This window comes from Sphingomonas aurea, assembly GCF_030678875.1.
GTDB lineage: Bacteria > Pseudomonadota > Alphaproteobacteria > Sphingomonadales > Sphingomonadaceae > Sphingomonas > Sphingomonas aurea.
In genome coordinates this window covers 1,168,738-1,213,172 of the sequence record NZ_JAUUDS010000001.1, presented here as the reverse complement: position 1 = coordinate 1,213,172, position 44,435 = coordinate 1,168,738, and the positions used below count along the sequence as shown (strand labels likewise).

The 44,435-nt window shown below is 68.8% G+C and carries 44 protein-coding genes and 1 tRNA gene (1 of these 45 running past the window's edge); 26 read left to right on the top strand and 19 right to left on the bottom strand.

Translation table 11 applies throughout. The annotated features are described in order from the left end of the window. Positions 1-178: 178 nt before the first annotated feature. Positions 179-667: a hypothetical protein gene (locus Q5H91_RS06115; protein WP_305172322.1), complete on the bottom strand. Its 489-nt coding sequence runs from the start codon at positions 665-667 to the stop codon at positions 179-181. Positions 668-837: 170 nt separating this feature from the next. Here Q5H91_RS06115 and Q5H91_RS06110 point away from each other — a divergent pair, with 170 nt between their 5' ends. Continuing rightward, positions 838-3,411: a TonB-dependent receptor gene (locus Q5H91_RS06110; RefSeq protein WP_305172321.1), complete on the top strand. Its 2,574-nt coding sequence runs from the start codon at positions 838-840 to the stop codon at positions 3,409-3,411. A gap of 57 nt (positions 3,412-3,468) precedes the next feature. On the opposite strand, the gene Q5H91_RS06105 is transcribed toward Q5H91_RS06110, so the two are convergent. The 4 genes from Q5H91_RS06105 to Q5H91_RS06090 form a co-directional block, all read right to left on the bottom strand. Beyond that, positions 3,469-4,797: a sensor histidine kinase gene (locus Q5H91_RS06105; RefSeq protein WP_305172320.1), complete on the bottom strand. Its 1,329-nt coding sequence runs from the start codon at positions 4,795-4,797 to the stop codon at positions 3,469-3,471. Position 4,798: 1 nt separating this feature from the next. Further along, positions 4,799-5,476 carry a response regulator transcription factor gene (locus tag Q5H91_RS06100; protein WP_305172319.1) on the bottom strand — a complete coding sequence of 226 codons (678 nt, stop codon included), beginning with the start codon at positions 5,474-5,476 and terminating at the stop codon, positions 4,799-4,801. A 296-nt stretch (positions 5,477-5,772) separates the two neighbouring features. After that, positions 5,773-6,183, bottom strand: coding sequence for an SMI1/KNR4 family protein (locus tag Q5H91_RS06095; protein ID WP_305172318.1), 411 nt, complete (start codon positions 6,181-6,183; stop codon positions 5,773-5,775). An 8-nt stretch (positions 6,184-6,191) separates the two neighbouring features. Then, positions 6,192-6,527 (bottom strand): DUF6471 domain-containing protein, encoded by a 336-nt coding sequence (locus Q5H91_RS06090; RefSeq protein WP_305172317.1) that lies wholly within the window; start codon positions 6,525-6,527, stop codon positions 6,192-6,194. Positions 6,528-6,715: 188 nt separating this feature from the next. Here Q5H91_RS06090 and Q5H91_RS06085 point away from each other — a divergent pair, with 188 nt between their 5' ends. Beyond that, positions 6,716-7,693 (top strand): IS1595 family transposase, encoded by a 978-nt coding sequence (locus tag Q5H91_RS06085; protein WP_305172316.1) that lies wholly within the window; start codon positions 6,716-6,718, stop codon positions 7,691-7,693. On the opposite strand, the gene Q5H91_RS06080 is transcribed toward Q5H91_RS06085, so the two are convergent. Next, complete coding sequence (locus Q5H91_RS06080) at positions 7,690-8,193, bottom strand: hypothetical protein (protein ID WP_305172315.1); 504 nt, start codon at positions 8,191-8,193, stop codon at positions 7,690-7,692. The genes Q5H91_RS06085 and Q5H91_RS06080 overlap by 4 nt on opposite strands. Positions 8,194-8,285: 92 nt before the next feature. Next, positions 8,286-8,362, bottom strand: a tRNA-Arg gene (locus Q5H91_RS06075). A gap of 60 nt (positions 8,363-8,422) precedes the next feature. On the opposite strand from Q5H91_RS06075, the gene Q5H91_RS06070 reads away from it, so the two are divergent. After that, positions 8,423-9,136: a queuosine precursor transporter gene (locus Q5H91_RS06070; RefSeq protein ID WP_305172314.1), complete on the top strand. Its 714-nt coding sequence runs from the start codon at positions 8,423-8,425 to the stop codon at positions 9,134-9,136. 76 nt (positions 9,137-9,212) lie between these two features. Then, positions 9,213-9,608 carry a hypothetical protein gene (locus Q5H91_RS06065; protein WP_305172313.1) on the top strand — a complete coding sequence of 132 codons (396 nt, stop codon included), beginning with the start codon at positions 9,213-9,215 and terminating at the stop codon, positions 9,606-9,608. 23 nt (positions 9,609-9,631) lie between these two features. Here Q5H91_RS06065 and purQ read toward each other — a convergent pair whose 3' ends face one another. The 5 genes from purQ to Q5H91_RS06040 form a co-directional block, all read right to left on the bottom strand. Then, positions 9,632-10,300 carry a phosphoribosylformylglycinamidine synthase subunit PurQ gene (gene purQ / locus Q5H91_RS06060; protein WP_305172312.1) on the bottom strand — a complete coding sequence of 223 codons (669 nt, stop codon included), beginning with the start codon at positions 10,298-10,300 and terminating at the stop codon, positions 9,632-9,634. Further along, entirely contained in the window at positions 10,297-10,527 is a 231-nt protein-coding gene (gene purS, locus Q5H91_RS06055) for a phosphoribosylformylglycinamidine synthase subunit PurS (RefSeq protein ID WP_305172311.1), read from the bottom strand. Before purS ends, purQ begins: the two co-directional genes overlap by 4 nt. After that, positions 10,527-11,306, bottom strand: coding sequence for a phosphoribosylaminoimidazolesuccinocarboxamide synthase (gene purC, locus Q5H91_RS06050; protein ID WP_305172310.1), 780 nt, complete (start codon positions 11,304-11,306; stop codon positions 10,527-10,529). The genes purS and purC overlap by 1 nt, the downstream gene beginning before the upstream one ends. Positions 11,307-11,411: 105 nt before the next feature. After that, positions 11,412-12,626: a kynureninase gene (gene kynU, locus Q5H91_RS06045; RefSeq protein WP_305172309.1), complete on the bottom strand. Its 1,215-nt coding sequence runs from the start codon at positions 12,624-12,626 to the stop codon at positions 11,412-11,414. Beyond that, the gene (locus tag Q5H91_RS06040) at positions 12,623-13,513 is read right to left on the bottom strand and encodes an alpha/beta hydrolase (protein WP_305172308.1); all 891 of its coding nucleotides are present in this window, start codon (positions 13,511-13,513) and stop codon (positions 12,623-12,625) included. Before Q5H91_RS06040 ends, kynU begins: the two co-directional genes overlap by 4 nt. A gap of 107 nt (positions 13,514-13,620) precedes the next feature. Between Q5H91_RS06040 and parC the strand changes: the two genes are divergently transcribed. Together parC and Q5H91_RS06030 are read left to right on the top strand one after the other, a co-directional pair. After that, complete coding sequence (parC, locus tag Q5H91_RS06035) at positions 13,621-15,867, top strand: DNA topoisomerase IV subunit A (RefSeq protein ID WP_305172411.1); 2,247 nt, start codon at positions 13,621-13,623, stop codon at positions 15,865-15,867. Positions 15,868-16,134: 267 nt separating this feature from the next. Further along, complete coding sequence (locus Q5H91_RS06030; protein ID WP_305172307.1) at positions 16,135-17,796, top strand: putative bifunctional diguanylate cyclase/phosphodiesterase; 1,662 nt, start codon at positions 16,135-16,137, stop codon at positions 17,794-17,796. 43 nt (positions 17,797-17,839) lie between these two features. Here the strand turns inward: Q5H91_RS06030 and Q5H91_RS06025 are convergent, their stop codons facing one another. Genes Q5H91_RS06025 through Q5H91_RS06010 form a run of 4 tightly spaced genes read right to left on the bottom strand, consistent with a single transcriptional unit; the run spans position 17,840 to position 20,715 of the window. Then, on the bottom strand, positions 17,840-19,045 hold the full coding sequence (locus Q5H91_RS06025) for a CCA tRNA nucleotidyltransferase (RefSeq protein WP_305172306.1): 1,206 nt from the start codon (positions 19,043-19,045) through the stop codon (positions 17,840-17,842). Next, positions 19,036-19,614 (bottom strand): CoA pyrophosphatase, encoded by a 579-nt coding sequence (locus Q5H91_RS06020; protein WP_305172305.1) that lies wholly within the window; start codon positions 19,612-19,614, stop codon positions 19,036-19,038. The genes Q5H91_RS06025 and Q5H91_RS06020 overlap by 10 nt, the downstream gene beginning before the upstream one ends. Then, positions 19,611-20,174, bottom strand: a complete 564-nt coding sequence (locus tag Q5H91_RS06015) for a DUF1285 domain-containing protein (protein ID WP_305172304.1) — start codon at positions 20,172-20,174, stop codon at positions 19,611-19,613. Before Q5H91_RS06015 ends, Q5H91_RS06020 begins: the two co-directional genes overlap by 4 nt. 40 nt (positions 20,175-20,214) lie before the next feature. Beyond that, positions 20,215-20,715, bottom strand: coding sequence for a GNAT family N-acetyltransferase (locus Q5H91_RS06010; protein ID WP_305172303.1), 501 nt, complete (start codon positions 20,713-20,715; stop codon positions 20,215-20,217). A 112-nt stretch (positions 20,716-20,827) separates the two neighbouring features. Here Q5H91_RS06010 and Q5H91_RS06005 point away from each other — a divergent pair, with 112 nt between their 5' ends. Both Q5H91_RS06005 and Q5H91_RS06000 read left to right on the top strand, forming a co-directional pair. After that, on the top strand, positions 20,828-21,199 hold the full coding sequence (locus Q5H91_RS06005; protein WP_305172302.1) for a dihydroneopterin aldolase: 372 nt from the start codon (positions 20,828-20,830) through the stop codon (positions 21,197-21,199). Next, positions 21,196-21,477 (top strand): Rossmann fold domain-containing protein, encoded by a 282-nt coding sequence (locus tag Q5H91_RS06000; RefSeq protein ID WP_305172301.1) that lies wholly within the window; start codon positions 21,196-21,198, stop codon positions 21,475-21,477. The genes Q5H91_RS06005 and Q5H91_RS06000 overlap by 4 nt, the downstream gene beginning before the upstream one ends. 100 nt (positions 21,478-21,577) lie before the next feature. Here Q5H91_RS06000 and Q5H91_RS05995 read toward each other — a convergent pair whose 3' ends face one another. Beyond that, positions 21,578-22,450, bottom strand: a complete 873-nt coding sequence (locus Q5H91_RS05995; protein ID WP_370655226.1) for a hypothetical protein — start codon at positions 22,448-22,450, stop codon at positions 21,578-21,580. A gap of 212 nt (positions 22,451-22,662) precedes the next feature. Here Q5H91_RS05995 and Q5H91_RS05990 point away from each other — a divergent pair, with 212 nt between their 5' ends. The 5 genes from Q5H91_RS05990 (at position 22,663) to Q5H91_RS05970 (ending at position 26,927) form a co-directional block, all read left to right on the top strand. Beyond that, positions 22,663-23,340: an energy transducer TonB gene (locus Q5H91_RS05990; protein ID WP_305172299.1), complete on the top strand. Its 678-nt coding sequence runs from the start codon at positions 22,663-22,665 to the stop codon at positions 23,338-23,340. A 51-nt stretch (positions 23,341-23,391) separates the two neighbouring features. Then, positions 23,392-24,195, top strand: coding sequence for a MotA/TolQ/ExbB proton channel family protein (locus tag Q5H91_RS05985; RefSeq protein ID WP_305172298.1), 804 nt, complete (start codon positions 23,392-23,394; stop codon positions 24,193-24,195). Positions 24,196-24,289: 94 nt separating this feature from the next. Beyond that, positions 24,290-24,766 carry an ExbD/TolR family protein gene (locus Q5H91_RS05980; protein WP_305172297.1) on the top strand — a complete coding sequence of 159 codons (477 nt, stop codon included), beginning with the start codon at positions 24,290-24,292 and terminating at the stop codon, positions 24,764-24,766. Between the two features lie 53 nt (positions 24,767-24,819). After that, on the top strand, positions 24,820-25,245 hold the full coding sequence (locus Q5H91_RS05975; RefSeq protein ID WP_305172296.1) for an ExbD/TolR family protein: 426 nt from the start codon (positions 24,820-24,822) through the stop codon (positions 25,243-25,245). Positions 25,246-26,582: 1,337 nt separating this feature from the next. Continuing rightward, positions 26,583-26,927: a tetratricopeptide repeat protein gene (locus Q5H91_RS05970; RefSeq protein ID WP_305172295.1), complete on the top strand. Its 345-nt coding sequence runs from the start codon at positions 26,583-26,585 to the stop codon at positions 26,925-26,927. Positions 26,928-27,147: 220 nt separating this feature from the next. Here Q5H91_RS05970 and dcd read toward each other — a convergent pair whose 3' ends face one another. Then, positions 27,148-27,702 carry a dCTP deaminase gene (gene dcd / locus Q5H91_RS05965; protein ID WP_305172294.1) on the bottom strand — a complete coding sequence of 185 codons (555 nt, stop codon included), beginning with the start codon at positions 27,700-27,702 and terminating at the stop codon, positions 27,148-27,150. 524 nt (positions 27,703-28,226) lie between these two features. Here dcd and Q5H91_RS05960 point away from each other — a divergent pair. The 13 genes from Q5H91_RS05960 to Q5H91_RS05900 all read left to right on the top strand — a co-directional run bounded on the left by Q5H91_RS05960 (position 28,227) and on the right by Q5H91_RS05900 (position 44,254). Continuing rightward, positions 28,227-29,861 carry a TldD/PmbA family protein gene (locus tag Q5H91_RS05960; RefSeq protein WP_305172293.1) on the top strand — a complete coding sequence of 545 codons (1,635 nt, stop codon included), beginning with the start codon at positions 28,227-28,229 and terminating at the stop codon, positions 29,859-29,861. 25 nt (positions 29,862-29,886) lie between these two features. Further along, entirely contained in the window at positions 29,887-31,212 is a 1,326-nt protein-coding gene (locus tag Q5H91_RS05955; RefSeq protein WP_305172292.1) for a TldD/PmbA family protein, read from the top strand. Positions 31,213-31,330: 118 nt separating this feature from the next. Then, positions 31,331-32,029, top strand: a complete 699-nt coding sequence (locus Q5H91_RS05950; protein ID WP_305172291.1) for a DUF4159 domain-containing protein — start codon at positions 31,331-31,333, stop codon at positions 32,027-32,029. 4 nt (positions 32,030-32,033) lie between these two features. Then, on the top strand, positions 32,034-33,023 hold the full coding sequence (locus tag Q5H91_RS05945) for an AAA family ATPase (RefSeq protein WP_370655225.1): 990 nt from the start codon (positions 32,034-32,036) through the stop codon (positions 33,021-33,023). Next, positions 33,016-33,882 (top strand): DUF58 domain-containing protein, encoded by an 867-nt coding sequence (locus Q5H91_RS05940; RefSeq protein ID WP_305172289.1) that lies wholly within the window; start codon positions 33,016-33,018, stop codon positions 33,880-33,882. Before Q5H91_RS05945 ends, Q5H91_RS05940 begins: the two co-directional genes overlap by 8 nt. Then, positions 33,879-34,976, top strand: coding sequence for a BatA domain-containing protein (locus tag Q5H91_RS05935; RefSeq protein WP_305172288.1), 1,098 nt, complete (start codon positions 33,879-33,881; stop codon positions 34,974-34,976). Before Q5H91_RS05940 ends, Q5H91_RS05935 begins: the two co-directional genes overlap by 4 nt. After that, complete coding sequence (locus Q5H91_RS05930; RefSeq protein WP_305172287.1) at positions 34,973-37,039, top strand: DUF4175 domain-containing protein; 2,067 nt, start codon at positions 34,973-34,975, stop codon at positions 37,037-37,039. Before Q5H91_RS05935 ends, Q5H91_RS05930 begins: the two co-directional genes overlap by 4 nt. Beyond that, positions 37,036-38,820, top strand: a complete 1,785-nt coding sequence (locus tag Q5H91_RS05925) for a carboxypeptidase regulatory-like domain-containing protein (protein ID WP_305172286.1) — start codon at positions 37,036-37,038, stop codon at positions 38,818-38,820. The genes Q5H91_RS05930 and Q5H91_RS05925 overlap by 4 nt, the downstream gene beginning before the upstream one ends. Beyond that, positions 38,820-39,803 (top strand): aldo/keto reductase, encoded by a 984-nt coding sequence (locus Q5H91_RS05920; protein WP_305172410.1) that lies wholly within the window; start codon positions 38,820-38,822, stop codon positions 39,801-39,803. Before Q5H91_RS05925 ends, Q5H91_RS05920 begins: the two co-directional genes overlap by 1 nt. Before the next feature lie 244 nt (positions 39,804-40,047). Further along, positions 40,048-41,139, top strand: a complete 1,092-nt coding sequence (locus Q5H91_RS05915; RefSeq protein WP_305172409.1) for a fumarylacetoacetate hydrolase family protein — start codon at positions 40,048-40,050, stop codon at positions 41,137-41,139. Between the two features lie 17 nt (positions 41,140-41,156). Then, positions 41,157-41,939 (top strand): D-xylose 1-dehydrogenase, encoded by a 783-nt coding sequence (xylB, locus tag Q5H91_RS05910; protein WP_305172408.1) that lies wholly within the window; start codon positions 41,157-41,159, stop codon positions 41,937-41,939. 57 nt (positions 41,940-41,996) lie between these two features. Continuing rightward, positions 41,997-43,418 carry a sugar porter family MFS transporter gene (locus Q5H91_RS05905; protein ID WP_305172285.1) on the top strand — a complete coding sequence of 474 codons (1,422 nt, stop codon included), beginning with the start codon at positions 41,997-41,999 and terminating at the stop codon, positions 43,416-43,418. Continuing rightward, on the top strand, positions 43,415-44,254 hold the full coding sequence (locus Q5H91_RS05900) for an aldose 1-epimerase (RefSeq protein ID WP_305172284.1): 840 nt from the start codon (positions 43,415-43,417) through the stop codon (positions 44,252-44,254). The genes Q5H91_RS05905 and Q5H91_RS05900 overlap by 4 nt, the downstream gene beginning before the upstream one ends. 3 nt (positions 44,255-44,257) lie before the next feature. Here Q5H91_RS05900 and Q5H91_RS05895 read toward each other — a convergent pair whose 3' ends face one another. Beyond that, positions 44,258-44,435 carry the final stretch of a cupin-like domain-containing protein gene (locus Q5H91_RS05895; RefSeq protein ID WP_305172283.1) on the bottom strand. 809 nt of this gene lie beyond the right edge of the window, so only the last 178 of its 987 coding nucleotides appear in the window; its start codon lies off the right edge, out of view — the gene reads right to left on this strand; the stop codon is at positions 44,258-44,260.

Here is a 44,435-nt window from a genome sequence, read left to right as displayed (position 1 = left end):
CTGCTCGCCCCGATCACTCGGCGCGGCAACGCGCCGCCAGGCGGGAACTAGCGAGCAGCCGGGGGCTGCTCGCCCCGATCACTCGGCGCGGCAACGCGCCGCCAGGCGGGAACTAGCGAGCAGCCGGGGGCTGCTCGCCCCGGTCACTCGGCGCGGCAACGCGCCGCGCGGTGCGCTTTCAAGCCGCCCGCCAACGCTTCAACGCCGCATCATAATCCCGCTCCGCGCCATCCCGCGCCGCCTCCAACCGCTCGCGCTCGCGCGCCTGGCGGCGCTCCATATCGTGCCGCTCGCGGGCGAAGCGTTCCTCTGCCGATGCCAGCGCCGCTTCCGCTTCGTCGAGCGCGTCACGATCCGGCTTCGGCGGTGGTGCCGGGGCAGGGGAGGGTTCGGCCTTCTCCGCCGTCCTTCGCCGCGCCTTTGTCTTCGGCAGCGCCGCGATCTGCTCCTCGGCGGTACCGCGCGAGCGACGCACGACCTTGCCCGGCTCGGCGAGCGGCGCTTCCGTCAGTGCGGGATCGGTCACCAGTTCGGCGATGCCGCGGGCGAACAGATCCCGCTCGCTTCCCCATGCCGCCAGCGCCGCCTTCTGGCTGGGTGCCGCGACATAGGCGTCGTGGAAACCGATTGGCGTCCGAAAGACCTTGAGCTTCGCCTGTCTTGCCATGGGACGCCAAACCCAGATGTCGGTAATCGGTTACCGTCACGGCGGCCCGGAAGATGAAATCAGCGTGAAATACTGGCGCCGCGCTGGTCATTGAAGTGTCACGGCGACGCAGTCGAATCGTCTTAACGGCCCCTCTCGAGCCAAACGGCCCGTAAAGGGGGATTTCCATAATGTCGTATCGTTCTTGTCTGCGCGCACATCTGTTCGCCGGTATCGCACTGTTGGCGCTGCCGGCGGTCGCGCAGGCCGCACCCGCTGCCGGCGCCGTCGCCGAGCCCGCCGCTCCGGCCGCCGAGCCCGCGGCGGCACCCGACGATCAGTCGCCGCTCGGCGACATCGTCGTCACCGCGACCCGCCGCGAGACCAATCTGCAAAAGACGCCGATCGCGATCAACGTGCTGAGCACGGTCGCGCTGCAGGACCGCCACGTCCAGAGCCTCTACGACCTGGCGGACGGCGCGGTGCCGTCGCTGCGCGTCGCGACGTTCGAGGCGCGTCAGTCGGCGCTGACCGTCGGCATCCGCGGCATCGTGCCGCTCGACGCCAACCAGCCCGCCCGCGAGCAGGGCGTCGGCATCTATGTCGACGGCGTCTATCTCGGCCGCCAGCACGGCCTGAACGCCGCGCTGTTCGACGTCGAGCGGATCGAGGTGCTGAAGGGTCCGCAGGGCACGCTGTTCGGCCGCAACACAGAGGGCGGCGCGCTCAACATCGTCACCAAGACGCCGTCGGGCGAGTTCGAGGGCCGCGTCCGCGCCGGCATCGGCAACTACGGTGCCTATAATGGCGAGCTGCACCTCGACCTGCCGGCGTACGAGAATTTCAGCGTGAAGCTGGACGGCATCGTCCAGTATCAGGGGCCGACCACCAAGAACCCGCTCGCCGGCCAGACCGGCTGGAACTATTTCGACCGTCGCGGCGCCCGCGCGTCCGTGCGCTGGGCTCCGATCGAGGGGCTGACCGACGATTTCTCGTACGACTACGGCATCGACAAGAACTCGCCGTTCTACAGCCAGCTGCTGAACTATAACCCGAACAAGTGCGTCGCCGGCACTCAGGCCGCCTCGCCGAATTGCAAGCTGCCGGGCACCGTCTACACGACGCTGACCGGCACGGTGAAGCCGTTGCTGCCGGGCGTCGTCGTTAACGGCGACAGCCGGATGAAGGTCGCCGACATCGGCGTCCCGCAGCAGCCCAGCGTCGACCAGACCCACGGCTTCACCAATATCCTGAAGTACAAGCTGTCGCCTGAGATCGAGCTGCGCTCGATCACCGCGTGGCGCGGGGTCGACGCGACCCAGTGGGATAACTCGGGCGGCGCACACCGCGTGCCGGTCGTGACCTATCCGGCGCTCGGCACCGTCTCGACCACCTGCACCGCGGCGGCCCCTTGCGCCTTCAGCCGCTATAGCCTGGCCGACCTGCGCCAGCGCCAGTTCAGCCAGGAATTCCAGGCGGTCGGCAGCGTCGATGCGTTCGATTACGTCGCGGGCCTCTATTACTTCAACGAGCATGTCAGCGACGACGCGGCGACGCCGAATTCGAACGGCATCGTCGCCGTCACCAACACCGCAGGGCAGGTGACCGGCTATCGCTACGTCATCCTCGATCCGTGCACCGGCTCGGGCGGTTTCGGCTCGCAGCCGGGCTGCCGCTCGATCGACCGCGCCTCGGCGGTGGTGTCGAAGAGCTATGCCGCCTATGGCCAGGTCACCTGGAACATGACCGATGCGCTGCACCTGACCGCCGGCGGCCGTTACACGCACGACAAGAAGGAGGGCGAACTCCTCTTCTCGCGCAACATCAACTATCGCACCAACACCGCCGCGGCGACCCGCAACGGCTATGCCCCGCTCGACAAGAGCTGGGACCGGTTCAACCCGATGGTCACACTGGCCTATGACGCCACGCACGACCTGCACTTCTATGCCAAGTACGCGACCGGATACCGGGCGGGCGGCGCCAGCTCGCGCACGTCCAACTACCAGGCGTTCGATCCCGAGGACGTGAAGTCGTACGAGGTCGGCATGAAGTCGGACTTCTGGGATCACCGTGCGCGGTTCAACCTGGCCGGCTACATCATGGACCGCAAGGACAGCCAGGTCGACATCAGCTCGATCCAGGTGACCTCGACGGGCAGCTTCAACAACCTCGTCACGATCAATGCGCCGGGCATCACCAAGATCCGCGGGATCGAGGCGGACCTGACCGTGTCGCCGGTCGAGGGGCTGACGCTGAACGCCTCCTACGCCTATACCTACACCCGCATCCCGCCGGTGCTCATCACCAACAGCGTGACGACGGGCGGCGTGACCAGCAGCACCCAGGCGTATCAGAACTTCTACATCGTGTTCACGCCGCGCAACGCCGCCAGCGGCTCGATCGACTATTCGGTGCCGGTCGGCAGCGACAACCAGCTGCGCTTCCACCTCGACGGCAATTATGCGCAGGCGACGCAGGCGTTCGACCAGTTCGCGACCAAGAACGACGCCTCGTTCATCGTCAACGGTCGCCTGGCACTCGCCAACATTCTGCTGGGCGAGGGCAAGCAGATGCTGACCGTCGCGCTGTGGGGCCGCAACCTGTTCAACGAGCAGTATGTGTATCGCCGCGATCCGTCGAACAGCCTGCCGGGCGCGCCGACCACTTCTGTCAGCTCGGGCAGCATCAACAACGTGTTGGGCGACTACGGCAACTTCAACGCGCCGCGGACTTTCGGTGTCGAGGCGCTGGTCAACTTCTGACCGGCACTGACAGGGCAAGGGGAGGGGCGGTCCGGAAACGGGCCGCCCCTTTCCGTATCAGCGCTGGGGAAAGCGCAGGGTCGCCACCAGTCCGGGCGCCGCATCGCCAAGGTCCAGCGTGCCACGGTGAAAGCGCGCCACCGCGTCGACCAGCGTCAGGCCCAGCCCGTGACCATCGCGGTTGCGGCTGGCGTCGAGCCGCCCGAACCGGCGCCGTGCGGTATTGCGGTCCGCTGGCGCGATGCCCGGCCCGTCGTCGCTCACCTCCAGCAACGCCGTGCCGTCGACCTCCGTCACCGATAGGCGGACGGTCGATCCGGGCGGCGTATGACGAAGCGCATTCTCGACGAGGTTGAACGCCGCCTGCGCGATCAGCTGGCGGTCGCCGTCGACTACCGCCGGCATGGCCGCATGGATTTCCAGATGGTGGCCGCTCTCCTCCGCCACCGTTGCCATCGTCTCGGTCACGTCCTGCGCGACCGCGGTCAGGTCGACCGGAACGAAGGCGACGGCGCGATCGCCGCTCTCGATCTCGGCGATGCGCAGGATCGCGGCGAAGATCGCCATGATCTCGTCGCACTGCGCCAGCGCCGCCTCCAGTTCCTGCTCCGTCGCTGCGTCGGGGGCCGAAGCGACGATCCGCGCCAGCCGGCTGCGCAGCCGGGCGAGCGGCGTGCGCAGGTCGTGCGCGACGTCGCCGCCGACATTGCGGATACCCTCGACCAATGCCGCGATCCGGTCGAGCATGCGGTTGAAGGTGGCGGCCTGTTCCGCGAACACGCCACCGCCCTCGACCGGAACCCGCCGCGCCAGATCGCCGTCGATGATCGCCTCGGCGGTCGCGCGCACCTCCTGGATGCGGCGGCGGACGAGTATGCTGAACGCGACCGTTCCCGCCACCACGATCAGCGCGATGACGCCGAAGCCGGTCAGTGCGTAGCGCCGCCGCGCCGAGGCCAGACCGTCGATCGGTTCCGTCTCGATCGCGGTGACGAGGCGCAGGCCGCGGCCCGCATCGCGGACCTGCACCCGTCCCGCGCTCAACCCCGCGATCCGGTCGCTGATCCGCAGGGTGGAGAAGCCGGCGGGCAGCGCGCGCGTGACGGTCACGTTGCCGCCCAGCCGGCGTCCCGCGGCATCGCGCAATTCGAAGCCGATATCGCCACTCTCCCGCCGTCGCGAGAAGGCATCGATCCGCGCCAGGATCGCCGTCGCATCGCCCGCCGGCGCCTCGCTCAACAGCGCGCTGCTCGTCGTCGCGATCCTCCGGTCGACCAGTTGCACGATCGCCTGGCGCGACGCGTAGAAGGTGGCGTAGCCGGTCGTCGCCGTCGCCACCCCGAACGCCGACAGGAAAACGACCGTCAGCCTCCGCAACGACGCCATGTCAGGTGCGCAGCATATAGCCGACGCCGCGTTTGGTCACGATCGGGTCGTCGCCGCCCACCGCCATCAGCTTGCGCCTGAGCGAGCGGACCTGCGCGTCGACGATGTTGGTCGTCGGCTCGAAATCATAGCCCCAGACTCGCTCGATCAGCATCGCGCGGGTGAGGAAGCTGCCGGCATGCCGCGCCAATTCCGTCAACAATCCGAACTCCAGCTTCGCGAGGTCGAGCACGCGGCCGTCGCGCCAGGCGCGATGCTGGCCCGGACTGACCAATATGTCCCCGGCGCGGAGCGTGTCGTCGCCGCTATCGTCGGCCCAGCCCCGCGCACGCAGCAGGGCGCGCAGCCGCGCGTCGATCTCCGTCGCCGGCGTCGGCTTGACGACATAGTCGTCGGCGCCCGCCTCCAGCCCGTCGACCTTCTCCGCCGAGCGGCCGAGCGCGGTCAGCATCAGCACGGGCAGGCGGTGCCCTCGTTCACGCAGGCGGCGGACCACTCCGGCGCCGTCCATCGCCGGCAGCATGCGATCGAGGATGATCGCGTCGAAATCGTCCTGCTCCACCGCGGTCAGCGCTGCCGGCCCGGTGGTCGCGACGCTGATCCGATGGTCGAGCGCGCCGAGTTCCAGCCGCAGCGCCTCCGCATAGCCCTCGTCATCCTCAACGATCAGAAGGTTCATGGCGGCAAATTCCGATGAGCAGGATGGATCGACGCCCAATGCTGTCGCGCCGCCACCGCGTCCAGTGTCGAAAATGTCCTGCAACAGGATACCAACTCAGCGGGATCAAGTCGGCCCGGGTCAGGCTCGCGGGTGAGGAACTCATGGCCGAACGGCAGCCGCCTGTTCGCTATCGTCGCGGTGCTCTCGCGGGCCCATCCATGTTCGTCCGAACGTAACTTAAAGGGCCGTAATAAACGCGATATCGGATTGCGACCTTATGGCGCAAAAGAACCAACAGGTGCCATAGGGGTGAATTACTCGCGAGCGTTCAGTCCTATGAGGGAGAGCGCGTCGTCGAAAGATGCGGCAACGGTGATTGTTGCCTCGAGACAATCGGTGTTCGTCATATCGAGTGAAACGACGCTAAACGGTGGCCCTGATCGCAGGTCGAGTGCGACTGCTTCGCCTCCGCCCGAGTCTCCAATGACAAACAATCCCTGGAAGCACTCCGTGAAAGTGCCTTCTCGCGCAATCTGAGCAACCTCCTCAGCCGGGTAGAGGCACAGGTTCAACGGCTGAACTGGAAGCGGACCTTCACCCCCGTTGCTGTAGCGTAAAAACGCCAGATAGCTGGCGGGCAGGTCCACCGGGGCTGCTTCTTCAAGCTGTCGCAGATCATTGTCATCTGCTGCGGCGAGCTTGTGCCAGTCCCTTCCCTCAAGCATGTGTCACCTCAGCGCGAACCTGTAGGTTTTGATGGCGACCTCGCCAGCGCCTGTGCGCCACCCTTCTGCGCCGCATCCTCGACCGAGACCGGCACGTTCAGCCATTCGACGTTGAGTGCCTTCATGCACTGCATGAAGAAGACGGCGGTGAAGCGCCCCCGGCTCACCTTGTTGCGCAGGTTGAGCTCGTTGTCCGTGATCCCGAAGGCCGCCAGGCGCTCGGCCAGCGTGGCGTAGGACACGCCGTGGTGCATCATCTGCCCGCGGAGCATGTTCTTGACCATGTCCTCCCAGACCTTGTCGCCGGCCGGGCCTATGGCTGGGTGGGAATCGCCTTCGTCCATCCCATGGTTATAGCTGAATTGCATGTGTCGCCAAGCACACCGTCACCAGCGACGATGAGGCGCGTCATTAAAAATGATGATGGAGGTGCTAGACGCAAAGCCAGCATCACCACATATGATGATGCAGAGCATCAGATTCGGTGGCGCAGCACTTCCTCTTGTCGTCCAGGGCCCGCACCCTGGACCTAATGGACATCGGAGCGATGTCCGAGGATGCTGCGCGCGCCAAGTTCAAGGCGATCCGTTGGGAAGCGAGCAACGGCGATCCAGTCTGTCCGGCGTGCGGTGGGCTCAAGCATTGGACGCTCGGCAGCGGCCACAAATGGAAGTGCAAGGCCTGCCGGACGCCGTTCAGCGTCACCGTCGGGACCGTGTTCGAGAGTCACAAGCTGTCGTTTCGCAAGCTGCTGGGCATCGTCGCCGTATTCGCCAACGGTGTTCTGGGCGTGTCGGCCTGTCGGCTCTCCCGTGAGGTGAAGATCTCCTACAAGTCGGCCTTCGTGCTGCTGCACCGGATCCGCGAGGTGATGGGCAAGGACGACGAGGCGGCACCGCTCAGCGGCGTGGTGGAGATCGACGGCGCGATCTTCGGCGGCAGTCTGCCCCGGCTCCCAAACAAGAAGGAGCTGTGGGAGGAGTTCAAGGCCAAGAACAAGGCGGCCGCCCGCAAGAAGCGCAAGCTGATCGTGGTCCTGCGCGAGCGCCAGAGCGAGGACCCGAACGTGCCAGCCAAGGTGCGCACGTTCTTGCTGCCCAAGGAGGGCGACGCGATCGAGATCGCCAAGCGCATGGTCGTCCCGGACACGATCATCCACGCGGATCGCAGCACCCAGTGGGAGCCGCTTCACCTCCACTTTGACACCAAGCGCATCGATCACTCGAAGAGCTTCTCCGACGGGATCGCCTGCACCAACCAAGCCGAGAGCTTTTTCCAGCGTATGCGTTGCGCCGAGCGCGGCGTTCACCTCCACATCTCGGGTGCGCACATGCCGCGCTATGCCTGGGAGCTGGGGTGGCGCGAACAGTATCGGCGCACGCCGAACGGCGACCAGGTCGACATGATCCTCGGCCTGATCTCCCGCAACAAGCCGTCCAGCACCTTCCGCGGCTATTGGCGGAAGCGGAGCGAAAACGACAACGGTTCGCTCGCGTCGATCGCGAGCTAGGCCGTTTCGTCCCCAGCGCGGCCGACGATGCGCCAACGAACAGGGGTGTCGTCCGTCTTCTCAACATAATTGCGCTTGGCCATTGACCTAAGCGTGCCGTCGACTGCGCGACCTACTTCACGGACGAAGGCCTTGTCAGTCACGTCCCGACCCTGCTCCGTGACCAGCTGCTTGGCGATATGAAGCGCTCGCATTGGATCGGGCGCTCTCCGCATGATGTCGAGTGTCCACCTGGTGACATCGCCGTGCTCAAATGGAAGCGTCCCCTCATACCTCTGCGCCGGCTTGGCCTTCGCGGGGTCCCAGCCGTCCCATATTTCGGCGAGAATGTTGTCGGCGCTCTCGATCAGCTTGTCGCACTCGGCCGCGCGACGGCGCTTCTCTTCCAACGTCAGCTGGGCCGCCTCGATCTTTGAGATCTGCTCATCGAGCAGCCTCTTCTCGCCCGCCCATCGCCTGTAGGCATAGACGAGCGCTTCTCGCAAATTCGAATATCCCATCCTGAAAGTGAATAGACGACCGTCAGCGATTCGCGAAAGCGCCTTCTACTCCCACCGAGAGCAGGTTCCTTTGCGCCATAAGGTCGTCGGATTGGCGCGCCCGGCTGGATTCGAACCAGCGGCCACAAGCTTAGAAGGCTCGTGCTCTATCCAACTGAGCTACGGGCGCGCGGTGGCGGCGGGTTAGCGCGGATTGCGTGACAACGGAACCGGGATCATAATCTCCGCCATGAAAGCGAGCGGGGTGCGGGCGGACTTCCGCTATTACGATCTGGTGATGGCCGCGTTCGTGGCGATCCTGCTGCTGTCCAATGTGCTCGGCGCGGGCAAGGTGGCGACGGTGCCGCTGCCGGTGATCGGCGACTGGCCGTTCGGCGCAGGCATCCTGTTCTTTCCGCTCAGCTATGTGATCGGCGACGTGCTGACCGAGGTGTACGGCTATGCGCGGGCGCGGCGGGTGATCTGGGCGGGGACCGCCGCCGTCCTGTTCATGGCGCTGATGAGCTGGATCGTCGTCGCGCTGCCGCCCGCACCCGACTGGGGCAACCAGGCGGCGTACGAGGCGGTGTTCGGGCAGGTGCCGCGGATCGTCTTCGCCAGCGTCTGCGCCTTCTGGGCCGGGGAGTTCGTCAATGCCTATGTGATGGCCAGGATGAAGATCTGGACGGGTGGTCGCCACCTCTGGTCGCGCACGATCGGATCGACCGTGGTGGGGCAGGGGGTCGACAGCCTGATCTTCTACCCACTCGCCTTTCTCGGCGCGCCGGGCTGGACCCCGGGCTTGGTCGGGGTGGTGCTGTTCACGCAGTGGGCGCTGAAGGTCGGTTGGGAGGTGCTGCTGACCCCGGTCACCTACGCCGTGGTCGGCGGGCTGAAGCGGGCGGAGGACGTCGACGTGTTCGACGAGGGTACGGACTTCACGCCGTTCAGGACCCGGGTGTAGTTCAAGTGCCCTATACTCCAATGACTTGCGAGGCTTTGCTATGCGCGTTAGCCTGGATGCAACGGAGGAGCGGACGATGCGGCGAGCGGCACTGTTGCTGGTAATCGGCCTGTCGGCAACCTCTGTGACGGCGACACCGCCGCCGGTGCAGAGGCCGCCGCCACCGGGCGCACGGGTGCCGTCGCTGCCGGTCGAACCGCCGCCGCTGGTCGCCGAACGGGTGCGGATCGCGCGCGAGCGGCAGGCGCTGGTCGAGGAGCCGATCGAGAGGGGGCGGCGGTCCGGCCAGCTCTCGCGGCAGGAGGCAAAGCAGCTGCGCAAGTCGAGTACCGTCCTTGCCGACACTGCCGATCGCTACATGGCAGACGGGCGGCTGTCGGACGCGGAGGCGGCGGAACTGCGCGGCCGGACCGAGGCGATGCACGGCTATGTCGATGCGCAGCGGATGCGATCCGGCGAGAACCGGCGTTAGTCGGCGCCCTCGCCGGCGCGGCATTACGCCCCGACCGTCTCGATCAGCCCCTCGAACAGGCGGCGGCCATCGGTGCCGCCGTGCGCGGCCTCGATACGGCGCTCCGGGTGCGGCATCATGCCGAGCACGTTGCCGCGATCGTTGAGGATGCCGGCGATGTCACGCGCGGAGCCGTTGATCGGGGTGGCGTAGCGGAACGCTATGCGGCCTTCGCCCTCCAGCCGGTCTAGCGTGGTGTCGTCGGCGAAGTAGTTGCCGTCGTGATGGGCGACGGGAAAGGCGACCTGTTCGCCCTGCTCGTAGAGCCGGGTGAAGGCGCTGTCGGCATTCTCGACGGTCAGCGGCGCGTCGCGGCAGACGAAGCTGAGCGCGGCGTTGCGCATCAGCGCGCCGGGCAGCAGCCCCGCCTCGGTCAGGACCTGGAAGCCGTTGCAGACGCCGAGAACGGGCAGGCCGCGGCCCGCCGCCTCGACCACCGCGCGCATCACCGGCGAGCGGGCGGCGATCGCGCCTGCGCGGAGGTAATCGCCATAAGAGAAGCCGCCCGGTACCGCGACTAGCCCGATCCCGTCCGGCAGCGCGGTTTCGGCGTGCCACACCATCGCCGGGGCGGTGCCCGTCACCTGCTCCAGCGCGACGGCGATGTCGCGGTCGCAGTTGGAACCGGGAAAGACGAGGACCGCGGTCTTCATGCGCGCTCGATCCGGAAATTCTCGATCACGGTATTGGCGAGCAGCTGGCGGCACATCGCCTCGACCGCGGCATCATCGGTGTCGTCGGCGACGGTCAGCTCGATCAGACGACCGACGCGCACGTCCTCGACCCCGGCGAAACCGAGCGAGCCGAGCGCGTGATGGATGGCGCGGCCTTGGGGATCGAGCACACCGGGCTTCAGCGTCACATACACCTTCAGCTTCATCACTTACCCCGCTTCTTGCGATGGCTGTCGAGGTCGAGCACCGCGGTTTCCTCTCCTTCGGGCAGGAGTCCAAGGCGCCGTGCAACCTCCTGATAAGCCTCGGCTTCTCCGCCCAGGTCGCGGCGGAACCGGTCCTTGTCGAGCTTCTCGCCAGAGGTCATGTCCCACAGGCGGCAGCCATCGGGGCTGATCTCGTCGGCCAGGATGATGCGGCCGTAATCGTCGTCCCACACCCGGCCGAACTCGAGCTTGAAGTCGACCAGGCGGATGCCGACGCCGGCGAACAGGCCGCACAGGAAATCATTCACCCGGATCGCCAGGTCGGCGATGTCGTGCATCTCGTCCTGGCTGGCCCAGCCAAAACAGGCGATATGCTCCTCGGACACCATCGGGTCGCCGAGCGCATCGTCCTTGTAGTAATATTCGATGATCGTGCGGGGCAGCTTGGTGCCCTCCTCAATCCCCAGTCGCTTCGACAGCGAGCCGGCCGCGACGTTGCGGACCACGACCTCGATTGGCACGATCTCGACCTGGCGCACCAGCTGCTCGCGCATGTTGAGGCGGCGGATGAAGTGCGTCGGCACGCCGATGTGGTCGAGCAGGGTGAACACATGCTCGGAGATGCGGTTGTTCAGCACCCCCTTGCCGTTGATCGTGCCCTTCTTCTGCGCGTTGAACGCGGTGGCGTCATCCTTAAAATACTGGATGATCGTGCCGGGTTCGGGACCCTCGTAGAGGATCTTGGCCTTGCCCTCGTAGATCTGGCGGCGGCGAGCCATCGGGTTCCCTTCGGAAACGGGTGACGCCGGCGACGCGAGGGGCGATGCCCGCGCGGGCCGGGGCCGGGATGGCGGGCCTATAGGAGGTTGGGGCGGGGGGTGCAATCAGGTCACAGCCTGGCGCTGCCGGTATTCGGGGGCCGTGTAGCTGCGATCGGCGATCACATTGCGCAGGATCTCGCCCGCGCGCCACACATCTTCGTGACCGAGGTAGAGCGGGGTCAGACCCAGACGGAGGATGTCGGGATCGCGGAAGTCGCCGATGACACCGCGGGCAATCAGTGCCTGCGCGATGGCATAGGCTGCTGGATGGCGGAAGCTGATATGGCTGCCGCGGTGAGCCGGATCGGCAGGTGTCACGCATTCCAGACCGGCGGCCCGACCCGCATCGGCGAGGATGGTCCAGAGCGCGGCGCTCTTTTCCCAGACCGTGTGCCGGTCAATTCCGGCCCACACGTCCAGGCTGGCCTCCAGCGCGGCCATGGCGAGCATCGGCGGGGTGCCCGCAAGCCAGCGCTTCATGCCCCGCGACGGCGCGTAAGCGTCGGTAAAGGCGAACGGTTCGACGTGACCCATCCAGCCTGACAAGGGGCTGGCGAGGCGATCCTGCCAACGCTCTGCCACGTAGAGGAAGGCAGGAGCGCCGGGGCCGCCGTTCAGATATTTATAGGTGCAGCCGACTGCCAGATCGGCACCGGCGGCGGTCAGGTCGACAGGGACGGCGCCGACCGAATGGCTGAGATCCCAGAGGACGAGCGCACCCGCTTCGTGCGTCGCACGGGTCAGGGCAACCATGTCGAACCGCTCGGCGGTCTTGTAATGGACATGGGTGAGGAGGAGGACAGCGACGTCGTCCGCCAGCGCATCGGCGATGGCGGAACGGTCCACCACGCGAAGGCTGGCGCCGGGGACGGCGGCGACGGCGCCCTCGGCGACGTGGAGGTCGGTGGGGAAATTGCCTGCCTCGCTGAGGATCACGCGACGCTGCGGATCGACGCGAAGAGCGGCGCTCAACAGCTTGTAGAGATTGACGGACGTGGAATCGCCGACGATCACCTCATGGCTGTGCGCGCCGATCAGCGGAGCGATCTTCGCACCGAGGCGGGTAGGGGCGTCGATCCAGCCTTCGTTCCAGCTGCGGATCAGGCGCTGGCCCCATTGGCGCTCGACCATGTCGGTCATCGCCGCCACGGTCGCGTGCGGCAGCGGACCCAGCGAATTGCCGTCAAGATATAGGAGGCCGGCCGGCAGCGCGAACTGCGCGCGACATATGGCGAGCGGGTCGGCGGCGTCCGCCGCGCGGTGATCGTCGCGCGTCACCGCAGCGCGTCCAGGACGATCTGCCGCGCGACGCGCCAGGCGGCGCTGTCCGGTGCGATCAGCTCCACATGGCCGGTGGCGGGGACGGTGTGGAGCGTCACCGAATCACCGGCCTTTCGCGCCTGCGCGACATAGTCGGTGGCGAAGCGATAGGGGATGATGCGATCCTCGCGCCCGTTGACCAGATCCTGCGCGACGCCGAGCGGAAGGAGCGGTGGGATCGAGGTGTCCGCGAAACGATCGGCGTGGTCGCCGGTCAGCCGGGCCACGACCGGGGTGCCGCAGCCATTGTCCGGGCTCGTCTCGGTCGCGGCGAGATCGGGCAGGCCGCCGAGGCTGATCGCGCGGGTTATGGGAAGCGGATCGGCCGTCCAGAGCGGGCTGGTGCGCGGCAGCTTCGCGCGCGCCGCAAGCCAGAGCGCGAGGTGACCGCCGGCGGAGTGGCCGATGGCGACGACATGCGACAGGTCGAGGTCGTAGCGGGCGGCTTCCTTGCGCAGCAGGTCGGCAGCGGCGGTGACATCCTGGAAAGTGCCGGGATAGCCACCGCCGGCACGATCTACACCGCGATAGTCGATGTTCCACACCGCGACGCCGTGGCGGCGCAGGTCGTCGGCGATCCAGTCCATCAGGGTGCGGTCGGCGATGTCGCTCTGCCAGCAGCCGCCATGGACCATGATCGCCACCGGGCGAGGGCTTTTGCCCTCGGGAAGCCAGAGGTCGACTTTCTGGAGCGGGTCGCTGCCATAGGTCAGGGTTTCGGTGGGCGTCGGGCGCGGACGGGACTTCAGGTCGGACCAGGTAAGAAGCGGGCGGGGCGGGTCGGCGGCCATGACGGCTCCGGGCAGGAGGAGGGCGGCGAGCGCGAGGAGGATGGGGCGGATCATCGGCGGAATGGTAGTGGATCGGCCGGCGGGATCAAATGGGGTGCTCGTCCTCCGTCGATGCCGTGAACCTTGCCCTCTTCAACCTTGCTGCTATGACCGCGGAACATATGGCGACCGACCTCACCGGCCCCGATACGCCGATCGGCATCCTGGACGCTCCGTTCGACTCCGCCCTGTCGGAGCGATACCTGGTCTATGCCCTGTCGACGATCACGGCGCGGTCGCTGCCAGACGTGCGCGACGGGCTGAAGCCCGTACACCGGCGGCTGCTCTGGGCGATGCGGCTGCTGCGGCTCGATCCGGCGAGCGGGTACAAGAAGTGCGCGCGCGTCGTCGGCGACGTGATCGGCAAATATCACCCGCACGGCGACCAGTCGGTCTATGACGCGATGGTCCGGCTGGCGCAGGATTTCGCACTGCGATATCCGCTGGTCGACGGGCAGGGCAATTTCGGCAATATCGACGGCGATAACGCCGCCGCGTATCGCTATACCGAGGCGCGGCTGACCCAGGTCGCGATCGACCTGATGGATGGCCTCGACGAACAGGCTGTCGACTACCGACCGACCTATAATGGCGAGGAGCAGGAGCCCGAGCTGTTTCCGGGCCTGTTCCCCAACCTGCTGGCCAATGGTGCGAGCGGGATCGCGGTGGGCATGGCGACCAGTATCCCGCCGCATAACGCCGCCGAGCTGCTGGATGCGGCGATCGCGCTGGTCGACGACCCCGCGGCGGACGTGATGGCGCATGTGACGGGGCCGGACTTTCCCACCGGCGGGCTGGTCGTCGATCCGGCGGCGGTGATCGCGGAGAGCTATCGCACCGGGCGCGGCAGTTTCCGGGTGCGGGCGCGCTGGTCGGTGGAGAAGGAGAAGGGCGGCGGCTGGCAGGCCGTGGTGTCCGAGGTGCCGTACGGCGTGCAGAAGGGCAAGCTGATCGAGCAGATCGCAGCCCTCATCAACGACCGCAAGCTGCCGATCCTGGCCGATGTGCGCGACGAGTCGGACGCCGAGGTGCGGATCGTGCTGGAGCCGCGCAGCCGCACCGTCGATGTCGGCGTGCTGATGGACGGGCTGTTCCGGCTGACCGAGCTGGAAACGCGGGTACCGCTGAACCTGAATGTGCTCGACAAGGAGCGGACGCCGCGGGTGATGAGCCTGCGCGACGCGCTATGGGCGTGGGTCGAGCATCAGTTCGTCGTGCTGGAGCGGCGCACGCGACACCGGCTGGACAAGATCGCCGACCGGATCGAGCTGCTCGACGGCTATCTGATCGCCTATCTGAACCTGGACCGGGTGATCGAGATCATCCGCACCGAGGACGAGCCCAAGGCGGTGATGATCGCCGAGTTCGGGCTGACCGACCGCCAGGCGGAGGCGATCCTGAACATGCGGCTGCGCAGCTTGCGCCGGCTGGAAGAGTTCGAAATCACCAAGGAGCGCGACGCGCTGGATAAGGAGCGCGCGAAGCTGGCGGCGCTGCTCGACAGCCCGGCGAAGCAGAAGACGCGGATGAAGCGCGATCTGGAGAAGATCCGTGATCGCTATGGCCCGGAGACGGCGCTGGGCCGGCGGCGGACGACGATCGAGGAGGCGGCGCCCGCCCGCGACATCCCGCTGGAGGCGATGATCGAGCGCGAGCCAATCACCGTCATCCTGTCGCAGCGCGGCTGGATCCGGGCGATGCGCGGGCATGTCGAGCTGGCGTCGGCCGAGACGCTGAAGTTCAAGGAGGGCGATGGCCCCGCCTTTGCATTCCACGCGCAGACCACCGACAAGCTGCTGCTGGCGGCGGAAAACGGCCGCTTCTACACGCTGGGCGCGGACAAGCTGCCGGGCGGGCGCGGGTTCGGCGAACCGGTGCGCGCGATGATCGATCTCGACGGGCAGACCGGGATCGTCGCGCTGCTGCCCGCCGCGCGTACGGCGCGGCTGCTGCTGGTGGCGAGCGACGGGCGCGGCTTCATCGTGGCCGTACCCGAGACGATCGCCGAGACGCGCAAGGGCAAGACGGTGATGACGCCGCGAACGGGCGCGCGGCTGAAGATCGTGCGGCCGGTGGCGCCCACACACGACTACGTCGCGGCGATCGGCGACAACCGCAAGATGCTGGTCTTCCCAATCGCCGAGCTGGTCGAGATGACGAAGGGGCAGGGATTGCAGCTGCAGCGCTATCACGATGGCGGGCTGTCGGACGCGATGACCTTCGTCTTCGCGGATGGGATCAGCTGGACGATGGGTGGCGAGAGCGGACGGGTGCGGACCGAGACCGACCTGTCGCTCTGGCGCGCGGCCCGCGGCGCGGCAGGACGGATGCCGCCGACCGGGTTCCCGCGGGACAACCGGTTCGGGTGAACGACGACAGGATCGTGTGAAGGCGGCAGGTTGGCGCCGTAACCGCAATCCGTCCCCTGTACGGGGAGGGGACCACCGGCACGCAGGGATAGTCGGGTAGCGCCTTTGACTGGGTCGGGCTGCGGTCGCGATGGGGACACCCCCCGTCGTGGCTGCGCCATGCCACCTCCCCTTGCAGACGAGGATTTTGCGGCGCGCGTTCCAGGATTAAAGCCAGGTCCAGCCATGCTTTAGGGCATGTTAAGGATGGCAGGGTAACGCGAGCCCATGGTGGCTGCCCTTCTTGATACCGATCTGGCGTCTGCGGTGCCGCGCGACGTGATCGGACTGGGGCTGGACCTGTTTCCGATGCCGGTCGCGCAGGTGGTGCGAACCCGCACGGGCTTCACGCTGGCGGTGACCAATCGGGCGTTCCGGCGGTTGCGGCTGGGCGATGTCGGCGAGCCGTCGGTGATCGATACGATGGGCGTGGAGATCGGGCGGCTGTTCGCGGGCGACCGGCTGCATGTAGAATTCGACTGGACGTACGGCGAGGATCTGGCGCGGCGCTATTATCGGGTGACGGTGGCGCGGGCGACGGCGACGGTCGCGGACGCGTGCATCCTGACCCTGGTCGACCAGACGGCACGGGTGAATACCGAGCGCAGCCTGCGCCGCGAGATGACCACCGACAGCCTGACCGGGCTGCCCAACCGCGAGGGCTTCAGCGAGCAGGGCGAGGCGCCGTCGGCCGATCGGCGGCCGTGCGCGGTGCTGGTCGTCGACCTGGCGCGGTTCAGTCGGATCAACGCGTGTCTGGGCGGCCTGGCAGGCGACGAGTTGCTCATCACCGTGGCGCGGCGGATCAAGGGGGCGGTGCGCGTGCGCGACACGCTGGCGCGGATCGGCGGCAACGAATTCGGTATCTTGGTAACCGACGACGCGGATCATAGCGATGCGATGATGCTGGGCGAGCGGGTCCGCCGCGCATTGTCGGCACCATTCCGGCTGGCGGAATATGAGATCGGCGTCGAGTGCGCGATCGGCATCGCCTATGGCCATACCGACGAGGAGCTGGAGGAGCTGCTGCGCCAGGCGCAGTTCGCGACGAAGCGGGCCAAGTCGTCGGGGCTGATCGAAACCTATGAGAAGCAGGTCTTCGCGATCGCGCGCGCGCAGTTCGGGATGGAGACGGCGCTGCGCCACGCGGTGGAGGACCAGCGACTGCGACTGGCGTTCCAGCCGATCTGCGACCTGACGACCGGGCGGATCAAGTCGTTCGAGGCGCTGGCCCGCTGGCGCGCACGAGACGGGCGCGAGATCTCGCCGGTCGAATTCATCCCGGTCGCCGAGGAGTCAGGGCTGATCGTGCCGCTAGGCCGCTGGGCGATGGACGAGGCGGCGCGGACGCTGGCGGCCTGGGACATGGCGACGGGCGGTAACAGCGGCGGCCGGGTGGCGGTGAACCTGTCGGCGATCCAGCTGCAACGCGATGCGGTGCCCGACATGGTGCGCCGCGCGCTGGACGCCCACAGGCTCGACGGCGACCGATTAACACTCGAGCTGACCGAGAGCGCGCTGGTCTGCGAACCCGACCGGATCGCGCGCGTGATGCACGCGCTGAAGGACATGGGCGCGACGCTGGCGATGGACGATTTCGGCACGGGCTATTCGAACCTGGGTTACCTCCAGAAGCTGCCGATCGACATCTTGAAGATCGACCGGTCGTTCGTGACGACGATGCTGGCCGACCGCGACAAGGTCGCGATCGTCCGCGCGGTGCTGGGGCTGGCGGGCGCGCTGGGCATGTGGACGACCGCGGAGGGAATCGAGACGGTCGAACTGTCGCAGACGCTGGCGGCGCTGGGATGCACGTACGGCCAGGGCTATCTCTACGCGCGGCCGCTGGAGGCGGACGCGGCGCTGGCGATGCTGCTGGCGCAGGTCTGATCCGCTCGCGCGGGTAGCGGCACTGGCGGCGGCCGACCGACCCCTATAAAGTCAGCCCTGCGACCTCGTCGGCGATCCGGTCGACGCGGGCGCGATCGGGAAACCCCTCGGCGATCCAGCGGTCCTCGACGCGGTGGAGTGCGGCGGCGACGGCTGGGCCCCTGTCCAGCCCGCGTGCGACCAGCGCACCGCCGCTGATCGGCAGGCGAGGGGGCGTGAAGTCCCTGATCGGGCCGGGGTCTTCGCCGGCAAGCAGCAGGCGGTCGACCGCACTCTCGGTCCCGGCGCGATAGGCGAGGGCATAGGGGCCTTCGGGGCCGGGGCCGGCAGTGGCGGCGGCGAGGCGACGGCGTTGCTGGTTGGAGAGCTTCAGCCGGGCGCCGACCGGATCGGCGGCCTCCGGCGGGAGCAGCGCGGCAAGGCGGCGGATCGGGTTCGGAGCGATACCAGTGGCCTCCTCCCGCGCGGCGAGGTCCGCGAGGCGGGCGGCGCCGGTGGCGTCGATCTCGGGCAGGACGGCGCGGAGGATGCCGTGTTCGACCATCAGCTGCGTCACCGACACGGCCGCGCGGGCGACGAGCAGCTTCAGCAACTCGGCGGCGATCCGTTCACGCGACAGCGCCATCAGGTCGTTGGCGCGCGCGGCGCAGGCGGCGAGGCCGGCATCGTCGATCCGGTCTCCGAAGCGCGCGTGGAAGCGGAAGAAGCGGAGGATGCGCAGGTGATCCTCGGCAATGCGCTGGAGCGGGTCGCCGATGAAACGCACACGGCCGGCCGCCAGGTCGGCCAGGCCGTCGAACCAGTCGTACACGGTGCCGCTCGCGGGATCGGCATAGAGCGCGTTCATCGTGAAGTCGCGTCGGCCGGCATCGGCCCGCCAGTCATCGGTGAAGGCAACCACGGCGTGACGGCCGTCGGTACTGAGGTCGCGCCGCAGCGTCGTCACCTCGACCGGGCGGTCGCCCAAGATCGCGGTGACGGTGCCATGGGCAAGGCCGGTCGGTACCGCGCGGATGCCGGCGGCCTTCAGCCGGGTCATGACATCGGCAGGGGCATGACATGTCGCGATGTCGACATCGGCAACGGGAATGCCGAGCAGCGTATCCCGGACTGCGCCGCCGACGAAGCGCGCCTCTCCGGCGGCGGCGCCAAGCACCTCGGCGAGCCGGTCGAGGCCGGGCCAATGGCGCCATTTCGCATCGGGCAGGGTCACTGGCGGCGACGCCACGGGGTGACGTGTCACGTCCATCGCAGCCGCCTGGACAGGTTGACGATCATCGCCGCGGTGGCGCCCCAGATGCGGCGATCGGTCCAGGGGATCTCGATGTAGCGGCGCTCGCGCCCCTGCCACATCGCACTGGCGGCATGGTGGTTGCGGGGGTCCAGAAGGAAGGCGAGCGGCACCTCGAACACGCTCGCCACCTCCGCCTCGGCCGCCACCAGGGGCAGGTCGGGCGGGATGACGGCGAGAACCGGCGTGATCTCGAAGCCCGTGCCGGTGCGATAGCGGTCGACCGCGCCGACCAGATCGACCGCAGCGGGGGGGAGCGCGATCTCCTCGTCCGCCTCGCGCAGCGCCGCCTCGATCGCGGTTTCGCCCGGATCGACGCGGCCGCCTGGAAAGGCGACCTGGCCGGCGTGGCGGCGCAGCGTCTCGGTACGCTGGGTGAGGATGACGCCAGGATCGGCGCGGTCGGTGACGGCGACCAGCACCGCCGCCGGGATCGGTGTGCCGGCGGGTTCGCCGTCATCGCCCGGCAGCAGCGCACCGCTCGGGGCCTCTGCCAGCGCGGCACGCAGCCGGTCGGCGAGGGTCACGCCGTCACCAGGGCAAAGAAGGCGCCGTCACTCCACACGCCGGCGGGATCGGCATCGTCGGCGAGCGCGAGTTCGGCCAGCTCGTAATAGACGGGACGCGCGACCAGCGCCTCCAGGCCGGCGCGGACATGAAGATAGGGGCGGGGGCCATCCTCTCCCTCGGCGAAGCGCAGGGGATGTGCCGGGCCGGCGGCGACGAGATCGCCGGTGTTGAGCTGGAACGCCAGCCGCCGCTCGCGCCCGCTTCCCTCCACCTTCACCGCGGTGGCGACGAAGGCGGCGTCCTCGACCGCGATGGTCAGCTTCTCGACCGGGGTGACGAGGACGTGAGTGCCATCCGCCTCGCGCCGGAGGATGGTGGAGAAGAGGCGGACCATCGCCGGGCGGCCGATCGGCGAGCCCTGATGATACCAGGTGCCGTCGCGCGCGATCCGCATCTCGCTGTCGCCGCAATGGTCGGGGTTCCACTGCTCGACAGGCGGCAGGCGGTGGTCGGCGACGAGCTGCGCGATCTGGGCGAGGCTGAGCGAGGCGAGGTCGGGCGGCGGCTCCATCGGCATATCGGGGCGGTAGGCGGCGACGGAGGGCGCGTAAAGGGCGCTATGCCGGGCCGAGCACGCCTGCGCCGTCCGGCACCGCCGTGCCCCGGGCCAGGAGGCGGCGGGGCTCGACAGGACCGGGGAGGCGCCAGCGGGCGGTGCGGTCGGCGGTGAAGCCGAAGAAGCGCTCGTAATATTCCGGGTCACCGATCAGCATCATCGCCTCGCCCAACCCCGCGGTGTCGGCCGCGGCCAGGGCCGTTTCGGTAAGGCGGCGGCCGAGGCCGCCCTGCTGATGGCCGGGCATCACCGCGACGGGGCCGACCATGACCATCGCCACCCGCTCTCCGGCGTCGCCGGTGAACAGGACCGGCCAGCACTGGATCGAGCCGATCAGCGTGCCATCCGCGTCGACCCCTGCGAAGCCGAGCGCCGGGATCGCGACGACCCCTCCGCGCACCGCATAAGCGGTGCGGCGGCGGCGGTCCGGCCCGAAGGCGGCGTCGAGCAGCGCTTCCACCGCGTCGGCCCGTTCGGGCGTCAGCGGGACGATCTTGGTCATGGCGTATCCCCAGGCCGGGTCCGGCGCGCGCCCTGTAGGGGCCGGCGCCACCCAGGCCAAGCCGTTATCGAGCGGGCTTTCGCGAAGGGATGGTAGTGGCTAGGGGGCGGCGATGACCGACCGCCTGCAGCTCGAAGTCCATGACATGGAGGTGTCGGTGCTGACCGGCATCTATTCCGAGGAAACGCATCTGCCCCAGCCGGTGCGGATCTCGCTGACCGTCGATCTGGACTGTCCGGATCGGTTCGAGCCGGACACGCCGCTCTCCGCCTCGAAAAACTATATGGACCTGCGCCACGCGGCGACCGGGGCGCTCCCGGCGGGGCAGCACTTCACCCTGATCGAAGGACTGGCCGAACATATCTGTGACACCATCTTCGTTCAGGACGCGCGGGTGACGCGGGTCGCGGTGAAGATCGTGAAGCTGGCGATCGCCGAGGGCGGCGAGAAGATCGGCATCACCCTGGTCCGTCACCGGCGGTGACCGGACGGATCGACGTCGCGTCCGGCGAAAACCTTGCGGAGCAACTGCGCGCCGGGGCTCCGCCGGTGGTGACGGCTGTGCTGACCCGGCCCGAGGCAGCAACGGAAGCGGCGTTGGTCGGCGCCGTCGTCGCCGCGGTCGCGGCGGAGCGGGCGCCGGAAGTGCGGGTCAATGCCGTGCTGATCGGCGACGGCGCGTCCGAGGCTGATGTCGCAGCGGCCACAGTATTTCTGGCGGGGGCTGAGGCGGTTACCGGGCAGGTCTTGGATATCGGGTGAGGAACCGGGCGCCTCTCATGCTCCTCTCATTCCCGCCTGCGCGGGAGTGGCGGCATGATTCCGGTTAAACTCCGCATTTCGGTTAAACTCCGCATTTCGGTTAAACTCCGCGGGTCCGTCCGCATGCGCCGAGTGCGTCGATGACCACGCGGTAATCGGTCTGCGCCTGGCTCGCATCGGCGGGGCTCAGCTGGTCGACCGCGCTCGCCGGCAGGGTGGCGGGTAGCGAGCAGGCGAGCCGATACCATAGCAGGGTGTCCCGCGCCGGGGGCGCCGCACCCTCCTCGACGATCTCGCCGAGCGATACCGACCAGCGCGGCTGCTCGCCGGGGCGACGCAGGATCGACAGCGAGACGGGACGCGCGTCGGCGGTCTGGAGGAAGACCTGCGTCTCACCCTCGCCGGGCAGCGCGCCGGGGACGTGGAAGGCATTGCCGATACCTGTGATCGTCGGCGGTGCGTCGGGCGCCACCAGCTCGCGCGCGATCTGCCGCACGCGGGCGTCGGCGGCGGGGCTCCACATGATGCGTGCGTTGGGCCCGGCGAGCTGGAGCTGGTCGGGCGAGCCGGGGACGCGCCTGGCGAACAGCAGCACGCGCTGCTTCTTCAGGGACGGCACCCGGCCGCGAGCGTCGGTAGCGACGTCGGCAAGGAAGCCGACCCGCTGAGGGAGCCCCGCCTGCCCGCGAATCAGCGCGGCGACATCGGCCTGGACGTAGAGGCGCTGGCGCCCGGCCGCCACACCGGCCGCCTCGGCGCCCTTGATCCGGGCCGTGGACCGGATCGTGGCGTCGACCACCACCGGACTGACCAGCATCATATCGGCGAGGTCGGCATAGGACGGTGTCGGCGCAGCTGCGACCATGGCGCTAGCGGGGCGCGAATCGGGCGATTGTGCGGCAGCGGGAAGGCAGAAGAGGCTGCCGGCGACGAGAGCGGTCAGCGCCGTGGTCCGATTATTCATGACGGCCATGCTAGCGCAGTCCCGTCCCGGTACATAGCGGTTATGGCAGAGGAACGGATTGATCGTTTGTTGCTTTCGACAAAGCGTTTGCGTGTCGAACCGCTCGACGGTAGGAATCAGGTAACTGTTCACGGGCGTCGTCGAGACAGAGCCATGGGCGGGCATTCGTGTCCGCTTTGTGTCGATCGGCTCCCGGGCAGCATAGGGAGTGTCGTTGCCGAATGGCCTACGTTGACCAAAAGATGAGCGGCGGCAAGGTGATCGCGATCGTCATCGTCGTGCTCATCCACGCCTTGCTGGGCTATGCCTTCATTACAGGCCTGGCGTATAAATATGTGAAACAGGTATCGGGGCAGCTCGACACGTTCGACGTGGAACCGCCGCCGCCGCCGCCGCCGCCGGACGAGCCGCCGCCGCCGCCGCCGGATCAGCCCAATCTGCCGCCGCCGCCGACCACGGTCGTCGTGCCGCCGCCGATCGTCAACGTGCCGGTGCCGGCTCCGGCCATCAACACGTCGACGATCATCCCGCCGTCGCAGCCGGTCGCTCCGCCTGCGCCGCCCGCGCCGCCCGCCCCGCCTGCGCCTCCGGCGCCGGTCATCAACAAGGCGGCAGGTGCGAAGGGCAATCCGGCGGACTGGATCTCGACCGACGACTATCCGCCCAGCTCGCTGCGCGCGGAAGAGGAAGGCACGACCGGCATCGCCTGGGACATCAACGTCCAGGGTCGCGTCGAGAACTGCCGCGTCACCTCGTCCAGCGGCTCGGCCGCACTCGACCGGGCGGCGTGCCAGGCGATCACGCGGCGCGGCCGCTACTCGCCGGCGCTCGATCAGTCGGGCAACCCGATGCGGTCGAGTTCGTCGCGTCGCGTCGTCTGGAAGATGCCGGCACAATAGGTCTCTGCTTCACACCTGTTTCAACGATTTAGCCAAAGGACTTAACCCATCATGTTCATCACCATCCTTGCCGCCGGCGGCGCGGCAGCGGGCGCGGAAGCGAACCCCTACGGTCTCGGCGCGGCGCTCCGTGAGGGCGGACTGATCTCGCAGTCCGTGTTCACGATCCTGGTGCTGATGTCGGTCGTGTCGTTCTACATCCTGTTCTCGAAGCTGTTCGAGCAGCAGAAGGTCATCAACCAGGCCAAGCGTGTCCGCGAGGGCTTCTGGCAGGCAAACTCGCTGCGCGAGGGCTCGGCCAAGCTCGACAAGAACTCGGCCTACAAGCAGCTGGTCGACGACGGTCTGGCCGCGCAGGACCAGCACGGCCGCCTGACTGATCCGGTCGAGGCGCATGACTGGCTGCACGGTTCGCTGGCGCGTTCGGAAGGCGCGATCAACTCGAAGCTGGCCGGCGGCCTCGCCTTCCTGGCGACCGTGGGTTCGACCGCGCCGTTCATCGGCCTGTTCGGTACGGTTATCGGCATCTACCGCGCGCTCATCAAGATCGGCTCGTCGGGCCAGGCGTCGATCGACGCGGTCGCCGGTCCGGTCGGCGAGGCGCTCATCATGACCGCGCTCGGCCTGGTCGTCGCGGTTCCCGCGGTGCTCGCCTACAACTGGCTGCAGAGCCGCAACAAGTCGATCGCCAAGGAGCTGTCGGCCTTCTCGAACGACGTGCTGGGCTTCCTCGCCTCGAATGGCGCGGTGCGTCCGACCACGAACACGGCCGCTGCCCCGAAGGCGGCGCCGGTGAAGACCAACACCGCGACGACCACCGCCGGCCAGGCCGGTGGCGTGCAGACCCGCGGCTGACGACCTTGGGCGGGACCGGCCCACGCGGTCGGTCCCGCCACCTCGCCGCCCCGTCCGGGAGCGGCGCTTCGAACAAGAATAGGATTGCCACGATATGGCGATGAGTAGTGGTGGGGGCGACGACGACGCCCCGTTGTCAGACATCAACACGACGCCCCTCGTGGACGTCATGCTGGTTCTGCTTATCATCTTCCTGATCGCGGTGCCGGTCGTGCTGCAGACGGTGCCGCTGAAGCTGCCCGACGTGCGGTTCGACCCCACCACGACCAAGCCCGAGAACGTCAACCTGTCGGTGACCACCGAGGGCGGCGAGTGCGCGGTCTACTGGAACCTGTCGAAGGTCAACAGCAAGGAACTGCTGGATCTGGCCGTCAACAAGCTGAAGGCCGAGATCGACCGCCAGGGCGGCCCGAACGCTGCCGGCCTGGAACTGCCCGAGGCGCATATCCGCGGCGACGTGAACACGCCGTACCGCTGCATCGGCGGCACCATCTACACGATGCAGTCGGCTGGCTTCGCCCGCGTCGGCTTCATCTCCGAGCCGCCCCCCGGCGGCGGTTCGTCGACCTGATCGGCCCCCGATGTCACCCCCGGTGTCAATCGTGTGCCTAGGAGTAATTTGACATGGCAATGAGTGCGGGCCGCGATGACGGCGAGCCGATGATGGAAATGAACACGACGCCGTTGATCGACGTCATGCTCGTGCTCCTCATCATGTTCATCATCACCATCCCGATCCAGACCCACGCGGTGAAGGTGGACCTGCCGCAGAACTCGAACACGCCGGCCAACCCGGTCGACGCGCAGAAGAACAAGATCACGATCGATGCCGCGGGTACCGTGTCGTGGAACGGCGCGCCGGTCGACGAGGTGACGCTGCGCCAGTATCTGGACCAGACCGCGGGCATGAACCCGGAGCCGGAACTCCACTTCCAGCCCGCGCCCGACGCCCGTTACGAGGCGGTCGACCGGACCCTGGCAGTGGTGAAACGCTCGGCGATCACCAAGCTGGGCTTCATCGGCAACGAGCAGTATCGCAACGACTTCTGATCGCCACTGCGATCGACGATGCGACGAGACGGGCGGCCCTGCGGGGTCGCCCTTTTTGCATGCGGGCCGACTACCTTTGCCTCCGGAACAGTGTGCGAGCTGACTGGGCAGGACATTGCGTAGTTTTGGATGGGTGACCATCGGCGGGGCCCGCCGATCGGTTCGGCCGCGGGCGAAGATGGCGGTCGACGGCGCACAGGCAGAGATGGGGCGTCCGGTTCGGGTCAATGGCGTGGAAGGCATGTCGAAGCCTTTCCCGTGCGGGCTGAACCACAGTCGTCGCCCTTCGGACGTTCGCCTTGCGGTGGAACGATCTCGACGTGATGGTCCGTTGCTCGTCGGTTGCGATGCCTGCATTGCCCGCTCGGCGTGGCCTGCACCGCTCCAATATCTTCGCACCGATGATCCGAGCGGATCGGTCAACGCCCGGGTCAGCGCTTCACGAGCGGGTAGCAGGCTGCGTCCGCGTGCCATGTGCGACAAACCCTTCTTCCGCGTCAGCGATGGCTCGGTGCGTCGGAGGTAAATGCGACCAGCGGCGCATACCTCTCATCTTCACGGGTATTGGTCGACCATGTCCCGGCATAGTCTGAACTGCGCGGGGCGCTGTTCACCCGATGCGTGGCGGGGGATGGGCGTATCCAGAGGCGCGCCGCGCGGGGGAGTGTCCACCCCACTCCCTTCCTCGAAAGCGGGACAGATGCGTGCAGTCCTGATTAGATCGAACCGAAGCGTTGATGCTTTTGGCCCCCAGTCATCCGCCGAGAACGATCGGAACCAAGACATGGCTTATCAGGGCAGACGGCAAGAGCCGACCTGCTCGCATCACGACGGATGTGCGGCCGATCTCCTGAAAGGTGGAACCCGCCAGGAGCGACGATGTCACCGTGTGATTTGGCCCAACCGTGCGTCACTTACTCGGGCGGCGGCTGGGCCGTACGTTTTCCCGGCCTCGCTTGGGGAGTGCGGATCGCCGATCCGACCAGTGTTCTGATCGTTTCGGGATTCGCACGTATGAGGTGTGGACGTTTTGAATGGCTGCATGGGCTGTAGTCGTTTCGATCGAAGCAGATGGCGGGCAATCGCTCCGCTTCGGCACTCCTCGTATCCGAAGCGCTCACAACTGACCTAGGCATCCGCGCAGCGGTGCCGGTTTTCAGCACGTCGTTTCAGCTTCAAGCCGCCCGATCCTTTCAATGTCCCCCCACGACAGCGGGCAGAACGGCTGTTCTCGAAGTTATGCGATTGCCGCTTGCGAGACAGTCACGGAAGTGACATCATCGTGTCACAAAAATGAAACGTTCGGATCGAGCGCTTCGAAGACAAGGAGACGGATGATGCGCAGCTTCCTCATTCCCGTGATCCTCGCCGGGCTGGCGTCGCCGGCGTTCGCGGGGGATCGCACCGGCTATCAGGCGATCGCGACGGGTGACCTGCGGGCGGCCGAGGCGACGCTGAATGCCGAGCGGCGGATATTCCCGGACCGGCCAGAGCTGATGCTGAACCTTGCGGCCGTCTACGGCCGGACCGGGCGGGTCGAGGCGGCGCGGGCGCTCTATACCGCAGTGCTGGAACGGCCGGATGTGTCGATGCTGATGCCGTCGGGCGAGGCGGCATCGTCGCACGCGTTGGCGACGCGCGGGCTCGGGCAGAGCGCTTCAGCGGTACTGGCGACGCGCTGATCCATGACGGCGAGGGCGTAGAGACGCCTTCGCCGTTGCGCGTTGCAAAGGAGGTTTGCGCGCGACGAGTCGCAAAGACGTTGTACCCCGCGGCTTCGAAAGCGCCACGCTCGGCTCTAGATGCGGGGACGAGCCAAGCAGGACCGGCGAGCGCGATAGTCTGGCTCGGGGTTAGACGATCCCGCGGATTACCGCGGCGGTGGAGTCGCGGTCCGCACGATCAGAGGCGCGGCAGCGTCACTCCACGCTGGCCCATATATTTGCCGACCCGGTCCGCATAGCTGACCTCGCAGGGCTCGTTCCCCTGGAGGAAGAGGAACTGGCAGGCCCCCTCATTGGCGTAGATCTTGGCCGGTAGCGGGGTGGTGTTGGAGAATTCCAGCGTGACATGGCCTTCCCAGCCGGGCTCCAGCGGGGTGACGTTCACGATGATGCCGCAGCGCGCATAGGTCGACTTGCCGAGGCAGATGACCAGCACGTCGCGGGGAACCCGGAAATATTCGACGGTGCGGGCCAGCGCAAAGCTGTTGGGCGGGATGATGCAGACGTCGGTCTGGCGGTCGACGAAGCTGTTGGCGGCGAAGTCCTTCGGGTCGACCAGCGCATTGTCCACGTTGGTGAAGATCTTGAACTCGTCGGCGACGCGCGCGTCATAGCCGTAGGAGGACAGGCCGTAGCTGATGCAGCCGTCGCGGCGCTGCGACTCGACGAAGGGCTCGATCATCGCGTCGGCCAAGGCGCGCTCGCGGATCCAGCGGTCGGACAGGATGGACATGGCGGCTCCCCCGGGTGAGCGGCTGCCATCGCGGGAAGTGGGGCCGCGTGCAAGGGGGCTTCCGACCGCGATGCCCGGTCTTGGCGAGCGCGACGGGAGTGCGCGCGCCAAGCCGGGAGAAGGGGTTCGCGCGAAGACGCTAAGACGCAAAGAGAAGAAGATATTAGTCTTGCGAAGGCGCGGAGGGCCGGGCCGCGCCAGCGGCTCTCCATTACCGGCCGACGATGATCGAAGCGCGCTGCCGCGCGCAAGACACCTCCACGTCCCCGCGTGAATCCTCTTTCTTCGCGTCTTAGCGTCTTCGCGCGAAAATCATTCCGGGCAGCTGGCTTGCGTCCGGGCCGCCGAGGCGAACGCAACGGCCCGCTCGCGACAAATTACAGACCCACCCTCCGCGCCCCGTTGACGGCGGTCGCGGAGGCTCGTTAAGTGTCTTGTATCACCATGACACAGGCCCGGAGCGGCCCTGATCGTGGCGGTCGCGGGGGCGGCCTCGTGGCCTGGCATTTGGGGGAGATACAGTCTTGCTGAGACGCGAATTCCTGACCGCGAGCGGGCTCGCGCTGGGTGGCGGGTTGCTGCCGGGCTTCATGGGGCGGGCGATCGCCGCGCAAGAGCTGGACTCGACGATTGACGTCGCGGTGAAGCGGCGGCTGGCCGATGCGGCGCTGAACGCGTCGAAGAGCGCCGGCGCGACATACTGCGACGTGCGCGTCGGCCGGTACCTACGCCAGTTCGTCGTGACGCGCGAGGCGATGGTGCAGAACGTCGTCAACACCGAGTCGACCGGTGTCGGCATCCGCGTGATCGCCGACGGCGCCTGGGGCTTTGCCGCCACCAACGACATGACCGAGAGCGCCGTCGCTGCCGCCGCGCGACAGGCGACCGCGATCGCGAAGGCGAACGCGAAGACCCAGACCGCGCCGGTGAAGCTGGCCCCGACGCCCGGCGTCGGCGAGGTGTCGTGGCGCACGCCGATCGTGAAGAACGCGATGCAGGTGCCGGTGAAGGACAAGGTCGACCTGCTGCTCGGCGTCAATGCCGCGGCGCTGGCGGCGGGGGCCAACTTCGTCAACTCGATCCTGTTCGTGGTCAACGAGCAGAAATATTTCGCCTCGACCGACGGCTCGTACATCGATCAGGACGTGCACCGGATCTGGGCGCCGCTGACGGTGACCGCGATCGACAAGGCGACGGGCAAGTTCCGGACGCGCGAGGGACTGTCGGCGCCGATGGGGCTGGGCTTCGAATATCTCGACGGCCGTGCGAAGGACAAGTTCACCTCGCCCAACGGCGTCGTCAATTACGGCATGTCGTATGACATGCGCGAGGACGCGATCGCCGCCGCAAAGCAGGCGCAGGCCAAGCTGAAGGCGCCGTCCGTCAAGCCGGGCCGGTACGACCTGGTGCTCGACCCGTCGCACACCTGGCTGACCATCCACGAGTCGGTCGGCCATCCGCTCGAGCTGGACCGCGTGCTTGGTTATGAGGCGAACTATGCCGGTACCAGCTTCGCGACGCTCGACAAGCAGAAGGCGCGCTTCCAGTACGGCAGCGACAAGGTGACGATCACCGCCGACAAGGTCGAGCCGGGCACGCTGGGCGCGGTCGGCTATGACGACGAGGGTGTGAAGACCAAGAAATGGCCGCTGATCGCGGACGGCAAGCTGGTCGATTACCAGGCGATCCGCGACCAGGCGCATATCCTGGGCAAGACCGCGTCGGACGGCTGCTGCTATGCCGATCACTGGTCGAGCGTGCAGTTCCAGCGAATGGCCAATGTCTCGCTGCAACCGGGCAAGGCCAAGCAGTCGGTCGCCGACATGATCGGCGGGGTCGAGAACGGCATCTACATCGTCGGCGACGGCAGCTTCTCGATTGACCAGCAGCGCTACAACGCACAGTTCGGCGGGCAGCTGTTCTATGAGATCAAGAACGGCAAGATCGGCCAGCAGATCGAGGACGTCGCCTATCAGATCCGCACGCCGGAATTCTGGAATGCGTGCGTCAGCGTGTGCGATGCGTCCGACTTCCGCTATGGCGGGTCGTTCTTCGACGGCAAGGGGCAGCCCAGCCAGGTGTCCGCGGTCAGCCATGGTTCGTCCACGGCGCGCTTCAACGGCATCAACGTCATCAACACCGCCCGCTCGCTCGGCTGACCGGAGTATCTGACCCATGAGCATCATGACCGAAGAGCAGGCCCGCGCCATCCTGACCAAGGTGGTCGCGCTGTCGAAGGCCGACGAATGCACCGCGCAGCTGAGCGGATCGATCGACGGCAACATCCGCTTCGCGCTGAACAACGTATCGACCAGCGGCATCGTGTCGAACACCGACCTGGCCGTGCAGGTCGCGTTCGGCAAGCGCGTCGGCACCGCGACGATCAACCAGTTCGACGACGCCTCGCTGGCGCGGGTCGTCCAGCGGGCTGAGGATCTGGCCAAGCTGGCGCCGGAGAATCCGGAGTTCGTACCGGCCGTTGCCAAGCAGACCTATCGCCCGACCAACACGTTCAGCCAGGCGACGGCGGCGATCACGCCCGAGTACCGGGCCAAGGTGGCGGCGGACTCGATCACCGCGTGCAAGGCCGAGAAGCTGGTCGCGGCCGGGTTCCTGCAGGACGGGCAGAGCTTCGTCGCCTTCGCCAATTCGAACGGCAATTTCGGCTATCAGCGCGCGACCGGGCTGGACTACACCTGCACCGTGCGGACCGAGGATGGGCGCGGATCGGGCTGGGTCGGACGCAATTTGCAGGATTCGACCAGCTTTAGCGCGGGCACCGACGTGCGGACCGGCATGCGCAAGGCGGCGGCGAGCGCCGACGCCCGCGCGCTGGAGCCGGGCAAGTACACCGTGATCCTGGAGCCGGCGGCGGCGGCGGGGCTGGTGGGGTTCATGATAAACTTCTTCGGCGCGCGCGAGGCGGACGAGGGGCGCAGCTTCCTGTCCAAGAAGGGCGGCGGCAACAAGATCGGCGAGCAGGTCTATGACCCGCGCGTCAACATGTGGGTCGATCCGTGGGACGCCAGCGTGCCGGTGCTGCCGTGGGACGGCGAGGGTCTGCCCCGCCAGCGGCAGGACGTCATCAAGGACGGCAAGGTCGTCAATCTCGACTATAGCCGCTTCTGGGCGCAGAAGCAGGGCAAGACGGCGGTCGGCAGCCCCGGCAACCTCATCATGGGCGGCGGCACCAAGTCGACCGCCGACCTGATCCGCGGAACCGAGAAGGGCATCCTGGTGACGCGCACCTGGTATATCCGGATGGTCGACCCGCAGACGGTGCTGCTGACCGGCCTGACCCGCGACGGCACCTTCTATATCGAGAACGGGCAGATCAAGTATCCGATCAAGAACTTCCGCTTCAACGAGTCGCCGGTCATCATGCTCAACAACATCGACGAGCTGGGCAAGCCGGTGCGGGTGAAGGCGGACGAGGGTGACTTCATCATGATGCTGCCGCCGATGAAGCTGCGGGACTTCACCTTCACGTCGCTGTCGGACGCGGTGTGATCGATTCCCACCTTGCTCCCCTCCCCTTCAGGGGAGGGGCTGGGGGTGGGGCGGTTCCACCGGGGTGGCGCTCGTGGAGACGCCCCACCCCAATCCCTCCCCTGAAGGGGAGGGGCTTGTGAGTGTAACGCGACAGGCGTTTCTGCGAGGGGCACTGGCGGCGGCGGTCACCGCGGCCGCGTCGCGCGCCGGCGCCGCACCGGCCTACGACTTCTGGTTCACGCGGCTGCGCTACGAGTCCGGCGACTGGGACGTCGACCAGCGGATGCCGTCCAACCTGCTGACCGCGCTGATCGACTATACCAACCTGCGCGTCGATCCGAAGGAGCGGGTGGTCGCGCTATCCGACCCGAAGATGCTGACCGCGCCCTTCTGCTACATGGCGGGGCACAAGCTGGTCGAGTTCTCGCCGGCCGAGCGGCGCAATTTCGAGCGTTATGTCAGGAACGGCGGGTTCGTGCTGGTCGACGACTGCAACCACGATATCGATGGGCTGTTCGCGACCTCGTTCGAGCGGCAGATGGCGGCGATCTTCGGGCCACGGGCGCTCCAGAAACTGCCGCCCAAGCACCCGCTCTATGCCAGCTTCTTCAAGATGGCTGGACCGCCGGCGACCGCGTTCGAGCTGAACGGCTGGGGTGACGACCTGGTCCATGACTATCTGAAGGGCATCACCATCGGCGGTCGGCTGGGCGTGCTCTACAGCAACAAGGATTACGGGTGCGAGTGGGATTATGACTGGCGGAACAAGCGCTTCCTGGCCGAAGATAACACGAAGTTCGCGGTCAACATCGTGATGTACGCGTTGAATGGATGATCGGATGACGGAAGCGGAAATTGCCGAGAAGCTGGAGCGGCTGACCGGGCTGAAGGCCGCGATCGGCGCGGCGATCGTCGGGCAGGGCGCGGTGGTCGAGCAGCTGCTGATCGGGCTGATCGCGGGCGGACACTGCCTGCTGGAGGGCGTGCCGGGGCTGGGCAAGACGCTGCTGGTCCGGTCGCTGGGGCAGGCGCTCGACCTCGATTTCCGCCGGGTGCAGTTCACGCCGGACCTGATGCCGAGCGATATCCTGGGCACCGAATTGCTGGAGGAGGATCACGGCACCGGCAAGCGGCACTTCCGGTTTCAGCCGGGGCCGGTCTTCACCAACCTGCTGCTCGCCGACGAATTGAACCGCACCCCGCCAAAGACCCAGGCGGCGCTGCTGGAGGCGATGCAGGAGCGGACGGTCAGCTATGGCGGCGTCACGCACCGGCTGCCGGCGCCGTTCTTCGTGCTGGCGACGCAGAACCCGCTGGAACAGGCGGGCACCTATCCGCTGCCCGAGGCGCAGCTGGACCGGTTCCTGCTCCACGTCCGCGTCGATTATCCCAGCGAGGCGGAGGAGCGCGATATCCTGGCCCAGACCACCGGCAGCCACATGGCCGAGGTGCCGCGGGTGATGGCGGGCGAGGAAATCATCGCCATCCAGGCGCTGGTCCGCGACGTCCACCTGTCGGGCGATCTGCTCGACTGGATCACGCGGCTGGTGCGCGCCAGCCGGCCGGGCGACGCGGCGATGCCGCAGGGGATCGGGCAATATGTCCGCTGGGGCGCGGGGCCGCGTGCGGGCCAGTCATTGGTGCTGGCAGCGAAGGCGCGGGCGCTGCTCCACGGGCGGCTGGCGGCGACGCGCGCGGACGTCGCGGCGCTCGCCGGGCCGGTGATGCGTCACCGGCTGCTCCTGTCCTTCGCTGCCGAGGCGGAGGGGGTGAGCGCCGACAATGTGGTCGAGCGGCTGGTCGCGGGGGTGCGCGGCCCCGGTGGTTGAGCTGATACCGGCCGACGTCCGCCACCGGTTGCGCGACCTGACGCTGGCGACGCGGCGGGCGATCGGCGATCGGGGGCTGGGCGCGCATCGCAGCGCCAGCCGCGGCGCGGGGCTGGAGTTCGCGCAGTACCGCCCGTACGAGCGCGGCGACGAGCCGCGGCAGATCGACTGGAAGCTGTACGGCCGCTCCGACCGCTTCTTCGTGCGCGAGGCGGAGCGGGAGAGCCCGGTCGCCGCGTGGGTGCTGCTCGATACCAGCGGATCGATGGGGCAGGCGGATGCGGCGCGGCCGGACCGGTCGCGGCTCGACGCGGGCAGGGCGCTGGCGGCGTGCATCGTCGAACTGGCGCTGATGCAGGGCGACCGGTTCGCGCTGGTGACACTCGGTGAGGCGATGCGGGTGGTGCCGCCGCATGGGGGTGCACGCGCGCGCGACCGGCTGCGGCTGGAGCTGGCGGGGCTGAGCGCGGGCGGGGTGCTGCCCGACGAGCGGGCGCTGGCACCGGTCTGGGGGCGGATCGGGCAACGCGACCTGGTGGTGGTGGTCAGCGACTTCTTCGATGCCGGAACGCTCGACCTGGCGGTGCGGCTGTCGGCGGCGGGACGTGAGGTGCTGGCGATCCAGATCCTGACCGTGGAAGAGCGCAATTTCCCGTTCGATGGCGGCTACCGGTTTCGCGATCCGGAAACGGGCGAGGAGTTGCTGGGCGACGGTGCGGCATTGCGGGCGGAGTTCGTCGCGCGGTTCGGCGCAGCGCAGGTGGCCTTGCACGCTGGGCTGGATGCGGCGGGGATACGGCGCGGGGAGCTGGTGCTCGACCAGCCGCTGGACACGCCGCTCAGGACGCTGTTCGGATGATGCTCGCGGCGCCGCTGGGGCTCGTCGCGCTGCTCGGCTGGGCGGTGCCGCTTGCCGTGCATCTGGCGCGGCGGACCGAGACGCGCCCGACCGACTTCGCGGCGCTGAAATGGCTGCGGCAGAAGCCGCGGCCGCGGCACCGGCCGCGGTTCGACGAGCGGCCACTGCTGGCGGTGCGGCTGGTGCTGATCGCGCTTATTGCGCTGTGGCTGGCGCGGCCCATGCTGCCGGGAAGTGCAGACCGGTCGCCGGTGACCGCCTTTGCGCCCGGAACGGTGCCGGGGACGGGAGAGGGGCGGCGGCTGTGGTTGGCGCCGGGTTTTCCGCCGGTCGAGCAGGCGGTGGCAGGCGGCGGACCGGTCGACAGCCTGATCCGGCAGCTGGACGCGGACCTGCCCGCGGGCGTGGCCCTGACCGTGGTGGTGCCCGAGCGGCTGGCGGGGGTGGATGCGGAGCGGCCGAAACTGTCGCGGGCAGTGACGTGGCGGGTGGTGCCGGGCGGTCCTGTCGTCCGGCCGGCGATGGCGGCGGTGCCCGAGCTGGTGGTGCGCTACGCGCCGGAGCGGGCGGGGCAGTTGCGGTGGTGGCGCGCGGTTGGCGCGGCCTGGGGACGGCCTGTGGCGGTGGCCGGAACGGAGGTGCCGGTGCCGGCGGGCGCGCGGCATCTGGTGTGGCTCGCGGGCGGTCCGTTGCCGGCGGCGGTGCGGGACTGGGTCGCAGGCGGCGGGACGGTGCTGGTGCCGGTCGACAGTCCTGCCAACGGCGCGGTGGTGTGGCGGGACGCGCTCGGTGCGCCGCTGGCCGAGGCGGCGAAGCTGGGGCGCGGGCGGATCGTGCGGCTGACGCGCGACCTGACGCCCGCCGCGATGCCCGAACTGCTGGAGGCGGACTTTCCGGCGGAGCTGCGCGCGGTGCTGGCGCCGCTGCCCGCGCCTTCTGTCGTGATGGCGCGCGACTATGCGCCGCTGACAGGCGGGCCGGCGTCGGATGAGCCGGTGCGGGACCTGCGCCTGCCACTCGCGCTCGGCATTGCGCTGTTGTGGCTGATCGAGCGGTGGCTGGCGACGGCACGGTCACGGGGAGTGAGCCCGTGAGGATCGAGCGGGTGTCCGACTGGACGCGGCCGGCGATGCTGCGGGCCATGCTGCGCGATGCTGCATTGGTTCTGCCGGGCGTGCTGGTGGCGGGCGTGGCGGCGTGGCGGCGTGGCGGGGTGCTTTCGCTGATCGCGGTGCTGGTGGTCGGCGTGCTGCTGGCGGGCGCGTCGTGGTGGCGGGCGCGGCAGTATGACCGGGCGTGGCTGGTCACGGCATTGGATGCGGCGCGGGGCGATCTGGAGGATAGCAGCGACCTGATCTTCGCCGATCCGGCGGGGCTGGGGCCGCTCCAGCGGCTGCAGCGCGGCCGGGTGGCGGCGCGGCTTGCGGCGGCGGTGCCCGACCTGGCGCCGCGCTGGCCTGTGGCGTCAATCGCGGGGCTGTGGCTGGCGGCGCTGGTGACGGTCGCGGCTTTGCTGTGGTGGCCGGCGAGCGAGCCGGCCGTGCTGGCACCGGCGGCGGAGGGCGGGCCGGTGGTGCCAGGGGTACCGCGGCTGGTGGGGCAGCGGCTAACGGTGGTGCCGCCCGCCTATACCGGGTTGCCGGCGCGGCCGCTCGATACGCTCGATGCGCGGGTGCCGGTGGGCTCGCGGCTGGAGTGGACGCTGCGCTTCGATCCGGTGCCGGCGGGCGCTGCGATCGTGTCGCCGGAGGGAACGCGACTGCCGCTGGTGCGGGATGGCGACTGGACGGCGCAGCGGGTGGCGGAGCGATCCTTCCTCTACCGGGTGGTGGCGGAGGGCGGGGCGACACCGCCGCTCCACCGGATCGACGTGGTGGCGGACGAGGTGCCGCGCATTCGCGTCGTCGCGCCGTCACGGACGCTGACGCAGGTGACGGCCGGGCAGCGCGGCTGGACGCTGGGGTTCGAGGTGACCGACGATTACGGCGTCGCGCCGGCCGCGCGGTTGCGGCTGGTGCTGGCGCAGGGAGAGGGGGAGAATGTCTCGTTTCGCGAGCGGGCGCTGACCCTTCGCGCAAGCGGCGATGCGCGGCGGCGGCGATTCGGGGCGAGCGTCGACCTGGCGGCGCTGGGCTTTCGCGACGCGGGCGATCTGGTCGCGCAGCTGATCGTCGCCGACAGCCACGGGCAGGTGGTGCGCGGGCCGAGCCTGATCCTGCGCCGGCCGCCGGCCGCGCTGGCGGAGAGCGGGCTGGAGGCGTCGGTGCGCCGCGTCATGCCCGCCTATTTCACCAGCCAGCGCCAGATCATCATCGATGCCGAGGCGCTGATCGCGCAGCGCGCGCGGCTGGCGCCAGAGGCGTTCGTGGCGAAGTCTGATGCGATCGGTGCGGACCAGCGGCTGCTCAGGCTACGCTATGGCCAGTTCATGGGCGAGGAGACCGGCGGCGGCGCGACGGCGGCGATGCCGACCAGCGATGCCGAGGAGGGCGCGACGCCGGCGCACAGCGACGATGACGGGCACGACCACAAGGCGGGCCCGGCGACCTTCGGGGACGCGGGCGACGTGACCGCCGAATATGGCCACACGCACGACGAGTCGGAAGCGGCGACGCTGCTCGATCCGGGCACGCGGGCGACGCTGCGCAAGGTGCTGGATGCGATGTGGCAGTCGGAGCTGGCGCTGCGTCAGGGCGAGCCGCGCAAGGCGCTGGGTCCGGCGAACACCGCGTTGCGCTTCCTGAAGCAGGTGCAGCAGGCAACGCGCGTCTTCCTGGCGCGGACGGGGACGCAGCTGCCGTCGGTCGACGAGGGGCGGCGGCTGACCGGCAAGCGCGACGGTATCGCCCCCGCGCTGCCCGCGCTGGTGGTCGAGCCTGTCGATGCGAGCCCGGCGGCGGCGTGGCGCGGGCTGGCGAGCGGGGTGGTACCACTGGAGCCGCTGACCCGCTGGCTGCGCGCGAATGAAGGGCGGGTGGCGGACCCGCTGGCGCTGAGCGCGGCGATCGACGCGGTGCGGCGCGATCCGGCGTGCGGCGCGTGTCGGCAGCGGCTGCGCGGGGCGCTGTGGAGCGTGCTGGCGCGGTCGGCGCCCGGCGTGCGGCGGCGTGCCGATGGCGGTGCAAGCGGGCGTCGTTATGTCGAGGCGCTGCGATGAGGCCCGAGGCTCTGCTCGCGGTGCTGCTGGTGGCGGCGGTGGTGCTCGGCTGGGTGCGGCTGGGCTGGTGGCAATGGCGCGCGCCGACGCGCTCGCGGGCGCGGCGGATCGCGGCACTGGCGGGTCTGCAGCCGGTGCTGGCGGGATTGCTCTGGCTGACGCTGCTGCCGCCGCGCATTGCCGGTGACGCGGGTGTGCTGGTGGTGGCGACGGCGGGCGCGCCGCGACTGGTGGCGACCGGCCCGGCCGAGCGGCTAGTGGCGCTGCCCGAGGCGCAGGTAACAGGCGCCGAGCGTGCGCCCGATCTGGCGACGGCGCTCAGGCGGTATCCGGGGACCAGCGGGTTGCGCGTGGTCGGCGGCGGGCTGGCGGCGCGGGACCGAGAGGCGGTGCGCGGGCTGGCGCTGGCGTTCGATCCGCCGGCGCTGCCGCGCGGGCTGGTGCGGCTCTATCCGCCAGCGGCGGTGGCGCCGGGGGCGGCGTTTCAGGTTGCGGCCCAGATTGCCGGCGTGGCGGGCGGGTCGGTCGAGCTGCTCGACCCGGCCGGGCGGCTGGTCGACCGGGTCGCGCCGGGTGCGGACGGAGTGGCGGTGCTGGGCGGTACCGCGCGGGCGGCGGGCGCGGCGCTGTTTACGATCCGCGTGCGCGGGGCCGATCAGGCGGCGGTCGAGGAGGCGGCGGTGCCGGTGCTGGCGGTCGCGCCGCTGCCGACGCGCGTGGCGATCGTCGCGGGCGCGCCGGGGCCGGAGGTGAAGTTTCTGCGGCGCTGGGCCACCGATGCGGGCCTCGCCCCGCTTGTCCGCGCCCGGTTGGGCGGCGGGGCGGTGGTGGGCGACGGGCCGGCGCTGACCGCTCCGGCGCTGGCAAGGATCGATCTGGCGATCTTCGACGATCGTGGCTGGGCGAGCCTGTCGCCGGGCGAGCGGGCGGCGGTGGCGGGCGCGGTGCGCAGCGGCATGGGCGCGCTGCTCCGCGTCACCGGGCCGCTGCCGGCAGGGGTGCGCGCGCAGTGGCGGGCGATGGGGATCGATGTGGCGGGCGGTCAGGCCACCGCGCCGGTTGCGCTGGCCCCCGCCGCGCCGAGCGAGCAGGCATTGCAGGCGCGGCGCGGGCCGGAGCCGGCGGCGGCGCCGCGCGACGACCTGCCGGAGCTGACCCGGCGGGTGGTGACGCTCCCGGGGGCGGTGCCGGTGCTGCGCGACGCGAAGGGAGCGGTTCTCGCCGGGTGGCGACCGTCAGGGCGCGGGCGGGTCGGCGTCTGGCTGGTCGAGGACAGCTTCGGGCTGGTCAGTGCCGGACACGGCGACCGGTACGGCGAGTGGTGGGGCGGAGTCGCCGCGGCGCTCGCCCGGCCGGACACCCGGCCGGTGGTGCGGGTCGAGTCCTTGCCCCGCGCCGGCGAACGGACGGCCGTGTGCGACCTGCCCCCGGGTCCTGCCACGGTGGCTGCACCGGACGGGCGGCGCGTGGCGCTGGTTTCCGATCCCGCGGCGGGCGGCTGTGCGGGATATTGGCCGCAGGCGGCGGGTTGGCACCTGCTGACTGGCGGGCAGGGGCTGGTGCGGCCGCTCTATGTGCAGCCGGCGGACGCCCTGCCGGGCGTGCGGGCGACCGCGCGGCGCGATGCGACGCTGGCGCTGGTCGGAGGCGGCAATGCGCGGCGCGACGCACCCGAAAGCGCGCGTGGTGCGTCCTGGCCATGGTTCCTCGGCTGGCTGGCAGCGGCGGGATGTGCGTGGTGGCTGGAGCGAAGGCGCTCGGGCCGTCCGAAGGAGGCATGATGCAACAGCGTGAACTGGGTCGAAGCGGGCTTCACGTATCGGCGTTGGGGCTGGGCTGCATGGGGCTGAGCCATGCTTACGGCACCCCGGTGACCACCGACGAGGGCGTGGCGCTGATCCGCGGCGCGTTCGAGCGGGGAGTGACCTTCTACGACACGGCCGAGGTCTATGGCCCCTTCACCAACGAGGAACTGGTCGGGCAGGCGCTGGAGCCGATCCGCGACCAGGTGGTGATCGCGACGAAGTTCGGCTTCACCGCTGGCGCGATGGACCAGGGTGTCGACAGCCGGCCGGAGAATATCCGCGCGGTCACCGATGCCTCGCTGAAGCGGCTGCGCACCGACCGGATCGACCTGCTCTACCAGCACCGTGTCGACCCGAACGTGCCGATCGAGGATGTCGCGGGTACGGTGGCCGAGCTGATCGCCGCCGGCAAGGTGAAGCATTTCGGCCTGTCCGAGGCCGGACCCGACACCATCCGCCGCGCCAATGCCGTGCAGCCGGTGACGGCGGTGCAGAGCGAATATTCGATGTGGTGGCGCGAGCCGGAGCTAGCAGTACTGCCGCTCTGCGAGGAGCTGGGCATCGGCTTCGTGCCGTTCAGCCCGCTGGGGCGCGGATACCTGACCGGCGCGATCGACGCCGCGACCGAGTTCGGCAAGGACGATTTCCGCAACCGGGTGCCGCGCTTCTCGGCGGAGAACCGGCGCGCGAACCAGGGGCTGATCGACGCGATCGGCGGCATCGCGGAGGGGATCGGCGCGACCCAGGCACAGGTCGCGCTGGCGTGGCTGCTGGCGCGCAAGCCCTGGATCGTGCCAATCCCGGGAACGACCAAGCTGCACCGGGTGGAGGAGAATGTCGCCGCCACCTCGCTGGTGCTGGACGCCGCAGCGCTCGCCGAACTGGACGCGGCGCTGGCCCGGATTTCGGTTCAGGGCGAACGATATCCGGCGGACCTGCAGAGCCGGGTGGCGCGATAGGGCATGCTCCTTCCTCACTAGCTTTTCGTCACCCGGATCAAGGCCGGGGTGACGATGCTAATAACGTCGAACATTGATCCGCCTTTTTTCAAGCGCGCCTGCGTAACCGCTCACCGATCCGCCGAGGGGAGAAGAAGCGGCTTGGGACCATGCTCGTCTTGACGACGCGCGCGCATTCGCCGATACCGCTAACAATAATCGGGAGGGGTGGGTGTCGGACTTGGAAACCGGGCTGGTGCGGGCGATGCCAGCCGACTGGCAAGACGGGCTGTTCGTCGGGCGGATCGATCAGGGTGAGGGACCGACCCCGGTCGTGGTCCGCCACGGCATCGTTCATGACATGACACCGGTGGCGCCGACCGTGTCTGCGCTGATCGCGGGCGGACATTTCGACGGCGGCTCTGCGATCGGGCCGCTGGAGGCGCTGGACGCGGCGACCCTGCTCAGCCCCATCGATCTGCAGTGCGTGAAGGCCGCCGGCGTCACCTTTGCCGTGTCGGCGCTGGAACGGGTGATCGAGGAGCAGGCGCGCGGCGATCACGCCCGCGCCGGTGCGGTGCGCGGGCGGCTGGAGGCGGCGCTGGGCGGCGGCATCCGGTCGGTGGTGCCAGGCACAGCCGAGGCGGCGGCGCTGAAGGCCGCATTGATCGAACAGGGCATGTGGTCGCAATATCTGGAGGTTGCGATCGGCCCGGACGCGGAGATATTCACCAAGGCGCCGGTGCTGGCGACTATGGGCTGGAACGCCCCTGTCGGCATCCGATCGGATTCGACCTGGAACAATCCGGAGCCCGAGGTGGTGCTGGTCGCCGACGCGCAGGGCCGCATCGTCGGCGCGACGCTGGGCAACGACGTGAACCTGCGCGATTTCGAGGGGCGTTCGGCGCTGCTGCTGGGCAAGGCGAAGGACAACAACGCATCCTGCTCGCTCGGGCCATTCGTGCGGCTGTTCGACGACGGGTACGGCATCGACGACGTGCGGCGGGCGGACGTGCGGATGACGATCGAGGGCGCCGATGGCTATGTGCTGGAGGGCGCGAGCACGATGCGCGAGATCAGCCGCGATCCGGAGGAGCTGCTGCGCCAGGCGCTGAGCGAGCATCACTATCCCGACGGGCTGGTCCTGTTCTGCGGCACGCTGTTCGCGCCGACCCAAGACCGGGACGAGGCCGGCCGCGGCTTCACCCACAAGGTCGGCGATACCGTGACCATCGCCAGCGAGCGGCTCGGTACGCTGGTCAACACCGTCACCACCTCTCGCGACGCGCCGGCCTGGTCCTTCGGGATCGGCGATCTGATGCGCAACCTCGCGCGCCGCGGGCTGCTCGCGGCATGACCAATTCGGAGAATGCGATGTTGCAGACGACCTCGACCAGCCACCGGGCGCACTATCCGAGCCTGGAGGACAAGGCGGTGGTGGTCACCGGTGGCGCAACCGGGATCGGCGCGGGGCTGGTCGAGGCGTTCGTGGCGCAAGGCGCGCGGGTCGCCTTCGTCGACATCGCCGATGCGGAGGGTGAGGCGCTGGCCGCGCGGCTGGCAGTGGGCGCGCGCCACGCGCCGCTTTATCGCGGGTGCGACCTCACCGACCTGGACTGCGTCGCACGCACTTTCGCGGATTTGGAGGAGGCGCTGGGCGGCGTCGACGTGCTGCTGAACAACGCCGCCAACGATGACCGCCATGGGGTGGAGGACGTCACGCCGCGCTTCTGGGACGAGCGGATGAACGTCAACCTGCGCCACCAGTTCTTCGCCGCGCAGGCGGTCGCCCCGGCGATGCGGCGGGCGGGGAAGGGCGTGATCCTGAACTTCGGGTCGATCAGCTGGCACCTCGCGCTGCCCGAGCTGGTGCTGTACCAGACCGCGAAGGCGGCGATCGAGGGGCTGACCCGCGCGCTTGCCCGCGACCTGGGGCGGAGCGGCATCCGCGTGAACACCATCGTTCCCGGCAATGTCCAGACGCCCCGGCAGGAGCGCTGGTACACGCCCGAGGGCGAGGCGGCGATCGTCGCCGCGCAGTGCCTGGACGGACGCATCCAGCCATCGGACGTCGCGGCGTTGGCGCTGTTCCTCGCCTCCGACGACGCGCGTATGTGCACGGGACACGATTATTTCGTCGACGCCGGCTGGCGTTGAAGAGGTCGGATGCGCCCGGCAGAGGCGCGGGGCACCACCAAGGAGAGGATTGCGGGCATGGATCATCGCAGCGGAAGCGCTAGTGGGCAGGTCAACACCGGCCTGATCGGGCTGGTGGTCGCGGTGGCGACGATCGGCGGTTTCATGTTCGGCTATGATTCGGGCGTCATCAACGGCACCCAGAAGGGGCTGGAGGCGGCGTTCGGCCTTGGCCGGCTGGGCATCGGCGTGAATGTCGGCGCGATCCTGGTCGGATCGTCGATCGGCGCGTTCGGCGCGGGGCGGCTGGCCGACCTGATCGGCCGGCGCAACACGATGATGGTGTCGGCGGTGCTGTTCATCGTCTCCGCGTTGATGGCCGGGGCGGCGGAAAGCTCCGCGATCTTCATCGTCGCGCGGATCATCGGCGGGCTGGGCGTGGGTGCGGCGAGCGTCACCTCGCCGGTCTATATCTCGGAAGTGACGCCGGCCAACGTGCGCGGGCGGCTGTCGAGCATCCAGCAGGTCATGATTATCTCGGGCCTGACCGGCGCGTTCGTCGCCAATTTCGCGCTTGCCCGCTACGCTGGCGGATCGACCGCGACGCTGTGGGGCGGCTATGCCGCGTGGCGCTGGATGTTCTGGCTGCAGGTGATCCCGGCGGCGATCTATCTGGTCGCGCTGTTCTTCATTCCGGAAAGCCCGCGCTATCTGGTCGTCAAGGGCCGCGAGGCGGAGGCGCAGGGCGTGCTGGCCCGGCTGTTCGGCGCGGCAGAGGCGGACCGCAAGGTCCGCGAGATTCGCGCCAGCCTGGCCGGCGACCATCATCGGCCGGCCCTGTCGGACCTAGTCGACAAGCGCACCGGGCGCATCCGCCCGATCCTGTGGGTCGGCATCGGTCTGGCCGTGTTCCAGCAACTGGTCGGGATCAACGTCGTCTTCTATTACGGCGCGACCCTGTGGGAAGCCGTGGGCTTTACCGAGGACAATTCCCTCCAGATCAACATCCTGTCAGGCGTGCTGTCGATCGGCGCGTGCCTGCTAACGATCGCGCTGATCGACCGGATCGGGCGCAAGCCGCTGCTGCTGATCGGATCGGCGGGCATGGCGGTGACGCTGGCGGTGGTCGCCTGGGCGTTCTCGACCGCGGTGACTGATGCGGGCGGCGCGGTGACGCTGCCGGGCAATGCCGGGGTGATCGCGCTGGTCGCGGCCAACCTATATGTGATCTTCTTCAACGTCAGCTGGGGCCCGGTGATGTGGGTGATGCTGGGTGAGATGTTCCCCAACCAGATCCGCGGATCGGCGCTGGCGGTGTCGGGCTTTGCGCAGTGGATCGCCAATGCCGCGATCTCGGTCAGCTTCCCGTCGCTGGTGGTGTCGCCGGGGCTGGCGATCACCTATTGCGGCTATGCGATCGCGGCGGCCGCGTCGTTCGTGTTCGTGCGCGCGATGGTCCACGAGACGCGCGGGCGCGAACTGGAGGATATGGTGGGGTGAAGCTGTCCGCGGGCGAGTGGACCATGGAGCTGCGGCCGGAGGCCGGCGGGGCGATTACCGCACTGCGTCGGCGCGGGATCGATATCTTGCGATCGACGGCGGAGGAGGCGAGCGATCCGTTCGCCTTCGCGCACTTCGCGCTGGTGCCCTATGCCAATCGTATCGCGGATGGCCGCTTCGCGTTCGACGGACGCGCGGTGCGGCTGGCGCCCAACCACCCGCGACAGGCGCATCCGCTGCACGGGGTCGGCTGGCTGGTGCCATGGCAGGTCGCGGCGAGCGGGCCGGCATCGGTAACGCTGCTCCATACCCATGATGGCAACGCCGCCTGGCCGTGGCGGTACGAGGCGGTGCAGCGGATATCGCTCGATGCGGCGGGGCTGACCGCAACGCTGACCGTAAGCAACCGCGACGATCGGGCGATGCCGGTCAGCCTGGGCTTCCACCCCTATTTCGCGCGGTCGGGGGTACGGTCGCTGGCGTTCGGGGCCGAGGGCGTGTGGCTGGCCGATGCGGCGATGCTGCCGACCGTGATGGCACCAGCCGACGCGCTGGGCGACTGGTCGCAGGGCGCAGCGCTGGAGCGGAGCGATCTGGTCGATCACTGCTACACAGGCTGGAACGGCACGGTCCGCATCGGGCGCGAAGACGGCGACGTGGTGGTGCGGGGAAGTGGCACCCGCCTGCTGCACCTCTACGTGCCGCCGGGCGAGGATCATTTCTGCGTCGAGCCGGTCACGGCCATGCCCGATGCGATCAACCGCGGCGTGGGTGAGGTGCTGGCACCGGCCGAAGCGCGAACGATCGCGATGACGATCGGTAACGCGCCGGCCTGACCGTCAGGCGGGCTTGCCGAGCTGGCGTGCCAGATGCGTGGCGATACCCCGGCGAGAGGTCTCGTCGAGGTCGCCGAGGACGCCACGCGCGTCGTCCGGCAGGTGGGTGGCGGCGTCGTCGAAGATCAGGTGGTCGAACAGCGCCCGCCACGCCGCCCGGCGTGACGGCGGCAGGGCGCGC

Coding starts and splice junctions, on each gene's coding strand:
- Q5H91_RS05915 (WP_305172409.1), top strand. CDS start 40,048: ATGCCAGCCGACTGGCAAGACGGGCTGTTCGTCGGGCGGATCGATCAG.
- Q5H91_RS06095 (WP_305172318.1), bottom strand. CDS start 6,183: ATGCTTGAGGGAAGGGACTGGCACAAGCTCGCCGCAGCAGATGACAAT.
- Q5H91_RS06015 (WP_305172304.1), bottom strand. CDS start 20,174: ATGCCGATGGAGCCGCCGCCCGACCTCGCCTCGCTCAGCCTCGCCCAG.
- Q5H91_RS05975 (WP_305172296.1), top strand. CDS start 24,820: ATGGCAATGAGTGCGGGCCGCGATGACGGCGAGCCGATGATGGAAATG.
- Q5H91_RS05905 (WP_305172285.1), top strand. CDS start 41,997: ATGGATCATCGCAGCGGAAGCGCTAGTGGGCAGGTCAACACCGGCCTG.
- Q5H91_RS06040 (WP_305172308.1), bottom strand. CDS start 13,513: ATGATCCGCCCCATCCTCCTCGCGCTCGCCGCCCTCCTCCTGCCCGGA.
- purS (WP_305172311.1), bottom strand. CDS start 10,527: ATGAAGCTGAAGGTGTATGTGACGCTGAAGCCCGGTGTGCTCGATCCC.
- Q5H91_RS06100 (WP_305172319.1), bottom strand. CDS start 5,476: ATGAACCTTCTGATCGTTGAGGATGACGAGGGCTATGCGGAGGCGCTG.
- purC (WP_305172310.1), bottom strand. CDS start 11,306: ATGGCTCGCCGCCGCCAGATCTACGAGGGCAAGGCCAAGATCCTCTAC.
- parC (WP_305172411.1), top strand. CDS start 13,621: ATGGCGACCGACCTCACCGGCCCCGATACGCCGATCGGCATCCTGGAC.
- Q5H91_RS05980 (WP_305172297.1), top strand. CDS start 24,290: ATGGCGATGAGTAGTGGTGGGGGCGACGACGACGCCCCGTTGTCAGAC.
- Q5H91_RS05945 (WP_370655225.1), top strand. CDS start 32,034: ATGACGGAAGCGGAAATTGCCGAGAAGCTGGAGCGGCTGACCGGGCTG.
- xylB (WP_305172408.1), top strand. CDS start 41,157: ATGTTGCAGACGACCTCGACCAGCCACCGGGCGCACTATCCGAGCCTG.
- Q5H91_RS06025 (WP_305172306.1), bottom strand. CDS start 19,045: ATGGACGTGACACGTCACCCCGTGGCGTCGCCGCCAGTGACCCTGCCC.
- Q5H91_RS06105 (WP_305172320.1), bottom strand. CDS start 4,797: ATGGCGTCGTTGCGGAGGCTGACGGTCGTTTTCCTGTCGGCGTTCGGG.
- Q5H91_RS05955 (WP_305172292.1), top strand. CDS start 29,887: ATGACCGAAGAGCAGGCCCGCGCCATCCTGACCAAGGTGGTCGCGCTG.
- Q5H91_RS05990 (WP_305172299.1), top strand. CDS start 22,663: ATGGCCTACGTTGACCAAAAGATGAGCGGCGGCAAGGTGATCGCGATC.
- Q5H91_RS06115 (WP_305172322.1), bottom strand. CDS start 667: ATGGCAAGACAGGCGAAGCTCAAGGTCTTTCGGACGCCAATCGGTTTC.
- Q5H91_RS05970 (WP_305172295.1), top strand. CDS start 26,583: ATGCGCAGCTTCCTCATTCCCGTGATCCTCGCCGGGCTGGCGTCGCCG.
- Q5H91_RS06010 (WP_305172303.1), bottom strand. CDS start 20,715: ATGACCAAGATCGTCCCGCTGACGCCCGAACGGGCCGACGCGGTGGAA.
- Q5H91_RS06090 (WP_305172317.1), bottom strand. CDS start 6,527: ATGGACGAAGGCGATTCCCACCCAGCCATAGGCCCGGCCGGCGACAAG.
- Q5H91_RS06080 (WP_305172315.1), bottom strand. CDS start 8,193: ATGGGATATTCGAATTTGCGAGAAGCGCTCGTCTATGCCTACAGGCGA.
- purQ (WP_305172312.1), bottom strand. CDS start 10,300: ATGAAGACCGCGGTCCTCGTCTTTCCCGGTTCCAACTGCGACCGCGAC.
- Q5H91_RS05925 (WP_305172286.1), top strand. CDS start 37,036: ATGAGGCCCGAGGCTCTGCTCGCGGTGCTGCTGGTGGCGGCGGTGGTG.
- Q5H91_RS06030 (WP_305172307.1), top strand. CDS start 16,135: ATGGTGGCTGCCCTTCTTGATACCGATCTGGCGTCTGCGGTGCCGCGC.
- Q5H91_RS06005 (WP_305172302.1), top strand. CDS start 20,828: ATGACCGACCGCCTGCAGCTCGAAGTCCATGACATGGAGGTGTCGGTG.
- Q5H91_RS06070 (WP_305172314.1), top strand. CDS start 8,423: ATGAAAGCGAGCGGGGTGCGGGCGGACTTCCGCTATTACGATCTGGTG.
- Q5H91_RS06110 (WP_305172321.1), top strand. CDS start 838: ATGTCGTATCGTTCTTGTCTGCGCGCACATCTGTTCGCCGGTATCGCA.
- Q5H91_RS05920 (WP_305172410.1), top strand. CDS start 38,820: ATGCAACAGCGTGAACTGGGTCGAAGCGGGCTTCACGTATCGGCGTTG.
- Q5H91_RS05935 (WP_305172288.1), top strand. CDS start 33,879: ATGATGCTCGCGGCGCCGCTGGGGCTCGTCGCGCTGCTCGGCTGGGCG.
- dcd (WP_305172294.1), bottom strand. CDS start 27,702: ATGTCCATCCTGTCCGACCGCTGGATCCGCGAGCGCGCCTTGGCCGAC.
- Q5H91_RS06085 (WP_305172316.1), top strand. CDS start 6,716: ATGGACATCGGAGCGATGTCCGAGGATGCTGCGCGCGCCAAGTTCAAG.
- Q5H91_RS06065 (WP_305172313.1), top strand. CDS start 9,213: ATGCGGCGAGCGGCACTGTTGCTGGTAATCGGCCTGTCGGCAACCTCT.
- Q5H91_RS05985 (WP_305172298.1), top strand. CDS start 23,392: ATGTTCATCACCATCCTTGCCGCCGGCGGCGCGGCAGCGGGCGCGGAA.
- Q5H91_RS05995 (WP_370655226.1), bottom strand. CDS start 22,450: ATGGCCGTCATGAATAATCGGACCACGGCGCTGACCGCTCTCGTCGCC.